This is a genomic window from Achromobacter pulmonis (assembly GCF_002885955.2).
Classification (GTDB): domain Bacteria; phylum Pseudomonadota; class Gammaproteobacteria; order Burkholderiales; family Burkholderiaceae_B; genus Achromobacter; species Achromobacter pulmonis_A.
In genome coordinates this window covers 355009-411450 of the sequence record NZ_POQS01000008.1, presented here as the reverse complement: position 1 = coordinate 411450, position 56442 = coordinate 355009, and the positions used below count along the sequence as shown (strand labels likewise).

General features: G+C 62.9%; 50 protein-coding genes, 1 tRNA gene and 5 pseudogenes (2 of these 56 cut by a window edge). 16 read left to right on the top strand and 40 right to left on the bottom strand.

Features of this window, described 5'->3' with window-relative positions:
• From C1I89_RS28470 to C1I89_RS28410, 14 genes and pseudogenes are all read right to left on the bottom strand, one after another.
• Positions 1–246: the 5' portion of a single-stranded DNA-binding protein gene (locus tag C1I89_RS28470; RefSeq protein WP_003098976.1), read on the bottom strand. It extends 195 nt beyond the left edge of the window; the window shows 246 of its 441 coding nt (coding positions 1–246); the start codon lies at positions 244–246; its stop codon lies beyond the left edge, outside the window.
• A 73-nt stretch (positions 247–319) separates the two neighbouring features.
• Complete coding sequence (locus C1I89_RS28465) at positions 320–847, bottom strand: DUF3158 family protein (protein WP_003098978.1); 528 nt, start codon at positions 845–847, stop codon at positions 320–322.
• Positions 844–1140: pseudogene (locus C1I89_RS36030) on the bottom strand (AcaB family transcriptional regulator); the annotation flags it as partial. The gene C1I89_RS28465 and the pseudogene C1I89_RS36030, both read right to left, overlap by 4 nt.
• A gap of 6 nt (positions 1141–1146) precedes the next feature.
• Positions 1147–1515: pseudogene (locus C1I89_RS36025) on the bottom strand (single-stranded DNA-binding protein); the annotation flags it as partial.
• A 73-nt stretch (positions 1516–1588) separates the two neighbouring features.
• Positions 1589–1939, bottom strand: a pseudogene (locus C1I89_RS28455) (DUF3158 family protein); the annotation flags it as partial.
• A gap of 4 nt (positions 1940–1943) precedes the next feature.
• Positions 1944–2279 (bottom strand): annotated as a pseudogene (locus C1I89_RS28450) (PFL_4669 family integrating conjugative element protein); the annotation flags it as partial.
• A gap of 53 nt (positions 2280–2332) precedes the next feature.
• A pseudogene (locus C1I89_RS28445) lies at positions 2333–3112 on the bottom strand (PFL_4669 family integrating conjugative element protein); the annotation flags it as partial.
• A 429-nt stretch (positions 3113–3541) separates the two neighbouring features.
• Positions 3542–4780: an STY4528 family pathogenicity island replication protein gene (locus tag C1I89_RS28440; protein ID WP_003116837.1), complete on the bottom strand. Its 1239-nt coding sequence runs from the start codon at positions 4778–4780 to the stop codon at positions 3542–3544.
• 3 nt (positions 4781–4783) lie between these two features.
• Positions 4784–5344: a DUF2857 domain-containing protein gene (locus C1I89_RS28435; protein ID WP_003090097.1), complete on the bottom strand. Its 561-nt coding sequence runs from the start codon at positions 5342–5344 to the stop codon at positions 4784–4786.
• A 14-nt stretch (positions 5345–5358) separates the two neighbouring features.
• On the bottom strand, positions 5359–7038 hold the full coding sequence (locus C1I89_RS28430; protein WP_004350508.1) for a ParB family protein: 1680 nt from the start codon (positions 7036–7038) through the stop codon (positions 5359–5361).
• Complete coding sequence (locus C1I89_RS28425) at positions 7031–7300, bottom strand: hypothetical protein (RefSeq protein ID WP_003050422.1); 270 nt, start codon at positions 7298–7300, stop codon at positions 7031–7033. The genes C1I89_RS28430 and C1I89_RS28425 overlap by 8 nt, the downstream gene beginning before the upstream one ends.
• Positions 7284–8159: a ParA family protein gene (locus C1I89_RS28420; RefSeq protein ID WP_003098988.1), complete on the bottom strand. Its 876-nt coding sequence runs from the start codon at positions 8157–8159 to the stop codon at positions 7284–7286. The genes C1I89_RS28425 and C1I89_RS28420 overlap by 17 nt, the downstream gene beginning before the upstream one ends.
• Before the next feature lie 42 nt (positions 8160–8201).
• Positions 8202–8414, bottom strand: coding sequence for an AlpA family transcriptional regulator (locus C1I89_RS28415; RefSeq protein WP_003090093.1), 213 nt, complete (start codon positions 8412–8414; stop codon positions 8202–8204).
• Positions 8415–8532: 118 nt separating this feature from the next.
• Positions 8533–9279, bottom strand: a complete 747-nt coding sequence (locus C1I89_RS28410; protein WP_003098991.1) for a hypothetical protein — start codon at positions 9277–9279, stop codon at positions 8533–8535.
• Between the two features lie 450 nt (positions 9280–9729).
• On the opposite strand from C1I89_RS28410, the gene C1I89_RS28405 reads away from it, so the two are divergent.
• The 4 genes from C1I89_RS28405 to C1I89_RS28390 all read left to right on the top strand — a co-directional run bounded on the left by C1I89_RS28405 (position 9730) and on the right by C1I89_RS28390 (position 13731).
• A complete protein-coding gene (locus C1I89_RS28405) occupies positions 9730–10230 on the top strand; it encodes a DUF305 domain-containing protein (RefSeq protein ID WP_003098996.1) in 501 nt (166 codons plus the stop codon).
• Positions 10231–10801: 571 nt separating this feature from the next.
• Entirely contained in the window at positions 10802–11374 is a 573-nt protein-coding gene (locus C1I89_RS28400) for a ProQ/FinO family protein (protein ID WP_102775636.1), read from the top strand.
• Between the two features lie 123 nt (positions 11375–11497).
• Positions 11498–11573: transfer RNA gene (locus C1I89_RS28395), tRNA-Gly, on the top strand.
• Positions 11574–11799: 226 nt separating this feature from the next.
• Positions 11800–13731, top strand: coding sequence for a tyrosine-type recombinase/integrase (locus C1I89_RS28390; protein WP_015879529.1), 1932 nt, complete (start codon positions 11800–11802; stop codon positions 13729–13731).
• Between the two features lie 58 nt (positions 13732–13789).
• On the opposite strand, the gene C1I89_RS28385 is transcribed toward C1I89_RS28390, so the two are convergent.
• Positions 13790–14431 carry a LysR substrate-binding domain-containing protein gene (locus C1I89_RS28385; RefSeq protein ID WP_003296542.1) on the bottom strand — a complete coding sequence of 214 codons (642 nt, stop codon included), beginning with the start codon at positions 14429–14431 and terminating at the stop codon, positions 13790–13792.
• A 102-nt stretch (positions 14432–14533) separates the two neighbouring features.
• On the opposite strand from C1I89_RS28385, the gene C1I89_RS28380 reads away from it, so the two are divergent.
• Positions 14534–14827 (top strand): helix-turn-helix domain-containing protein, encoded by a 294-nt coding sequence (locus tag C1I89_RS28380; RefSeq protein ID WP_003296541.1) that lies wholly within the window; start codon positions 14534–14536, stop codon positions 14825–14827.
• A 25-nt stretch (positions 14828–14852) separates the two neighbouring features.
• Here C1I89_RS28380 and C1I89_RS28375 read toward each other — a convergent pair whose 3' ends face one another.
• From C1I89_RS28375 to C1I89_RS28275, 21 genes are all read right to left on the bottom strand, one after another.
• Complete coding sequence (locus C1I89_RS28375) at positions 14853–15743, bottom strand: LysR family transcriptional regulator (RefSeq protein ID WP_003296540.1); 891 nt, start codon at positions 15741–15743, stop codon at positions 14853–14855.
• A gap of 188 nt (positions 15744–15931) precedes the next feature.
• Positions 15932–16249 carry a hypothetical protein gene (locus C1I89_RS28370; protein WP_258231546.1) on the bottom strand — a complete coding sequence of 106 codons (318 nt, stop codon included), beginning with the start codon at positions 16247–16249 and terminating at the stop codon, positions 15932–15934.
• Positions 16246–17466, bottom strand: coding sequence for an ISL3 family transposase (locus C1I89_RS28365; protein ID WP_102770835.1), 1221 nt, complete (start codon positions 17464–17466; stop codon positions 16246–16248). The genes C1I89_RS28370 and C1I89_RS28365 overlap by 4 nt, the downstream gene beginning before the upstream one ends.
• A gap of 32 nt (positions 17467–17498) precedes the next feature.
• Positions 17499–18764 carry a thymidine phosphorylase family protein gene (locus C1I89_RS28360; protein WP_258231545.1) on the bottom strand — a complete coding sequence of 422 codons (1266 nt, stop codon included), beginning with the start codon at positions 18762–18764 and terminating at the stop codon, positions 17499–17501.
• Positions 18761–20119, bottom strand: coding sequence for an MBL fold metallo-hydrolase RNA specificity domain-containing protein (locus C1I89_RS28355; RefSeq protein WP_003296538.1), 1359 nt, complete (start codon positions 20117–20119; stop codon positions 18761–18763). Before C1I89_RS28355 ends, C1I89_RS28360 begins: the two co-directional genes overlap by 4 nt.
• A gap of 35 nt (positions 20120–20154) precedes the next feature.
• Positions 20155–22533, bottom strand: coding sequence for a D-xylulose 5-phosphate/D-fructose 6-phosphate phosphoketolase (locus C1I89_RS28350; protein ID WP_003296537.1), 2379 nt, complete (start codon positions 22531–22533; stop codon positions 20155–20157).
• A gap of 38 nt (positions 22534–22571) precedes the next feature.
• Positions 22572–23447 carry a ribose-phosphate pyrophosphokinase gene (locus C1I89_RS28345; RefSeq protein ID WP_003296536.1) on the bottom strand — a complete coding sequence of 292 codons (876 nt, stop codon included), beginning with the start codon at positions 23445–23447 and terminating at the stop codon, positions 22572–22574.
• Between the two features lie 203 nt (positions 23448–23650).
• Positions 23651–24667 (bottom strand): lipid A deacylase LpxR family protein, encoded by a 1017-nt coding sequence (locus C1I89_RS28340; RefSeq protein ID WP_003296535.1) that lies wholly within the window; start codon positions 24665–24667, stop codon positions 23651–23653.
• Between the two features lie 53 nt (positions 24668–24720).
• Positions 24721–25215: a universal stress protein gene (locus C1I89_RS28335; protein WP_003296534.1), complete on the bottom strand. Its 495-nt coding sequence runs from the start codon at positions 25213–25215 to the stop codon at positions 24721–24723.
• Between the two features lie 87 nt (positions 25216–25302).
• The gene (locus C1I89_RS28330; protein ID WP_440130670.1) at positions 25303–27054 is read right to left on the bottom strand and encodes a PHA/PHB synthase family protein; all 1752 of its coding nucleotides are present in this window, start codon (positions 27052–27054) and stop codon (positions 25303–25305) included.
• A 180-nt stretch (positions 27055–27234) separates the two neighbouring features.
• Positions 27235–28440 carry a sodium/glutamate symporter gene (gene gltS, locus C1I89_RS28325; RefSeq protein WP_102775634.1) on the bottom strand — a complete coding sequence of 402 codons (1206 nt, stop codon included), beginning with the start codon at positions 28438–28440 and terminating at the stop codon, positions 27235–27237.
• Positions 28437–29678, bottom strand: coding sequence for an acetate/propionate family kinase (locus C1I89_RS28320; RefSeq protein WP_046482862.1), 1242 nt, complete (start codon positions 29676–29678; stop codon positions 28437–28439). The genes gltS and C1I89_RS28320 overlap by 4 nt, the downstream gene beginning before the upstream one ends.
• 76 nt (positions 29679–29754) lie before the next feature.
• Positions 29755–30507 carry an SDR family NAD(P)-dependent oxidoreductase gene (locus C1I89_RS28315; protein ID WP_102775633.1) on the bottom strand — a complete coding sequence of 251 codons (753 nt, stop codon included), beginning with the start codon at positions 30505–30507 and terminating at the stop codon, positions 29755–29757.
• A gap of 43 nt (positions 30508–30550) precedes the next feature.
• Complete coding sequence (locus C1I89_RS28310) at positions 30551–31975, bottom strand: bifunctional enoyl-CoA hydratase/phosphate acetyltransferase (RefSeq protein ID WP_102775632.1); 1425 nt, start codon at positions 31973–31975, stop codon at positions 30551–30553.
• Positions 31972–34341: a TerB family tellurite resistance protein gene (locus tag C1I89_RS28305; protein WP_102775664.1), complete on the bottom strand. Its 2370-nt coding sequence runs from the start codon at positions 34339–34341 to the stop codon at positions 31972–31974. Before C1I89_RS28305 ends, C1I89_RS28310 begins: the two co-directional genes overlap by 4 nt.
• An 85-nt stretch (positions 34342–34426) precedes the next feature.
• Positions 34427–35173, bottom strand: a complete 747-nt coding sequence (gene phbB / locus C1I89_RS28300; RefSeq protein WP_003296527.1) for an acetoacetyl-CoA reductase — start codon at positions 35171–35173, stop codon at positions 34427–34429.
• A complete protein-coding gene (locus C1I89_RS28295) occupies positions 35163–35624 on the bottom strand; it encodes a phasin family protein (RefSeq protein ID WP_102775631.1) in 462 nt (153 codons plus the stop codon). Before C1I89_RS28295 ends, phbB begins: the two co-directional genes overlap by 11 nt.
• Positions 35625–35671: 47 nt before the next feature.
• Positions 35672–36802 carry an ABC transporter permease gene (locus tag C1I89_RS28290; protein WP_003296525.1) on the bottom strand — a complete coding sequence of 377 codons (1131 nt, stop codon included), beginning with the start codon at positions 36800–36802 and terminating at the stop codon, positions 35672–35674.
• A 1-nt stretch (position 36803) separates the two neighbouring features.
• Positions 36804–39572 (bottom strand): ribosome-associated ATPase/putative transporter RbbA, encoded by a 2769-nt coding sequence (gene rbbA, locus C1I89_RS28285; protein ID WP_102775630.1) that lies wholly within the window; start codon positions 39570–39572, stop codon positions 36804–36806.
• Between the two features lie 3 nt (positions 39573–39575).
• Positions 39576–40655, bottom strand: coding sequence for an HlyD family secretion protein (locus C1I89_RS28280; protein ID WP_102775629.1), 1080 nt, complete (start codon positions 40653–40655; stop codon positions 39576–39578).
• 14 nt (positions 40656–40669) lie between these two features.
• Positions 40670–42157, bottom strand: a complete 1488-nt coding sequence (locus tag C1I89_RS28275; protein WP_024161576.1) for an efflux transporter outer membrane subunit — start codon at positions 42155–42157, stop codon at positions 40670–40672.
• Positions 42158–42609: 452 nt separating this feature from the next.
• Here C1I89_RS28275 and C1I89_RS28270 point away from each other — a divergent pair, with 452 nt between their 5' ends.
• The 3 genes from C1I89_RS28270 to C1I89_RS28260 are packed head-to-tail and all read left to right on the top strand — an operon-like array spanning position 42610 to position 46216.
• Positions 42610–43245: a TetR/AcrR family transcriptional regulator gene (locus C1I89_RS28270; RefSeq protein ID WP_094840677.1), complete on the top strand. Its 636-nt coding sequence runs from the start codon at positions 42610–42612 to the stop codon at positions 43243–43245.
• A complete protein-coding gene (locus C1I89_RS28265; protein ID WP_012112355.1) occupies positions 43242–44288 on the top strand; it encodes an Lnb N-terminal periplasmic domain-containing protein in 1047 nt (348 codons plus the stop codon). The genes C1I89_RS28270 and C1I89_RS28265 overlap by 4 nt, the downstream gene beginning before the upstream one ends.
• Positions 44289–44308: 20 nt before the next feature.
• Complete coding sequence (locus C1I89_RS28260) at positions 44309–46216, top strand: esterase/lipase family protein (protein WP_258231544.1); 1908 nt, start codon at positions 44309–44311, stop codon at positions 46214–46216.
• Between the two features lie 50 nt (positions 46217–46266).
• On the opposite strand, the gene C1I89_RS28255 is transcribed toward C1I89_RS28260, so the two are convergent.
• A complete protein-coding gene (locus tag C1I89_RS28255) occupies positions 46267–46935 on the bottom strand; it encodes a cytochrome b (protein WP_102775627.1) in 669 nt (222 codons plus the stop codon).
• A complete protein-coding gene (locus tag C1I89_RS28250; RefSeq protein WP_146196951.1) occupies positions 46928–47776 on the bottom strand; it encodes an SDR family oxidoreductase in 849 nt (282 codons plus the stop codon). Before C1I89_RS28250 ends, C1I89_RS28255 begins: the two co-directional genes overlap by 8 nt.
• 88 nt (positions 47777–47864) lie before the next feature.
• Between C1I89_RS28250 and C1I89_RS28245 the strand changes: the two genes are divergently transcribed.
• The 5 genes from C1I89_RS28245 (at position 47865) to C1I89_RS28225 (ending at position 52452) form a co-directional block, all read left to right on the top strand.
• Positions 47865–48284: a winged helix-turn-helix transcriptional regulator gene (locus C1I89_RS28245; protein ID WP_102775625.1), complete on the top strand. Its 420-nt coding sequence runs from the start codon at positions 47865–47867 to the stop codon at positions 48282–48284.
• A gap of 369 nt (positions 48285–48653) precedes the next feature.
• A complete protein-coding gene (locus C1I89_RS28240) occupies positions 48654–49658 on the top strand; it encodes a glutathione S-transferase family protein (RefSeq protein ID WP_102775624.1) in 1005 nt (334 codons plus the stop codon).
• Positions 49659–49689: 31 nt separating this feature from the next.
• On the top strand, positions 49690–50577 hold the full coding sequence (locus C1I89_RS28235) for a LysR family transcriptional regulator (RefSeq protein WP_219929616.1): 888 nt from the start codon (positions 49690–49692) through the stop codon (positions 50575–50577).
• Positions 50578–50695: 118 nt separating this feature from the next.
• A complete protein-coding gene (locus tag C1I89_RS28230) occupies positions 50696–51661 on the top strand; it encodes an aldo/keto reductase (protein ID WP_102775622.1) in 966 nt (321 codons plus the stop codon).
• Positions 51658–52452 carry an SDR family NAD(P)-dependent oxidoreductase gene (locus tag C1I89_RS28225; protein WP_102775621.1) on the top strand — a complete coding sequence of 265 codons (795 nt, stop codon included), beginning with the start codon at positions 51658–51660 and terminating at the stop codon, positions 52450–52452. Before C1I89_RS28230 ends, C1I89_RS28225 begins: the two co-directional genes overlap by 4 nt.
• Before the next feature lie 173 nt (positions 52453–52625).
• On the opposite strand, the gene mobH is transcribed toward C1I89_RS28225, so the two are convergent.
• A complete protein-coding gene (gene mobH, locus C1I89_RS28220) occupies positions 52626–54458 on the bottom strand; it encodes a MobH family relaxase (RefSeq protein WP_102775620.1) in 1833 nt (610 codons plus the stop codon).
• A gap of 309 nt (positions 54459–54767) precedes the next feature.
• Between mobH and C1I89_RS28215 the strand changes: the two genes are divergently transcribed.
• The 3 genes from C1I89_RS28215 to C1I89_RS28205 are packed head-to-tail and all read left to right on the top strand — an operon-like array spanning position 54768 to position 55936.
• Entirely contained in the window at positions 54768–55085 is a 318-nt protein-coding gene (locus C1I89_RS28215; protein ID WP_033947861.1) for a type II toxin-antitoxin system PrlF family antitoxin, read from the top strand.
• Complete coding sequence (locus C1I89_RS28210; protein WP_102775619.1) at positions 55085–55543, top strand: type II toxin-antitoxin system YhaV family toxin; 459 nt, start codon at positions 55085–55087, stop codon at positions 55541–55543. Before C1I89_RS28215 ends, C1I89_RS28210 begins: the two co-directional genes overlap by 1 nt.
• Before the next feature lie 27 nt (positions 55544–55570).
• Positions 55571–55936: a DUF3742 family protein gene (locus C1I89_RS28205; RefSeq protein WP_102775663.1), complete on the top strand. Its 366-nt coding sequence runs from the start codon at positions 55571–55573 to the stop codon at positions 55934–55936.
• A gap of 10 nt (positions 55937–55946) precedes the next feature.
• On the opposite strand, the gene C1I89_RS28200 is transcribed toward C1I89_RS28205, so the two are convergent.
• Positions 55947–56442, bottom strand: the 3' end of a protein-coding gene (locus tag C1I89_RS28200; RefSeq protein WP_102775618.1) for a conjugal transfer protein TraG N-terminal domain-containing protein. The gene runs 1025 nt beyond the window's last position; only the last 496 of its 1521 coding nucleotides appear in the window; its start codon lies off the right edge, out of view; it ends in the stop codon at positions 55947–55949.

Here is a 56442-nt window from a genome sequence, read left to right as displayed (position 1 = left end):
GCCGACGACCAGCACCCGCATGCCCTTCTGGTAGAGCTGCTGCCAGCGGTCGGCGTCGTGGTGCCAGAGTTCCACCGGCGCCCAGAAGCCGCCGCGGTCCTCGAACTCGCCGCCCTTGGTGGGGACGGGGTTGTCGAAGTACACGTTCAGCCGGAGCAACCGGCGAGGATCGTCGTTGCCATTGGGGAATTCGCGGTACTCGGGAGGCGATCCGATGTTGCCCTCGCCGATGAATTGTGTGCTCATGTTGGAATCTCCGTGGTGGTTGAAATACCCGTGCCTCGTTGGGCTCGGGCGCGTGCTCGGATGGCAGGCGCAATCACCGATCGCGCACTGCGGCAGGAACGGACGCGAGCCGGCGCAGGTAGGTGTTGTCCGCCTGCGCGGCCTTGCTGGCGCATTCCTGTGCTTGCCTGCCCAGGGTGTGCAGCAGGCTGATCTGCATGTTCAGCATGACGCGCTGCAGTTCGATCTCGTGCAGGTCGTGCAGCAGGTTGACCGGCGTGCTGGGGCTCGCCATCAGCTCCTGCCACAACGCCACGCCCATGGCCGATCGATCGTGCTTGCGCCAGCGAAGAAAGGTCGTGCCTGCGCCAGTGGTCTGCTGGGCCAGCTCGACGGGAAGCAGGTGGAAGGGATGCCCGCACGCCTGTGGCAGCACCTGTCGCTGCGCCAGGGCAATCAACTCGTCGCGCATGGCGAAGCACTGGCTGGCCCAGGCCTCGAAGTCCCCTTTACCTTTAAAAGGCTTTAAAAGGCCTTTTAGAGAGGCCGCGTGTTCCAGCCGCATGAAGGCTGGCTGTTCCAGACGACGGAAGTAGCGCGGTTCGCGGTTCGGGTCGCTCATGCCGGTTCGTCCTCGCCGGCGGCTGTGGACTTGGCCTCGGCCGAATCGGCGGCAGCGCCTTCGTCGGTGGGAGATGCGGCTGCGGCAGCGCTATCACCACGCTGTTGCAGACCACGGCGCACGACGGGCGGCGCAAACTTCGAGCGGCGCATGCCTTCGAGCACGTCCTGCGGCAGTTCGCCGAACTTCTCCAATGCTGCCCGAGCTGCGGCGTTCTTGGCCGCGAAGTCGTCGCGGGTGCAGCCCGAGTAGCGGTATTGCTGGGCCAGGCTGAACAGGCTGCGCAGCGCGTGGNCCTGTGGCTTCGGGCTGAGGGCCACAGACTCGATGCGGTACGGCAGGATGCCGACACTGCGCGCGTTGACCTGCCAAGTCTCACGCGGCTGATCTTCGTTGTCCGTCCAGGGGTCGCGCTCCATGCGGCCGACGACCAGCACCCGCATGCCCTTCTGGTAGAGCTGCTGCCAGCGGTCGGCGTCGTGGTGCCAGAGTTCCACCGGCGCCCAGAAGCCGCCGCGGTCCTCGAACTCGCCGCCCTTGGTGGGGACGGGGTTGTCGAAGTACACGTTCAGCCGGAGCAACCGGCGAGGATCGTCGTTGCCATTGGGGAATTCGCGGTACTCGGGAGGCGATCCGATGTTGCCCTCGCCGATGAATTGTGTGCTCATGTTGGAATCTCCGTGGTGGTTGAAATACCCGTGCCTCGTTGGGCTCGGGCGCGTGCTCGGATGGCAGGCGCAATCACCGATCGCGCACTGCGGCAGGAACGGACGCGAGCCGGCGCAGGTAGGTGTTGTCCGCCTGCGCGGCCTTGCTGGCGCATTCCTGTGCTTGCCTGCCCAGGGTGTGCAGCAGGCTGATCTGCATGTTCAGCATGACGCGCTGCAGTTCGATCTCGTGCAGGTCGTGCAGCAGGTTGACCGGCGTGCTGGGGCTCGCCATCAGCTCCTGCCACAACGCCACGCCCATGGCCGATCGATCGTGCTTGCGCCAGCGAAGAAAGGTCGTGCCTGCGCCAGTGGTCTGCTGGGCCAGCTCGACGGGAAGCAGGTGGAAGGGATGCCCGCACGCCTGTGGCAGCACCTGTCGCTGCGNGCACGTTGAGGTTCTCGCCCAGGGTCAACGCGGCGGGCACGCCGGCCAGGGCCTGGTCCACCTGGTCGCGCAGCGTCTGCAGCGTGGTCCTGGTCTGGTCGAGCTTGTCTTCGATGCGAAGCATCCACCAGTCGCTGTATGGGTCGTCCTGCTCCGAGCCGCGCTTCATCTTGTTCATGACGGCGATGTAGCCGTTCAGGCCGACGATGCCCGGTCGCCCCTCGGCGGCGGCGCGGCCATGCCAGATGCGCGAGGCGTGGTGGGTGTGCAGCGTCAGCGACATCGCGCTGCGCAGGGAGCCGAGGTTGAGTTGCAATGGTTCGTTGCTGGTTGCCATGGTGATCGCTCGCTGGTGGACAGGGAGCCGCCAGCATCCGCATGCNCCGGTTCGTCCTCGCCGGCGGCTGTGGACTTGGCCTCGGCCGAATCGGCGGCAGCGCCTTCGTCGGTGGGAGATGCGGCTGCGGCAGCGCTATCACCACGCTGTTGCAGACCACGGCGCACGACGGGCGGCGCAAACTTCGAGCGGCGCATGCCTTCGAGCACGTCCTGCGGCAGTTCGCCGAACTTCTCCAATGCTGCCCGAGCTGCGGCGTTCTTGGCCGCGAAGTCGTCGCGGGTGCAGCCCGAGTAGCGGTATTGCTGGGCCAGGCTGAACAGGCTGCGCAGCGCGTGGGCACCTTCGTTGAGCCAGCGCTCCAACGTCGAGCGATCGATCAGCGCGGTGTGGTGGGCGAGGATCAGCTTGCGCGCGATGTCGTCGTAGTCGGCCAGGAGATAGACGGCGGCAAAGCCCAACTGCGCATTGACGAACAGCGGAAGCTTGACGGGCTGCACGTTGAGGTTCTCGCCCAGGGTCAACGCGGCGGGCACGCCGGCCAGGGCCTGGTCCACCTGGTCGCGCAGCGTCTGCAGCGTGGTCCTGGTCTGGTCGAGCTTGTCTTCGATGCGAAGCATCCACCAGTCGCTGTATGGGTCGTCCTGCTCCGAGCCGCGCTTCATCTTGTTCATGACGGCGATGTAGCCGTTCAGGCCGACGATGCCCGGTCGCCCCTCGGCGGCGGCGCGGCCATGCCAGATGCGCGAGGCGTGGTGGGTGTGCAGCGTCAGCGACATCGCGCTGCGCAGGGAGCCGAGGTTGAGTTGCAATGGTTCGTTGCTGGTTGCCATGGTGATCGCTCGCTGGTGGACAGGGAGCCGCCAGCATCCGCATGCAGCGGAAGGCAGTCAGTCAACAAACCGAAATGAGCCGACCCCCGGTTCTGTGCGCGCTGGCGGCGCAGCGCGCAACGGTCCCCTGGGGACCGCTCCGCAGATGGGCACTCACATCGGCGTTCCCGTCCTCGGTTGTTGACGGTATGCGTGCTGCACCGCACGTCGCGCTGCCGTTCGACACGATCCTTCGCCGCGCAGCCGTCCCCAGGGGACCGTTCCGTTGAGCGCCATGGAGGTCTGCTTCATGGTCTTGCATGCGCTCTACTCAGGTTTTGCGCAGCATGTCGCGCCGTCGCCCGGCGCTTCACCGCACAGCCGTCCCCAGGGGACCGTTTCTGCCGACCGCCATGGAGATCTACTTCACGGCTTTGACAAGCCCTGTGCTCAGGATTTGCGCAGCAGATCGCGCAGGCGCTCGATGTGCTGCCGGGCCACCTCGGGCGGCACGACGTTGCGCGGCGGCTCGGTTGGTGGCGCTCGCGCCGCCGATGGTGTTGGCGGTGCCGGGCCGGTCTGCTTGGCCCAGGCATTGAACTCGCCGCGCATGGCGCGCTGGATGATGCCGAACAGATAACCGGCGGGGTTGCGGATGCCATGCTTGCCGCACCGTGCGGCCCATTCGTCCAGCACGGCCTGCCGCAGGGCAGCGTCCACCTGCTGCAACGCCATCTTGGCTCCGGCCTGCTGTTCCGCCTTCAGTTCCGCGAAGCGCTTGGGCCATTGCAGGTCGCCCAGCGCACGCGCCTGCGCGGTAGTACGTACTTCATCAATACGACTACTACGTACTGTACGGTCCTGCTTCGAATTCCGAAGAGCGCCGTCTGGCGCGGGTTTCGGCCCTGCTTCGGATTCCGAAGATGGGCGATCGCCATTCCGAAGAAGGCTCGCGGGCCCTTCTTCGGAATCGTGGACCGCATCCTCCTGTGGATAACTTTCGGAGGCGGTGATGCCCTGGTCGGCCAGGCGCTCGGCGAGCACTTGCAGCCGCGACGGCAAGGTGCGTCCGGACAGCATCGGGTCGTCCGCGATCTCCTGGAGGGTGTTGAGTCCCACCACCTGGACGGCCTTGGCCGAATGCCCCAGCGACTGGCTGACCAGGGCCAGGTAGTCGGCGTCGAGTTGCATCGCCTCGAACGGCGTCAGCGGTTCGTCGTGCAGGACGTAGAGGTTGCCGAGGATGCGACCGGTCTTGGGGTCGCGCCGTCGTCGCACGAGGCTCAGCCAGCGCGTCAGGCGCAGCAGCGTCAGCGCCCGCGCCACGGTCTCATGGGAGGCCTGGCCTGCGCAGGGCATCGACGCCAGCCAGGGGCGCAACTGCTCATAGGTGGGAAATGCCGTGACGCCATCGTCGTTGAGCATCAATCGGAACACCTGCCAGGCGTTGCGCTCCAGCGGTGTCAGGCGGCGGTCGAGGAACAGCCGCCGCGGCACGCTCTCGTGCCGATTGCCACTGAACAGGAAGGCGTCGCCGGACGTAGGAGGCGTGGGCGTTGGAGCAGGCAGGGACGCGGGAGCGCCAGAGCTGGACTTGGGCGCGAGGTCCTTCAGCGCAGCGTCGAACAGGTCGGCGAGTGCGATGGGGCCAGGGCGCTGGGCTCGTGGGGCGGTGTCGTCCACGGCCATGGCCTAGCCCAATCCCTGATCGACCCAGTTCCTGATCGCGGCCCAGACCACCGAGAGCGGCAGCGACATGCCCTCGGCCAGGTCCATGGCCGCATCGAGAATCGAGGTCTCGTCCTCCAGATCGACGTTCCTGCTGCTGGTCACGGCTTTCCATTGCCGCCACAGTTCGGTGTCCTGGGTCTCGTCCAGGACGGGGTGGCGCCCCTTGCGCTTGGGCAGGCCGAGGATCTCCCGCCGCAGGGCGACTTCCTGATGGGTCAGGCCATAGAAGCGGCTGACCATCTCCGTGCTGGCCCCCAGCCGCAGCATGCGATCGACCGTGGCGATTTCCTTCTCCACGTCCTGTGCCTGGTTGAGCAGGCGCTGCAGCACTTCGCGGTTGACCGTGACCGAGCACCACGAGACGCTGGCGTTGGCCAGCACGCTGATCAGCGCGGGGTGCTTGAGCGCATCCAGCTCGGCCTCGCCGAAGCCCATGGCCTTGCAGCGGCGCAGTTGGCCGTTGCGAAGGTCATACAGCGCCTGGGCAATCACGGCCTGGTTGAGCGGATGCGATGTGGACATGCGGCCTCCCTCGCTCACGTCCCGGGCGCCGTGGTGCCGGCTTCCAGGTCCAGCAGACGCCGGGCGAGGCGCAGCAGCCGAAAGAGCTTGACCAACGCCGTGTCGCTCAAGCGCCTTGCGCCGCTGCCATGGCCTTGGCTCTGGCCGTGCAACAGGGTCGGCAGGTCGGCGGCGAGCTGCGCGCCGTCCAGGCCCGCTTCGGCGACGGGCTGACCCGTCAGGGAAGTGAGCAGCGTCAGCACCGCGCGGCCGAGCGGCGACGGGGCTTGGCCGCGGGCGCGGCACGCAAACCCGATGCCATCGGCGCGATCCTCGATGCACTCGTCCAGGCCTGCCTCCCCGGCGATCTCGCGCGCGAACTGCGCGATGTGGATGCGCAGCCGATCGGGCGTGTCCAGGCCGGCGTCGATGTACCAGACGTCGGAGATCGGATAGAGTCCGCCGGCTTGCACCGGGATGGACTGCAGCACGCTCGCCGAGAAGTCGGGCGGCAGCGCATCGCCCAACTGGTCGGCGACCATGCGCTGGATCGATTGGAGCCGTTCTGTCGTCGGTGCTGGCGAGACGATGTGCTCGCGAAGCAGATCGCCCGGTGCGGCCGGCTGGCTTCCCGTGGCCGCTTCGCCAACCGCCGTGTCGTCGTGGCGCAAGGTGGGCTCGGACGCCGGAGGGCTGGCGGGTGGAGGACCGGCCGCCGCTGCAGGCGTGGCGATGGACGATGCTGCGCCCGGCGGAGTCGGCGTGCCGGCGGTGGGCGAAGGCAACGCCGGCTGCGCCGCAGGTGGCGTCGGGTCACTGACCAGCGCCCGGTGGCGGCTTTCCGATTCGGTCAGGTCCAGCGCCAGCACGTCGTAGCCGATGCCCAGCAGCTCGGACATCTGGCCGATCAGCTCGTCTTGCACGCGCTGCGGCGCGAACTCGTCGCCCTGCGTGTCGAACTGCGCCAGCACCTCCTGAAAGAAACTGTCGAAGTCCAGCGGCAGCGAACGGTCCTTGGCGTAGTGCTCCCAGGTGCGTTTGCAGGCCGTGCGCATGACCGACAGCCGCTCGACCTGGTGGCGCCCCAGGCCGCCATAGAGCACAGTGGGAATGGCGGGCAGCAGGTAGCGCACCGCGTCGGCCATGCGGGTGATGTGCGACCGCTGGACGGGGAAGCCATCGGCCGCCAGGCGGCGGGCCAGTTCCGACTGGCTCAGGGCGGCGCCGCTCTCCTGCTCGTAGAACTCCCGTGCTTTCTCGACGCCGAGCGCGCGCTCGATGAACGTGAGGCCGCCGCGCAGTTCGTTCTCGGCAAGATGCCCGGTCAGCGCGACGATTTCACCGCGCTCCGGCCATGGTCGGAACAGGCACGATATGCGGAAGAAGCGTTCTTCCTTGGTCTCCGACCAGAGTTCGCGCAGGATCGCCAGTCGCGTGTTGCCGCCGTTGCGGATGATGTAGTGGTCCTCGCCGGGCCTGCGCGTGATGGCCGGCGCCGCGTCCAGGCCGCGCTCGCGGATGGATGCCTTGATTTCCTCGTAAGCCGGGTTGCGCTTCATGCGCGGGTCATGGTCGTAGGGCCGCAACTGGTCCAGCGTCACGACCATGGGCGTGTCCGCGATCGGGTCGCTCAAGGCCGTAGCCGCTGGGCCGCTGCGCTCGAAGCCGGCCGCGAGCAGCTTGCCTGCCATGTCCTGCGAGGTCATGTCAGCCATGGCCGCACCCCTCGCAGTCCCCACGACCGCCGGCCGGCGCCATGCGGGCCTCTCGCTCGGCGCGGCGGATCTGCGCACGGGCGTTCAATTCGGCCCGGTGGTCACTCGCTGTCGAACTCGTGTAGATCGCCGCGCAGCCGGCCTTGGTGAACTTGAGGTGCCCGCCCGGCGTGCGCTTGACGTGCCAGCCCTCACCGACCGCGAACTCGATCAGGGCGCGCAGCCGCTTGTGGCCGCGGGCCAGCTCATGTGCGTTCGCCATGGGGCCTCCCAGGATCAAGAGGTCGCTGCGGGCGGCCGGATACTTGAGCCAGTCGGTCCTGCCATTGCGGGAACAACTCGCTGGCGAGCGCGCGCATCGTGTCGAGCGCGGCAGGGGCGACTCTGCCGGGCGGCTGGCGGTGCTCGACCCGATGCACCGGCAGGCCGCGCGTTGCGGCACGTGGATACGCTTCTATGGCCGGCACGTCGGTGGCGAGCACGCGGATGCCGGCGCTGTCCTGGAACAGGTCGCGCAAGGCCTGCTGGATCAGCCGTGCGTTGGCGGACACCGGGTGGACGCGGTTGATGAGCAAGTGCAGCGGCGGCGGTTCGATGCCCAGGTGCCGGTACGGCGCAATGTCTTCGAGCAACTGCATGGTGCCGCGCCGCAGCTCGCGTGCCGCGAGGATCTCCGGCGTGACGGGCGACAGCGCGAGATCGGAGGCGAGCACCGCCATCTCCAGCAGCACGGAACGCGCGCCCTGGGTGTCGATCAGCACCAGGTCGTAGAGGGGAGCAAGTGCTGGCAGCAGATGCCGCAACCGCAGGCGGCCATCCGGCGCATGCAGCAACAACGTGTTCAGCTCGCCCCGGTGGTCGTCGGACAGCACCAGGTCCAGGCCCGCGATGATCGTGCGGGACACGAGCTGGCCAAGGTCGCGCTCGTTGAAGGCCAACAGCTCATAGATGCCGCCCGGCGCGCGCTGGGTCAGTTCGTAGTAGGAGGACAAGGTGGGCTGCACGTCGAGATCGAGCAGCAGCACGCGCAGGCCCGCGTCCGCGGCGAGCCCGCCCAGGTTGGCGGCCGTCGTGGTCTTGCCGACGCCGCCCTTCGTTGAAATGATGGACACGACCTGCATGGCGCTCTCCGGCTGGGAATGGGAAGTCCGCGGGAGAGCGGGTCAGGTCCGGTGGTTGAGGCGCTCGGCGATCCACTGGTCGATTTCGATCGAATCCCAGCCGACAGCGCGCACGCCCAGGCGCAGCGCCTGAGGGAACTGGCGCTTCTTCATCAGGTTGTAGATGTGGGCGCGTTTGAAGCCGGACTTCGCTTCGACTTCATCGAGCCGCAGGATGCGGCGCTCGTTCGGCGGGAGTACAGGGGTCTGCGACATGGCGGTCACTCCTGAACGCTCGGTGGCGTTTGTTGGCGTGACCTCTATTCAATAGACCTGGCTGCGGAAAGACATTGCAAATGCAATCTCCGCGATTGCACATACAAGCTGGATAACCTCATGCGCTTGCGCTACGAACGTACCTCTTAGCGTTGGCGAACTTTCCGTTTAAGGTGCGCTCAGTGATGCCCATGGTGCCGCCGTAGTGGGCGACCAATGCAGAGACAAGGGCCTCCTGCGTTTTGAAGCTGGAATAGGGCACGCCTGAAGGCGACTGGCTCAGCATCAGCGTCAACATCCCTCCAATGATGTTGAGATAGGTCGTTTCCGCCCGTTCGCTGATCTCGCATTGCTTGGATGCCAACAGCACCGAGGATTGCTTGAGTAGCGTGTCGTGCTGCTCCTGCAGTTCTCGCATCTCACGTCGGGCTTGTTCAAGCGCGGCCTGAAGGGCCAGCCGCTCCACGAGGATCGCCTGTCCTGTTTCCATGGTGATGAAAGGATGCGCCATGCGTTCGCCACGGCTGAACAGAAATCCTGGCCGGTGCTCGGGATAGTGGGTGCGCATCCAGCGTTTTAGATCGACATGGCGAACAGTCAGATCCAGAGAATTGAGCAGGTTCGGATCATTGAGCGTGATCCCGTTCTTGCCGTAGGGCAGCTCTCCGTTGAGGATGCCGTCATAGATACGTTCCGAGTGCAGCCGGCACTCATTCCATCGAGGGCAGTTCAGCGACCGAGGCAGGACACGCGGTGACGCGATCGTGGCCAGGATCATCGGGAGATACCGCAGCAACCCAGCCCATCGGATGGCCGCCTCGATGGGACGATAGAACACCTTTGATGTTGAAATGTCCTTGTGCATGTCTTCGTCTCCTTTCGGGTGCGCTACATCACCGGCTCCTTTCTTGCCCAAGGGCTGTTGTGTCGTTATGGCCTGCGACGGACGCTTGAGGCGATGCCCTAAGCGAAGGCGGAGGAGGCCATTGGCGTCCGCCGCAGGTGGCCTTGTCTTGCTTGATATGCAAGAATCGATCAGTTGCCGGCCCATCGAGCGATGAGGACGCAAGCTCGATATTGGCGCTCACGGTACCAGCGTCATAGGTGGCGCAAAGCCCATCAAGACCGATTTGGTATGGTCTGATATCCAGACGGTTCAAGACCAGCGAGTTGAAGCGTTCGACGCCCCTACGTCCAGTTGGGGACTGGAAATCAGCGGTTAGTGATGCATCGCTCCACATGCTGATATATCGACAAAGTATCTGCCGCAGTACCAGTGACCCTGCCAGGTTGCCCCAGCACATAGGAGACGGAGATGGCTGAACATTCCCATGAACATCAACATCACACATCCGGTCAGATGGGTAAGCACGGCCGACCATACGCCAAGTTCTGGGTGAACATGGTGTTGGGCCTCGTCGTCATGTACTTCGTAATGTTCAGCATGATCGACGGCGCCAGGGACTTCAGAAACAATCTCAACATGCTCTACATGGCGGTCACTATGTGGGCGCCAATGGGCATCTTCATGCTAGCGACAATGCCCGGCATGTTTCCAAACCGGCGGCTCAATCTCGTGCTGTACGGCTTGTTTGCCGTTCTCACACTCGGTTCTTTTGCCGCTACCCGTGCTCAAACCGGAATCGGCGATCGACAGTTCATCGCGTCTATGGTCCCGCACCATTCGGGAGCGATCCTCATGTGCCGCGAGGCGCAGCTCTCAGATCCGGAACTCGTCAACCTATGCCAAGCGATTTCCGATGGCCAGCGCGCGGAGATCGAGCAGATGAACCGGATTGCTGCACGCCTTCGTTGAGGCTGGCTGCCACTACACTGGCGCCGCGTTGCGCTCCGGCGAAGTTAGCCGCAGCGATGTAAAGATGAGGACTTGCGGTGTTCCGATGCCGGCGGTTGTGTCCTACAGCCGTCCAGGTGCCAGGTAGTCCACGCGACACCACCCCGCGCTGCCTGCGGAGCGAGCGCAAGTCATGATCGTCGCAAGTTGGAGTTCGATAGCGAACCCGCTCAGCAGCTGGACGCATCAGGCGTAACGACGGGTGGATGGATCATCCTTGGACGCTGGTGGAAGTGGTTGGATGAACTTTGTTGCCGAGGGCGAAAAACAAGGCTATAATTGAGTTCTTCGCTGATCACCACAGTGGAGAAAGTGATTGGGAAACAGAGACTTAGCGCTCTAGTGCATGACTCGTCTCCCGCTCCAGATTTCGATTTCCGAAAACGCATGCGCGGTTTTTGGGAAATCCCGGTGAAAAGGGCCCTCGGGCCCTTTTTTTATCGCCCGGCCCATCCGCAACCACTCGCAGTGCCCCGGTCACGGACATGGGGTAACCTTCTGGTTGCACAAGTCAGAGGTGTTGGAAAGAACAATGGGTTTTGAAAAACTTGCCGACCTGCGAGAGCAGCTCCGGGCGCAAGCCCAGCAAGCGGCGCCAGCCCAACCGAAAGCCGCAGGCCAGTCGAAAAAGCGCGATGCCGCCAAGCAGCAACGCAATCCCGCCCGCAAGCAGGAGGCCAGGAAGCGCGAGCCGGTCGATCCCACGATCGAGGCGATCTGGCGCCTGCAGAAGCAGTTCCCGCTGGCCTTCCCCAAGAATCCCGCGCCCAAGGTGCCGCTCAAGGAGGGCATCCTGGCCGATGCCGCCCAACACCTCGAAGCGCTGTCCATGACGCAGGAACAGCTCAAGCTGGCCATCGCCGAATGGTGCAAGGGCAGCCGCTACTGGGCCTGCCTGACCGAAGACGCGCCGCGCATCGACCTGCAAGGCCAGCCCGTGGGCAAGGTGACCGCACAGCAGGCCGCCTACGCGCGCCGCCAGGCCAGCCGCCGCCCCGCCGGCAAGCCGCGCGCCAAGGCCGCGCCTGCGCCGAAGCCCGATGCGGCCGCCGACGCCGCGCCGCAGGCCGAGGCTGAAGCCGCGCCCGCGGCGGAAACGCACTGAATCCCGTTATTGGCACAAGTCCGAAATTCTGTGTATAATCGCTGTCTTTGGTGAACACGGCCTTTTTCTTGAAAAAGAAAAACGCACCAAAAACACATGCAGGGCATCGAATGCAATGCATATGCGGGAGTAGCTCAGTTGGTAGAGCGCAACCTTGCCAAGGTTGAGGTCGCGAGTTCGAGACTCGTCTCCCGCTCCAAGTTATGATCTACAGACTTCCACTGGCGTCTGTAAGTCGTTGAAAAAAGGGCCGAAAGGCCCTTTTTTCATTCCAGCAAAAGCCATGGAAATCCACCAACAGCCAGCGTTTTTGAGGCCAAAATTGAGGCCAAAGAATGCGGGGGGTGCAGGTTCCGGATTGTTGCTGGGGTTGGAGGGGAGCCGTGACGAGCATTGAGCCTAAGTCGCAACTTAGGAGCTCGATGATGGCACTCTCTGATCTGACTGTGCGGCAAGCTAAGGCCGCCGACAAAACCTACAGCATCCCCGACACCGACGGCCTCGGCCTGGTGGTCGCCCCTACCAGCGGCAAGTCGTGGCACCTGCGCTACTACTGGCTCGGCAAACAAAAGCGCATCTCCCTGGGCAACTACCCGGAGATCGGCCTGCGCGAGGCTCGTGCCCTGCGCGACGAGGCCCGGGCGCTGCTGGCCAAGGGCATCAACCCCCACACCGACCGCAAGCAGAAACGGCATGCGGTCAAACTGGCTTCCGATTACACCTTCAAGGCGGTCTTCGACGCCTGGGTCGAGCATCGCCGCAAGGAACTCAAGGAAGGTCGGCAAAGCACGCTCTCCCAGATCCTCCGTATCTTCGACAAGGACGTGCTGCCCAGCCTTGGGAGGATGTCGATCTACGACATTCGCCGGCCCCAGCTTCTGGGTGTCCTGGCAAGGATCGAGCAGCGCAAGGCCTTCACTACCGCTGAAAAGGTCCGCACCTGGCTGGGACAATTGTTCCGCTATGCTCTGGTCATTGTCGAGGGTATGGAAACCAATCCGGCTACGGACCTGGACGTGGTGGCGGAGCCCAAACCGCCGGTGAACCATAACCCTTACCTGCATCTGCCCGAGCTTCCCGAATTTCTCCAGAAGCTCAGGCTCTACAACCCTCGCGGCTGGCAAACCCAGCTCGGCATCCGGCTGCTGTTCCTGACCGGGGTGCGCACCGGCGAACTGCGGCTGGCGACCCCGGATCAGTTCGACCTCGACCGTGGTCTGTGGATCATCCCGCCGCAGATCGTCAAGCAGCTTCAGGACGAGATGCGCAAGGCCGGCAAGCGCCCGCAGGATGTGCCGCCCTACATCGTGCCGCTGTCCCTCCAGGCCATCGAGATCTTGCGCTACCTCCTGGGGGTGATGCGGCCGGCCCAGCAGTACCTGCTGACGCATCGCAGCGACCTCAAGAAGCGCATCAGCGAGAACACCCTCAACGCCGCCTTGAAACGGATGGGCTACGAGGATCAACTGACCGGCCACGGCATCCGCGGAACCATCTCTACGGCGCTCAACGAGATCGGCTACCCCAAGATTTGGGTGGACGCGCAGCTTTCGCACTCCGACCCGAACAAGGTGAGTTCGGCCTACAACCACGCCAAGTATGTGGAGCCGCGCCGCCGGATGATGCAGGACTGGGCCGACCGCCTCGACCTGCTCGAACAGGGCCAGGTGGAGGCTGCGAGCGCGCATCTCACCATCCATATCGAAGGGGTGCCGGCAATGGTAGAAGCGGAAGATGCCGCTGCCATCGTCGAGGCTTCCCCTGCAGTCCCCGTCCCGCCTGTGGTGGCTACTCCCATCATCGTGACGCCGAACACCGCCGGGGCCACGTTCCAGCGGCTGTCGCAAGTGCCTCCGCCCCCCACCCGGACGCCAGAGCCGGAAGTGTCCGCGATCCAGCGCGAGCGCGAGGAAATGCTCGCCATCTACGAATCGCCGAACAACCTTCCGGTTCCTCTGTTCGGCAAGCTGGCCGGGAAGTCCAAGGACCAGATCAACCGCGAGTTGAAGGCGGGCAAGCTGCTGTCCATCAGTCTAGGCAACCGGGGGCAGCGTGTTCCCGATTGGCAATTGGTGCCGCTCAAGCACAAGCTGGCTCTGGTGCTCATGAACCAGTGCCCGGAAGCGGACTCCTGGGAGCTTTACCGCATGCTGACCCGGCCACACCCGGATTTGGGGGATCGCGCGGCCATCGATGTGGTGACACCGACCAATCTGGTCGCAGTCGTCCGAACCATCGCGGGCGATCAGCAGCATGCAGATGCCCCCGAGACTGTCTCGCCGCGGCCTATCCCCGAACAGGTGCGGCAGAGTGTCCGCCGGTTGGTGGATAGCACCGTGGTGCTTGAAGGGGCTTGAACGCCGACGGTGCGACTTGGCGACCGGGGTGGGACTGTCCCGGTCGCCAGGCTCGGGATCAGGCTGCGCCAGCCTTGGCAATCTGCAGTGCTCTGCGCTCGAACCGCTCAGAAACAGAATTGGCTGGCCCGTGGGGACGCTGCAGGTGCGTCACGATTTCGTAGGGACCATCAGAGAGTGGTCGCATGCTGATTCCCCATCCATGAGCATGCTCGATGTGCGATTGCGCGGATAAGCCGACGCCATAGCCCGCCGCCACCCATAGAGCCAGCAGCTCGAACGAAGTCATGTACCGAATGTTCCGTTGGTCTTCCGGTAGGAAGGAGGACAACCTCTGATCCAGTAAGGGACAGGCCTCTGCTTGCCAGCGAAACACCATGTAGTCCTGCAACCCGGCAATTGTGAGCGTTGCCTGATCCAGCAAAGGGAGCCGCAACGGCAGGGCAACGGCCATGCTTTCGCTCCACAGGGGCTGACTGCTCAGGGATGGATCGGCCAAGCCCTGAAGCGACATCCCTGCGTCGTAACGGCCTTCACGAAGCCCTGCCACCAGATCGTCCGCCGTGACCTCGAAAAACGCGATGGTGACTTCCGGTTCCTCCGCGCGCTGCAGCGCAAGCAGCTTAGAGAGACGTGATGACGGCACACCAGGCGCTATCGCGAGCTTGAAATGGGACAACCGGTTTGTGGCGTCGTGCATGAGAGCCCCACGAAGCTATCGGGTCAAAAAATAACCCAATATGATAGCAATGAGTTAAGTTTAACGTGGTTAAATTCTCTTGGCTGATCGACGCTTCTGTCAATGCAGAAGCGTCCAATTTCACAAGGCCGTCCCCCAGGCACAACCACATTTGAAGCCGAGCCAGCGCTGGCCTTCGGAAAAGCGGTGCGTGCCACACGCCTGGAACAAGGAGTCGGTCAGGAAAAGCTGGCAGGCTTGGCTGGGGTCGCGCGCTCGCACATGGGCAAGATCGAGCGTGGAGAGCATATGCCTACGCTGGCTCTGATACTGAAAATTGCCGCCGCGCTCGGGATAAGTGCTGCCGAACTGATGGCTGTAACAGAGCGCAACCTTGGTTCTGGCACCGATTCTTGAGATTGGCCGTCTGCGGATGGCGCCGTCAGTCGCCCAAACGGTCGCGTAGGCGAGCGATGAATCGCTCCAGCGAAACCGACATACTGCTGTTTTCGGACCAAAGCAAGTAGGTAGTGATGACTGCGGATTCCATCGCCAAGGGACGGATCACAACATCCGGACGCTGGTAGCCAGCGATCCTGGTCGTCGTTGTGAAGCCGACGCCGTAGCCTGCACCGACAAGGGTGAGCATCATGTCCAGCGAGGACGCGTGCTCAACGACATTTGGCTTGTGCTCCAGAGGCTGCAGGAGCTGTGCCAGTTGGTGGCAGTACCCCTCGCACACCTGTGGATCGCACAAGACGAGCGGGTGGCTCCCGAGTTCATGAAGTGGAACCTCCCTGTGGGCGAGCAACTCGTGCCGGGCTGGCACAGCAAGCACCAGCGGGTCTCGCCAGATCGGTTCCGCAACAATGCCATCACCGACGTCGGCGGTGTGCGCGAACCCGATCGTGAAGTCGCCTGATCGTAAGCCGCGCAATTGCTCGGCCAAAGGCACTTCGGACAGACGTATCTCGACCTCCGGCTCCTCGGCGCGGCAACGGGCCAGAAACGCCGAGAGCCGAGGGTCGGTCGCACCATCGGAGACGGCAATGCGCAGGTTCCCTCGCAAGCCTGCTGCGACCGCTCGAACGTTCTCCTGTGCCTGCTCCAGGACAGTGAACAGCCTGCGGATGTCCTGTAAGAAGGCGGCGCCAGCAGGGGTCAGCGCTGTGCCCCGGCGATTCCGATCGAAGAGCACAACCCCTAGCTCGTCCTCAAGCTCTTTGATAGTTCGAGACAAGGGGGATTGCTCTATATGCAGGCGCTCAGCGGCGCGTGTGAAATGAAGCTCTTCGGCCAAAACGATAAAGCAACGCAAGTGTCGCAGTTCCATGAGCAATGTTCCTATTCAGGCGCTGACAACCTCCTTCTATTTGCTCACGCCATGCAGGTTGAAAACTGCTTTTAAGCGATGTATGTGGCATATGTTCTTTGAGCACGAGTCGTAGGCGTTCAACTTTTCCAAACGAGATGCCGGGCTCTGATTGACCAAGCGCTCAAGAGCCCTGTATATCTACGGCGCTACGGTTCAATATTTACAATGTCACCAATGTCATGTACGTATGCGAGTGCATAGGCCATCTCTCCAGACGTTTGCGCATGCAAAAACATCAATGGTTGCCCGCTTGTTACCTCGTCCCCTAGGCGAACCTGCAACTGAATCCCTGCGGCCGGACTCTCTGGCGCTCCGGCCAATTTGGCTAAACGGGAAAGTTTCCGGTTGTCGATGTGTACTGCTCGTCCCGTAGTGGTTGCCAAAAGCGGTTCGACGTAAAGAGCTTGGGGTGGCTCACGAAATCCCCCCTGAGCGGCACAGATCCTCTGAAATTTTTGGTTCATCGAGTATTACCGGGGAAGGCTGCGCGGATTTTCAGGAAGAAGTACTCCTGATCGCGGTAGCCGTAAGCGCGGCGCTTGATGACCTTGATGGTGTTGTTGATACCCTCAACGATGCTGGTGTTCAAGGGATGGCGGCATCTGGCCAGGATGCCGTGCAGGTACGCTTTGAGACGCTGAGCAAAGGTACTGAGCGCGTCAATGCCGCTGCACTCGGCCTGCTCACACCACTGCTCCCAGGCCTGTTGAGCCCAGGCGGGCTTGCGATAGAACCACAGCCGCTTGAGCTCATCACGCAAGACATAGACGGTGAGTAACGGCTGATTGGCGTGCAGCAATTCATCGAGCCGCACGCGCTGCTGGCGATCCAGGTTGTCTCGGTTGCGTAGCAGCAGCCAGCGGCTGGACTTGATGACTTTGCGCGCCGGGCGATCCTGCCGGAGTCGATTGGCTTGATCAACGCGCACCCGATCGATGACCTCACGCCCGTACTTGGCCACGACATGGAACAGGTCGTAGACGATCTCGGCTTGCGGGCAGTGCGCGCGGATCTCCAGTTCGTAGGCGGTGGTCATGTCGATGGCCACCGCCTTGATGCGTTGGGCGGCACCTTCGGGCAGTTGCTCGAAGAAGGCCCGTGCCGTCTCGCGCGAGCGGCCCAGACCAAGCCACAGCACCTGGCGGCTGGTGGGGTCGACCACGACGGTGGCATACCGATGGCCCTTGTGCAGGGCAAACTCATCCATTGCCAGGTATTCGATACGCGACCAGTCCGGCTCCGGGATCGATGCACGCAGTCGCGCCTTATCCACCGTCTTGACCGTGTGCCAGCCCAGATCAAAGAACCTGGCCACCGCCTGCACGTTGCTCGATTGCAGCAGTTGGCTGCAGGCTTGTGCCAGCCGATCCGTGACACGCTGATAGCGTCCCAGCCAGCCGAGCCGCTCCAGACGCGGGCCGCCGCACCGCTCACACCAAAGCCGCCGTCGCGGCACATGCAGCACCACCCGATACTCGAACAAGGGCAGGTCGCGCACGCGTCGCACCGTCGTCTCGTGCACCTGGCGACACCGCGCGCCGCACTGCTCGCAATGCATGGCCTTGGCCGTGGGCTTGAGATACAGCGACACCGTGCGCCCATCGCCTTCAGGCCACACCACGCGATCCACCCGATAGCCGTCCCAGCCACCCAGGGACTCCAACAGCTTGCGATCCAGCATCGTCCGATCCTCCTGAACACCAGAAACTGGCCTCAAGAGTACGAAATCTGGCCAAATCGCTCCACGCTATTCTGCGATGAACCAAATTTTTCCCAGGCGCGGCCACTGCTGATCGTCTCGTGAGCCAATCGAATTCCATCCCCTTCTTTGGCGACGCCGCCAAGCTCAAGTACCGCACCCGCCACCATCGCCACACGGTCACGTAGATCCTGTGGCGCATCAGCCTCGTTGCGCAATACCGCCAACACATCGCGTGCTTCCAACGCTGGGCCGATACCTCTGCCGACAGGCTGGCTGCCGTCTGTAAACAGGCAACGCAATACAAGGCCAAATGACGCGGCGACTTCCGAAAGGTGATATGCAAGATGCTCGGCCGTTTCCTGGCTGCGGACTTTTGCGGTTGGCCCAACCGGAATGTCAATCACGATGTGGGTCGCCCCTGCCGCAATCTTCTTGGACAACACCGAGGCAATCAGTTGTCCTTGCGTGTCGATATCCAGTTCACGCTCAATGCGCACGAAGATGTCGTCCGCGGGGCTGAGGTGCATCGCGCCGCCCCACGCCACGCATCCACCCTCTTTTTCCACGACCTTTCTGAGCGTATCCAGGCCCAGGTCTACAGGAACCAGCGTTTCCATGGTGTCCGCCGTGCCGGCGGGAGAGGTGATGGCGCGTGATGAGGTCTTGGGCATCAACAATCCATTGGCTGCGGCTATGGCAACCACCAACGGCGTGGTGCGATTTCCCGGTAATCCGCCCACGCAATGCTTGTCCACAACAATCGGAGCCTGCCATTGCAGGTGATCCCCGACATCGACCATCGCACGGGTGAGATGGATGGTCTCTTGCATATCCAGAGGCAGTACCGCCGTTGCGGTCAGGAAGGCCGAAAGTGCGACATCGGTATAGCGACCATCGACCACATCACGGACGATCGCCTGCAACTCCGTCGCCTGCAGTCGGTGGCCGTGAATTCGCGCACGCACGGCCGACAACGATTCGAGCATCGGCGGATGCCGAACCTGCACCAGATCGCCCTCATGAATGCCCAAGGCATCCCAGGCGGCCTCCGACAGAGCGATCTGTCCAGTCTTGAGCAGATCGCTGTCGATTTGGTACAGCAGCGCTTGTACAGTACGGTCGCGGGCAATGATCAGTACCTGTGACCGCGGTGCCAGCCCTTCGGCACGGCAGACATGGCAATCGGTACGCATCAAGACGACAGGTTGATGCTGGGCATGCAGTCGCATGCGTGACGCTTGCAAGGCGGGTGTCTGGGGAGTGATGCGGGCACTCACAGGGCGAACTCCTGGTTTTGCATGGGCACCGATGCGTGCCATTTGAGTTCGCGCTGAATACGTTCGCGCAGCGCCTCGGAGGCATTGGATTCACCATGAACAATGAACACCCCTTCCGGCGCCCGGGTAAAGCCGCCCAGCCATCGCATCAGTTCATCGCTGTCGGCATGAGCCGACAACATCGGAAGCTCGGCGACCTCCGCATTGATCGGCATCCAGCGTCCATGAATCTTGACTTCGCGAGCGCCCTCAAGCAGTTTGCGTCCGCGCGTACCTGCGGCCTGAAATCCAGAGAACAGCAGCGTGTTCTGATGAATGCCGCCAAACGCTTCTATGTGATGCAACACGCGGCCACCTGTGGCCATGCCGCTGGCGGAAATAATCACCTTGGGGTAGCGATTCGCCGATAGTGCCTTGGACTCTTCAACGTCGCGCACGTATTTGACTTCCGAAAATGCGGCCTCGAAATCGTGTTGCGTGAGCTTGTGGTCGTCGGAGTGGCGGTGCAGCAGCACAGTTGCGTTGGTGGCCATCGGACTGTCCAGATAGACGGGCACGTTGCGGAGCCGACCGCGCTGTCGCAGCAGCCACAAGTCGTAGATCAACGACTGCGCTCGTCCCACGGCAAAAGCGGGAATTACCACCGTGCCTCCGCGGCGAGTCGTGCGCTCGATGATGTCGCCCAGCGCTTCGACGGCATCGGAACGGTCATGACGACGATTGCCATAGGTGGACTCGATGATGATGTAGTCCGCTTCCGTGACTGGTTCAGGATCAGGCATGACCATGTCGTCAAAGCGTCCCAAGTCGCCGGAGAACACCAAACGCTTGCCGCCAATGTCGATCTGAGCCGTCGCCGCCCCAAGAATGTGACCGGCGCTGCGCAGCAGTAGACGGGCATTGCCCGGCAATTCAGTCTCTTGATGCAGCGGCACCGGTTTGAACTGCAGGAGCGTACGTTCTGCATCCCGAACCCGATACAGCGGAAGGGCTGGCTTGTGTTTGGAAAATCCTTTTCGATTGGCGAAATCGGCGTCCTTCTCCTGCAACCAGGCGCTGTCGAGTAGGATGAGTTCGGCGACATCTCGCGTGGCTGAGGTCGAGAAAATCTTCCCGCGGAACCCGTCCAGCACCAATCGGGGCAGATACCCACAATGATCCAGGTGCGCATGCGTTAATACGACCGCATCAATGTCCTTGGGCTCAACTGCCAGGCGCTGCCAGTTAAGTTCGCGCAGGTTTTTCAATCCCTGGAACAGTCCGCAGTCGATCAAGATGCGGGTATTGCCATGGGTGATAAGGTGTTTGGAGCCGGTGACGGTGCCGGCACCGCCCAGGCTGGTCAATGAGAGCATGTATTTGTCTCCCCTCTTGTTTGTGGGTTGTGAAATCAGGAACCGGCGCGGTCGCCGCGGACCGCGTCAGAACCACTTGAAATTCGCTCGTCGGTCGCGGCCGCAGCAACCTGCGAACTGTTCCGGCCGGTCACTTGCGCAGCGGCATAGATGGCGTCCACCCAGGTGCAGCGGTTGGCGATCAACATTCCAGCCACATCGAGCGTGCCGCCGCGGTTGATGTAGCCCAAAGCCCGCGTCTTCGAGGTGCCGCTGTCAATGCGGCGCAGCACACCCAGCATCGGCTCTGGGCGGGTATGGCTTATTAACACGCGAGGCAAGTGAGGCGGGAAGAGTGCTTGCAGGGCTTCGTCACCGACCACGAAGGTGGCCTCAAGGTCATCTCGCGGAATGCGCAGGCGGCCGGGTTCGATCACTACAGTGACGCACGACGCAAGTCCATGGCGCTCCAGGCGGGCGTGGGCTTTGAACGCTTCCTCCAACTGGTAGGCGCCAATCACCACGAACTGCAGTTGTGCTGTAGCCGGATCGCCGGCTACATGGGCTGCTCCGTGCTCAACCAGCGATTGAGCGGCGGCGGCGTTGAAGTGATTCGGCGTGTCGCGCTTGGAGACCACCACACAGGCCACTTGGCCCCGGCTGGCGTAGACCGCTCGCAGCGCGGCGGACGCCGTGTTGGCATCCACCGGGAACAACACGCGTGCGGTGTCCGACATCTCCCCCAGCAATGCTTCGCCAATGGTCGGGTCCTGGTGTGACTGCTCGTTCTTGCTGTTCTCCCAGGTGTGGGATGTGACGATCAGCGGGACGGAGATCCAGCCTGGCGGCTGGCCCAGCTCCTTCTGCCGACGCGCGAAGATGATCTCCTGGCGCATCAATCCAAGCATCTTGACCGCGAATGCCTCGTAGCTGACGATCAGGTTCAGCCCCCCTTTGTTGGCGAGGGCGGCGGCCGCAACGGCTTCTTCATTGAGTGCGGTGACCACCGAGCCATCCGTCGATTCCGGGACGCCGGGTTCGGGCACGTTGACGCGGTGCTTGAGCAGCGCTAGCGTGGTCCCCATCTTGTTGCTGGCCAGTTCATCGGGATTGCCGATCCGGATGCGCAACTGTGGATTTGCCTGCACTAGCTCCACGAACCAACGGTCCAGTGCGGACATGGCGCTGCCCGATACCTCAGTTGGCGCCCAGGCCGGCATCGGCAGATGAGGGCTCGCTGGATGGCGTAGGGCCATGGGGTGCTCGCTTTCGCGCGAGCGCTGGCTCTGGCCGTGATTCGCAAGGACGGTGAGCGCGTTTTCCAGTTCGCTCTCGGGCACGAACAGCGCCGCAGCCCCTGCGTTGAAGGCCTCGCGTGCCTGCGCATCCTCGCGCGGATTGCCGTTCAGCGGCAGGTTGTGGGCGGCATTGGTCGCCGCGCCCGGGAAGCCAAAACCTTTCTCCGTCTCGGCGATCACGTAGGGCAGCTTGACCGGATAGCGCCGATCCGAGCGTGCGGCGAAGGCGCTCAGCGTGTCTTCGGCTTCAACAATGGCCCATGCGATCGCCATCGGATCACGTCCATCAACGATGACCGGATCGAAGCCGTTGTGGCGCAGGTCCTCGGCCAGCCAGGTAGCGCCACCTTCCTGCACGATCTGGGTGCGCTGCTCGATGCGCCGTCCGTTGAGAATCATGACCGGGATGGCGAAGCCGCAGTCCTCGGCGCGCCACCAGCGCGGCGCCCAGTCCGAGCCACGTTGTTCCTCGAAAGCGCCATCACTGAGGAATGCCACCAGGCTTTCTCCCGGCAACGGCGTGTGCACATACTGCAGCCCGGCGAACCCCAGATAGCCGCCTTCGGAGATCGCGCCGGCCGTGTTCGGCCCGGCATGGCTACCCAGCGGTACCGCGGGCCGACCCTGCTTATCGATGGCATAGGAGTAGAAGTCCGCGATCAGGAGCGACAGGCCCGCCTCGCTGCGGTCGTAGCGTCCACGCTGGGCGGCGGATACATCGCCGGTCAGTGCGTTCACCGCCTCGATCGCGGCCACGCAGTGCCCCTGCCCCATGAGCCAGCCGCGTGTCGTCCCGGTCAGCGCGTTGGCCAACAGATAACCCACGAAGGCTGGCACCATGTTGAGCGAGCCGCCGGTGTGGCCTTCGGGCGTTTGTTTGAAATCATCGGAGCCCAGTGGGCAGCCGCTTCGGTCGATGCGCCGGGCATAGGTCATATGCGCCACTACGCTCATGGCCGTGCAGGCCACCCGGTCGGCTGCAGCCAGCAGCGCATGGGCCGAGGCTTCGTCTGCTATACGCCTTTGCGCGACCAGACGTTGCACTAGGGCCTGCATACGTTCGATGGTTTCAGACCTGTGCGCGATGGGCCCGTAACCAGCACGCCAATCGGTTGCGAGGTTAGCTTGAGAGGACATTTCAGGTCTCCTTGAAAATAGTTGGATCGATAAAAAGATCAGCCTCGCGGATCGGTTTTCCCGCTAGAGAGAGCGTCGGCAATCAGCGAAGCGAGACCAATCCGGTTACTCGGATGCGGTACTGCGTCGGTGGACGTAATTCGGGCAAACAACGGTGTCAATTGGGCCCAGGCATCCTCGGCGAACAGGGCATGCACCACTACGCACTCCGGCTTGCGCATTCCTTGCTCGGCGAGCGTGCGGCCTGATGATGCGATGTCGTCCACAAGCGCCGGCGTTCTGCCGCGCCAGATCGACAGGTCGGGAACATCGATGTCCACGCTGCGATCGCCATGGCGTGTCTTGCGAAGCACAGCGTGCGGTACGCCGATGCGGGACGCGATGGCGCCGGCCCACTGCTCGCTTTCCTCGTCGGGGCCCACGATCAAAGGTTCTTCGACATGATTCGCGATCCAGTCGGCCAGCAGTGGTGCGGCATGCAAGGTGATGGTGGGGATCGTGTAGACCGCTGATAGTGTCGGATAGCGGTGCAGATGCGGATCCACCGTGAGCAGCTTGTCGAAGGTCGATGAGACCAGACGTGCGAAGGACCGCGACGTCACGCTTTCTCCGTCATGGAATCGCTTGTCCTGGCGCATGTAGGCCAGATACGGTGCGATCAGGTTCACCTCTTGCGCGCCAAGTTCGCGCGCCGCGTCAGCGGCAAAAGCCAGAAGCAGGAACTGCGGATCAGGATGGGCCAGCGTGCAAATCACATCCACGATCCGATCGGCAGGTTCGCCATGCAACCGGACATAGCTCTCGCCATCGGGGAATCGGCGCGTTTCGATGCGGCCGGCTTCGCTGCCGCATGCCTGCGCGATGCCGCGGGCCAGATCTTCGTTGCCGGGTAGGGCCAGGGTGAGTCGTTGCATCCATTTATCTCCTTATTTGTTGTCCTTGGTCTCTTATCGAGCGCGGGTGCCTTATCGTTCAGCTCGCTGTGTTCACCTTGCCAACTGGCTAATGACGACGGCATTGGCAGTACTGCGTCGACGTGGTAGCTCCACAAGCAACCAGGCTCTTGTCATGAACAGCAACAGAGTGGCTTGCATGGCGTTCAAGGAATCGATCTGCATCAGAATCGCCGTCCTACGGTGATCGTTCCGTAGACCGGGATTTCCTTTTGTCCACGAAATTCGCGGGTGCGGTGGTAGCGGGCTATCGCGATGCGCCAGTTGCCCTGAGTCATCGCGATGCCATAGCCCACATCGGCCACGAATGGCCGTTTATCAACACTATGACTGGACTTGAACGTATTGCCGTCCAACGTGATGTCGTGCAAAACCCAGCGACCGTCGAGTGCCACGAACAGGTGCCCGTTCCAGTTGCTGCCAGCGGTCTTACGCACGGGCGAGGTGTTTTCTCCAGCCGGGCGCAGCGGTGCGGTGCCTAAGTCGTCCGGCAGGCGTAGGCCATAGCGCAGTTCTCCGCCGACATTCGCGTAGGTGGCGAAATTGCCCAAGCTGCCGCCCCAGTGGCGGGTCAGATCCCAACCCCAACCGCTGACGTTTTCTTGCCTGATGACTCGTGTTCGGCGTTCGTGGAGCAACTGCAGCACGGGTTCGTCGCGCAGTTGATGTCTCCAGCCATTGAATCTGTCCACTCCGACGGTGTCATGCCACCAGTTCTGGACTTGCCTGGCCTGGGAGGAGGGCCCCACCACCCCCACGCGGAGTTGCGAAGTGCGCAGCGTATCGCCCCGCCTCGCGTTATAGCCAAGGCTCAACATCAAGGCGCCCGCGAAAGGACGATCATCCTTGATGAGATCGCTGCGCGTTTTGTCGTTCGGGGTGTACATCATCTGCCCGAAGCCGATGGTCATGTTCTGTTCGTCGAAGCCTTGGGGTTGGAGCATCGTGAGAAAGCGATTCAGCCCACGGACGAGACGCGGTAGACAAGGGTCATCGCTATAGTCCACGAGGTTGGGGGAAACCCAACTGGCGAGAAACCCGTTGGAGTACCCTTGATCCTGTCCCATGCCGCCGAACATGTCGTTGTCGATCCGCAGATTGAGCGTTCCGGTCGAGCGCAGCGGATTGTCACGGTGGCAGGACTGTGCCTGCGCGCAGGCACTCAGCGACAGCAGCAGCAAGGTAGCTGCGACTCTGAGCCTCCATTCAGCGAGGTCAGTGGGCTGAACTTTCGTCACGCTGGCATGCCACCGTGCCCAGGGGTTGCAGTAGCAATGACAGAATGGGGCTGGCGTACCAGCATCACGGGAACCGGTGCGATGCGAGCGAGCTGCTCGGCATCGCTTCCCAGCAGCAGCCTGTCCACGCCCCGGCGTCCGTGAGTGCCCAACACCACCAGCTCGCATTCGGTGGCCAGTGCCTGCTGCGCGATGAGCACAGAGACGCGCTCGCCCTTGCTCTCCAGAAGGACGGTCTCTACCGTCAGGCCTTCCTGTCTCAGCCGGAGCGCCGCCTCGTCGAGCAGCTTCTGCCCGGCCGCCAGGAAGCCTGGCCTCACTTTTTCAATGTAGATTCTCGGCCTCTCGAAGCCGTTGCTGTGCTTCATCTCCTCGATGACGTGCAGCAAGATGATGGTTGCACCACTCAGGCGTGCCAACACTGAGGCGTGGTGGAGTGCCAAATTGGCGGTGGGACTTCCGTCAAGCGGAACCAGGAGTCTTGAGTACATGAACGTCTCCAGTTATCAGAGTAGGACGGGGTGCCAAATAGATATTGCGCATACCGTCCCGCAGTAGCGGACGCGGTATTCGCTTATTCAGCTGCGTACGTATTCCCCCGGGGCATCGCCAATAGTCGGGTATCCATTGAACTCAGACCCCATGAGCGGAGGTGCAACAACATCACCGGAACGCTCCTGGAGCCATCCCGACCATGCCGGCCACCACGAATCTAGATGCGTCTGTGCAGTGGCTTGCCACTCGTCCGGCGCCATGTACCCCTCATTCACGGCGCGCGTATGGATTTGATACTGGCGCTTGCCCCGGCCAGGCTCGCTCACGATGCCGCCGTTGTGCCCTCCGGTGGTCAATACAAAAGTCAGTTCGGCTGAAGACAGGAGATGCAGCTTGTAAACGGAGCGCCACGGCGCAATATGATCGGAGGCAGTGCCGACGCAAAACATCGGTACGGTGATGTTTCCTACTGAAACCGGACGACCCAGGACGGGATAGCGCCCTGCGCTGAGATCGTTATTCAGGTAAAGGCGTCGGAGATATTGCGAATGCATTTTCGCCGGCAGGCGAGTCCCATCGGCATTCCAAGCCATCAGGTCGGTCATTGGCCGGCGATCGCCCAATACGTACTCGTCAATCATGCGGGACCATACAAGATCGTAGGCCCGCAGTAGCTGGAACGCTCCACTCATCTGGCTTGAGCTCAAGTAGCCTGTTTGAGCCATACTGGCCTCCAATAGCGCCACCTGGCTCTGGTTGATGAACAGGCCAAGCTCGCCCGGCTCGCTGAAGTCTGTCTGCGCAGCCAGTAGACTTACGGACACCAGCCGCGTATCGCCATCGCGCGCCATGGCTGAAGCCCCAATAGACAGCAATGTCCCGCCCAGGCAGTAGCCGGCCGCGTGGATTCCCTGCTCGGGGACAATGGATGTCACGGCATCCAGCGCCGCACACAAGCCAAGCTCAAGATACTCATCCATGCCCAAGTCTCGATCACCAGCATCCGGATTTTTCCAAGAGATGCAAAAAACCGTATGGCCTTGTGCAACGAGATACCGTATCAGTGAGTTATGGGGAGACAGATCGAGTACGTAGTACTTCATGATCCAGGCAGGAATGATCAGTATCGGCTCAGGATGGACTTTCTCGGTGGTGGGCGTGTATTGAATCAACTCGATTAATTGGTTTCTCAGTACGACTTTTCCCTCCGTCACCGCCACGTCGCGCCCAACGACGAAGTTCTCGGTTCCCGCAGGAGGCTCGCCGGATAGTTGTCGGCGCAGGTCATGAAGAAAGTTGGACATGCCACGCGCCAGGTTGGCGCCTTGTTCTTCCATTGTTTTTTTCAGTACAACGGGGTTAAAAAGCGCAGAGTTGGTTGGCGATACCAATTCCAGCCATTGCTTTGCGCCAAACGCCAATAGGCGTTCGTGTTGTGGATCAACACCCCACACACCCTGCGTGGCTTGCTCCCACCATTTTGACTGAATAAGAAAGGAACTGCGGTAAAGGTTGTAGGGCCATTGATCCCATGCAGGATCATTGAAGCGACGGCCATAGGTAGGTGACGGTTCAGGAGGTGTAGCTTCCTGGTCCGGACTGACCAAGCTCTTCTTCAGCAGAGACATCCATTGCTCAGACAAGGAGCCTGCAAACGCCAAAAGCTCGGCTTGCTTTCCGGGGCTGTTCGCCAAATGGCTTGCCCAATCAGTCCAAGCCAACAGCGACGATTCAGGTGAAATTGAGGACCAAGCCTGGGCCCAAGCCATATGCGCTTGCATATCCATTGCCGGAACGATTGTCGATGAAGTATTACCTTTCTTATTTTTTGTCAAAACGCATTACCTCAATTGCTATTCAAATAGATGGAGCGCCCTCGTTTGAACACGGGGGTAGTTGTGCTCGCTTGTGTTCATGCACACCGGCACTCATGTCATCAGCGCTTTTGCGATGACACCGTGCCAGCGTGCTAGAGATGTCTCCGCCTGCCGGCGCATTCCGTTAATTCTTTCGTCTTAACCGGCCATCAGGCTGATCACCAGTGCGTTCGCAATGTCGATGACGAACCCGCACACCAGGGGCACCACAATGAACGCCTCGCGCGCAGCGCCATGCTCCCGAGTGACCGCCGTCATGTTGGCGATGGCGGTGGCGGTAGATCCCAGCGCGATTCCGCCGAAACCGGCGCACATCACTGCGGCTTGGTAATCCCTGCCCATTGCCCGAAAAACGATCAGAAGCACGAATGCGATGACCAGGATGATCTGCACCAGCATCGCCACGGTGATGAAGGCAAGCACAGGCTGCAGCTCCCAGAGCCTGAGGCCCATCAGCGCCATGGTCAGAAACAGGCCCAATGACATGTCGGAGATCAAAGCGATGCCCGGCTGCATGCTCGGCCAGTTCCATAGACGCCCGCGCCCACTCGGCCTCATCCAGTCGCCAATCATGCGCAGGAGAATGCCGGCCAGCAGGCAGCCCACAAAGGCGGGTAGCGTGACAGGGGTAAGCGCGACCAAGGCATTGACTCCGGAGCCCAACATCAAGGCGAAGTTGAGCCAGAGCAATGCCAGCAGCACGCCGTAGTAGTCCAGGCGGGCATGCTGCTCATCGCTGTGCAGCGTGCCAATTTCCAGGGCGCTGTCTCCGGAGGCTCGAAGTCGATGCCTGCGCATGAGCAGACCTGCGATCGGGCCGCCGATGGTGCAGGCCGCGATCAGGCCGATCATGTTCGCCGCCAACCCCAGTTCCTGCGCTTGCGCAATGCCGAGGTTTTGAACGAAGTAATCGGACCAGGCCAAGGTGGTGCCCACCCCTCCGGTCAGGGAAATCGAACCGACCATGAGACCGGCGCGCGGATCCAGGCCGAATGCGCGGGCCGTCTCCATCCCGACGAGGTTCTGCAGCACCATGAACCCGATGGCCAACCCCGACAGGATCAGCAAAGGCCGTCCACCATGGCGCAGTGTGCGGGCGTCGGTACTCAGTCCAATGGCGGCAAAGAAGTACAGCAGCAGCGCATCGCGCGCTTCCAGATCGAAACTGACCGTGACCCCCATCCCGTAGTACAGGACGAAGACAACCAAGGCGCAAGCCAAGCCGCCCACCAAGGATTCCGGGATGCTGTATCGACGCAAGATGCCCGAACGCGCTACCAAGCCCTTGCCCACAAACAACAGCAGAATGGCGAGCGTGAATCCATGGAAGGCATCGATCTTCATCGCACCTTCTCCCTGTCCAGGCAGGACAGCGCATGGCTGGCGGCGATCCACTCTTCATTGGTGGGTTCGATCGCCACGATGACCTGGCTGTGGTCGCTGGAAATCGTCGCCGCGTGGCTGGCATTGGCGTCGGTATCCAGGGCAATGTTCAGAAAACCCAGTGCCGCACCGATGCGCTCGCGAATGAACGCATTGTGTTCACCGACACCTGCCGTGAACACCAGCATGTCCAGACCGCCCAGAACAGCAACCAAGGCACCGATCTCGCGCACGATGCGACGCACGTAGAGGTCCAGCGCCAAGCGCGCTCGCTCACCCGTTTCACCTTCATCGTTCTCGTGCCGGACAATGACGCGCGGCTCGGCCGAGATTCCCGAAACGCCGAGCAGACCGGACTCGTGATAGAGGACACGCCCCACTTGTTCCAGTGAAAGCTTCTCGATCTCCATCAGGTAGAGCACGGCGCCTGGATCGAGCGCACCGGTGCGGGTGCCCATCATCAGCCCGTCAAGCGCGGAGAAACCCATGGTGGTGGCCACGCTTTTGAGTCCTTGCATGGCACACAGGCTGGCGCCACTGCCCAGGTGGGCAACGATGGTGCGCCTGCGCGCCGCGTCGCCATGGCGTTCGGGCAAAGCCTCAGCCATGTACTCATACGACAGGCCGTGAAATCCGTACCGGCGCAGACCGCGCTCCCATGCGGCGTAGGGCAACGGCAGGAGCTGCTCGAGCTTGGGGATGGTGTGATGGAAGCCGGTGTCGAAGCAGGCCACCTGAGGCAGCTCCGGCTGTTCGCGCAGCAGAATATCGATGGCTTCCAGCGCGAACGGCTGGTGCAGTGGCGCCAGCGGGATGTATCCCTGCAGATCGGTGAGCACCTGGGCGTCCACCCGCACTGGCTCGAAATACCTGCTGCCACCGTGGACGATCCGATGAGCGACCGCACCTATCCGGCGGCCGTCGAGCCGCTGACTGACGCGATCGCGGATGATGCGCAGCGCGGCACGATAGGGATGTGCCGTGTCCAGTTTGATCGGGAACGGCGCAACCCCGGTCTCTTCGAAATCCGGATCGGCGCCGCCGATTCCCAGCACTTTGCCATTCCACAACGCCTGGCGAGGCAGTGGCGTGGCCGAAGGGTCGAATACCGCAAACTTGATGCTGGATGAACCGCAGTTCAGTACAAGGATCAGTCCGTGCCCGGGGCGTCCGGAGCGGGCCGTGGTCGCATCCATCATGTCGTCCTCTTTTTGCCCGGCCCCGGTGACGTCGCCACGGTGTTCGGATATGCCTGCACGCTCATCGTCGTCAGATTCAGCGTGCCGTATAGCCGCCGTCGGCGATGAGCTGGGTGCCCGCAAAGAAGCTGCTTCCTTCCGATAGCAAAAACGCCACGGCATGGGCGATTTCGTCCGGGGTGCCCAGACGGCCGATCGGATGCAGGCCAACAGCCTCCTGAAGGGCCGATTCGTCGAGGAAATCCAGGATGGGCGTCCGCACGTAACCGGGATGGATCGAGTTGATCCGGACTCCCTTGGCCGCATAGGCCAGCGCTGCCGAGCGGGTCAGCCCGGTAACAGCGTGCTTGGCTGCGACGTACGCTGGGTTTCCTGCATCGCCGACCACCCCCAGGATCGAAGAGACGTTGACGATGGCGCCGCCACCCGAACGCAGGATGGCGGGAATCTGATGGCGCAGGCCATAGAACACGCCGTTCAGGTTGATATCGATTACCCGGCTCCAGGCGGCAGGATCCAGTTCCCCCACTGGGCTCTGGTCGCCACCGATGCCGGCATTGTTGACCGCAAAATGAAGGCCGCCGAACATATCGACTGCGCAGGCCACGGCAGCCTCAACGTCATTGATGCGTGCCACGTCGGCCACATTGGCCACGGCTTGGCCGCCATCGGTGTTGATGAGGCTGGCGACGCGCTGCGCATTGTCGGCGCTGACATCCGAGACGACGACACTCAAGCCGTTGCTCGCAAGAAGTCGCGCGATGGCCTCGCCAATGCCGGATCCTGCACCGGTGACCAGGGCTACGCGGCCAGAAAATGAGTACTTCATAGTGTTTCCTCCAATGGGGTGGATACGTTGCTGATAAGTCGATTCACGGGGGTGACAGCCGATAGTGGTGCGCCAGCATCAGTGCAATCGCGCATGAGGCGATGCGTGTATCGCGCGAGTCGGCGCGGCTGGTCAGAATGACCGGCACTTTCGCTCCGAGGACGATTCCGGCGCTGGCTGCGCCGCCCAGGAATATCAACTGCTTGGCAAGCATGTTGCCGCTCTCCAGGTCAGGCACGACAAGGATGTCGGCCTGCCCGGCGACCTCGGAGACGATCCCCTTGGTGCGCGCAGCGGCGATGGAGATCGCGTTGTCGAAGGCCAACGGCCCGTCGAGCAGGCCGCCAGTGATCTGGCCGCGATCGGCCATCTTGCACAGCGCCGCCGCGTCGAGCGTGGCCGTCATCGTCGGGCTGACCGTCTCGACTGCGGCCAGGATTGCGACCTTGGGTTCGCGCACGCCGATCACCTGCGCCAGCTCGATGGCGTTGCGGATGATGTCTGCCTTCTGTTCCAGAGTCGGGGCGATATTGATCGCTGCATCGGTGACGATGAACGGGCGCGGATAGGCCGGTGTCTGCAACAGGAAGCAATGGCTGACCCGGCGCTTGGTGCGCAACCCCGCCGCAGTCGAAACCAGCGCGGACATCAGTTCGTCGGTGTGCAGACTCCCTTTCATCAGGGCTTCGACTTCGCCATTGGCCGCCAAGGCTACGGCTTGCTGCGCGGCGGCGTGGCTGTGGGGTGTGTCCACAATGGTGACGTCGGCCAGATCCAGCCCGGCCTCTGTGGCGACTGCTTCCAGCCGCGCCCGTGATCCGACCAGCACCGGTTCGATCAACCCCGCGTGGCGTGCTTCGAGCGCAGCGGACAGACTGGGGGCATCGCAGGGATGGGCGACGGCCACCCGAATCGGTTGCAAGTGCGCGACGTGCGCCAGCAGGCGTTGCAGGCCTGTGTGGCCCTGCGCATCCGGGTGGATTTCCGGCAACGCGGTGCGCGTTCGTTCAATGCGCTCAGTGGGCGCCGCGACCTCTACCTGGCCTTGGAAAACCGCCGCATCCTCCTGGTTGGTGCAGGCGCAGGCCAGCGTGATACGCCGAGTGGCGGTGTCCTTGCTGGTCACCTGCACTCGCACGGTCAGCCTGTCGCCGGGCCGAATCGCCCCGAGGAAGCGCAGGTTCTGGCTGACATGCAGGGTTCCGGGTCCCGGCAGGCGTGTTCCCAGCACAGCCGAGATCAGGACGTTTGCACAAATGGCCTCGGTGGTGTCCCGCGAGGGCGAAGACACCGAAGATTCCGGATCCACATCATCGCCCGATTGCAGCGCGAACATCTGGATGTCTTGCGGCGAAAACGCGCGTTCGAGGCTGGCGCTGTCGCCAATGGCGATCTCGTCGAAGGTGCGGTTGCGCAAAACCTGCAATGCGTCGGCGGCGCCATCGACCGGTGCGGAGGACGTCGTCATTTGTCTTTCCCTCGCCGTGTTTGACTTGTGCGCGGCGCGGCTGGCGTCTTCGACGCCGTTTTCTTCTGAGGCGCCTTCGGCTTCGGCGAGGATGTCTTGGGTTTCGTGTCCACGACCGCAGCGGGGGTGTCACTGGCGGAGCTTGGCATGGCGGGCGCCGAAGCCGCCTGCGCCTGGTGGTCCGCCTGCTCGAACAGGGCGGCAACCTGCTCCAGCCTGGCTTGCTCCTGTGCGGACAGCACATCGCTGCTGCCGACCACCTGTACGATCATCTCCGCTACCTGGCGGATCTCATCAGGCGCTATGTCGTTCAGCAATCCGGGGATGGCGGACACCACGGCGTCCTGGTCGAGCCGCATCAGCAAAGCCTGCCGACGCACGAGGTGGCGAAAGGCCTGCATGTCGAAGTCGCTGCCCAGGCGGGGACGCACCAGTTGCTCTGCGTGCCGGAAGTGCCGCCCGTCGGCCTCGCCACGCGCCGCGAGCACGAAGAACAGTGCCCGTATGACGGCTTCGGCGAGCCCGCCGCTGTGAATATCCGCTTCGAGCCGTGTCAACTCTTGCGCCAGATACTGGCGATGCTCGGGCGTCTCGCTGGGATGGGGTCGCGGCGGTGCATCGTCGTGCAGGCTCTGTCCAGTCATGGCCTGCACCAGCGGCAGGGTGTACAGCGTGTCAAACGCCTGTGCGTAGATCTGGTCGCGGCAATCACGGAATTGATCCAGCATCTGTTCGACGGCGGTGGAAAACTGCGCCTGCAGTTGCAGGAAAGGGTTGGCCTCGGAGACGGGCTGACGATGGTCGCGCACGTGTTGCGCAGCCTCATGTACTGCGGCGGCGAGCGGATGCCTGTCAGACCACAATTCATAGCCCATGCGCAGCGGATGCAGCGGCTCCAGCCACTTCGCACCCTGGTCCGTGACCAGGGCACGCATCCATGGCTGCACGAAGCTGCGGTAGCAAGCCAGGTTGACCTCGGAGATCCGCGCAACGGCGGCGAACCGGCGATCGTTCTCAGGGTCGGGACGGACGATCTCACGGACTTCATCGATGTTGCTGCGCTGGATCCGAGTCAGGTAGGCGTTCCCGGTCGGCTCGCCTTCCTGCGACCCGTCGGGATTTTCATCGACCAGCATGCGGTGGATACCGGCCGGCAGCACGTCGATGACGTCGATGTTGGCGGCGAACTCCTGGTGCTCTTTACGCCCGACGCTGCCGGAGACGAAGATACCCAGATGCCCGATGCTGTCATGGGTGGCGTAGACGATGGTCTGGTCATGCCCCATCACGTCCAGATCGTTGCGGTACAGATCGGTGATCCAGCCCAGGGCCTGGGGCGGTGGCGTGATGTTGTCCCCATAGGAGCAGAACACCACGATCGGCGAGCGAATATTGCGCAGGTCGATGCGCACGCCATCAGACGTCACCAGCTGCGCCGTACTCAGTTTGTTGCCGATGAACAGGTTATCGACGATGTACTGTATTTCCACATCGTTCAGGAACACGTGGCCGCCCCAGTACTTCTCGAATTGCAAGTGGCGCGGGCCTTCCGTGTCGACCTTGGCGTACAGGTTGTACTGTTTGCTCCACAGCGTATTGGCCGGGTCCAGGTTCTCGAAGTTCTGTACCAGCCAGGCGCCGTCGAACCGACCGGCGCCCAGATCGCCGGTCAATGCCGTCAACCAACTACCGCCGGTCAGGCCGCCTGCATAGCGCATCGGCATGTCGCCCGCCCAGTACGACAGCGGCGCGCCGGCGACGATGATCGGTCCGAACAGTTCGGGCCAGACGGCAGCTGCCATCAGGATCTGCCAGCCCGCCTGGCAATTGCCGATGACCGCGGGCTTGCCGCGGCTGTCGGGGTGCAGCTCGCCGACCTTGCGCACGAAGGCCGCTTCGGCACGCATGACATCCTCGACGGTCTGGCCGGGAACGGGATCGGGCAGAAAGCCAACGAAGTAGCAGGGATGGCCTGCCTTCAGAGCAGCACCGACCTCGCTGTCGGGTTTGAAACCGCCGATGCCCGGGCCATGGCCCGCGCGGGGATCGACCACCACGAACGGCCGCTTCTTGGGATCGGCCGGCGCGTCGGCTGGCGGCAGGATGCGCACGAGGCCATAGTTGACTGGCCGCGGAAGCTCCAGCCCGGACATGATGACCTCTGAGGCGAAGTCGAGTACGTTCGGCGTCTGCTCCTGCAAATGCTCCTGGTACTGGTTGCCGCGTTGGCGGCGAACGTCGGCATACAGAATGGACCGCTGCCAGGCATCCACTGCATACTCGGTTGCCATCGCCGATAGTCGCAACGGGTCCCACAGCAACTGCCCCCAATCGGCCGTTGGTGATGTCGTGGTGTCTCGATTCATGGCGATGGGCATTCCCTCTATGATGAAACTGAAAAATTGAATGGAAAGGGGCCGCAGGCACATCGTCTTGCCGGCCCTTCCTCACTCAGTACATGTGCTGGCCACCATTCATCGACGCATTGCTGCCGGTCATGAACCCCGCAGACTCGCTGGCGATGAATGCAACCAGTGCGGCGATTTCCTCAGGCCGTCCCAGACGACCCACGGGAATACCGGCAACCACCTGCTTGACCACTTCCTCCGACATGCTCGTCACCATCTTCGTATCCAGATACCCCGGCGAGACGGTGTTGACCGTCACGCCCTTGCGCGCCACCTCCTGCGCGAGGGCTTTGGTGAATCCATGCATCCCGGCTTTCGCGGCGGAGTAGTTGGTTTGGCCGAACTGCCCCTTCGAGCCGTTGATGGAGGAGATGTTGATGATCCTGCCCCAGCCCCTTTCGAGCATGCCGTCAATGAATGGCCGAGTGACGTTGAATACAGAATCGAGATTGACGCGCAGGACCGCATCCCAATCGGCGTAGCTCAGCTTGCGGAACGTAGCATCACGCGTGATGCCCGCGTTGTTGACCAGAATGTCGATGTGGTGACCGTCTGCTTGAATGAGGCCGGCCAGCTCCTGGCAGGAGGCATGGTCGGCCACATCCGCGCCGTAGGCGATGAAGTTGTAACCTTCACCCGCCTGGGCTTCCAACCACGCGCCGATGCTGGCATTGCCTGGCGAGTGGACGACGATCACGGTATGGCCAGCATCGTGTAAGGCCCGGGCGATGGCCTCGCCCAGGCCACCGTTGCCGCCCGTGACCAGGGCGGTGCGTTGTTCAGCCGGCATTGCGGCCACCGGTCTTGCCCGGTGCCTCCTTGTCCTGTGCCGAGGCCCACACGGCTCCCCACTGTTTGAAAATATCCTGGAACGGGAGTACCGCATCGCCCTGGCCTACGGCCTGCGTAACCGATTTCTGCCAGTCTTGAATGGCTTTTTGCAGGCCTTGGGTGAAGGTTGTCTGGTTCTTGATCGCGACTTGTGTCAGCGCCTGCGCGCCGCCCACGTGGTGCTGAAACTGACGCCAGAAGGTTTGTGCGGGCAGCGTGGCCAGTTCCTGCCAGTTCTCCGCCTTAAGCAGGCTTTCGATTTCCGCGCCGGACTCGGCAATGCCGTCTTTGCCCGCGCGCGCGGCGTTCTCCAGCCATTGCTGGCCGTTTTTCTGCATCAGGCGTTGGAGGCGCAGCTGCAGTTCCAGGTTCGCCTTGAACAGGTTGGGAGGGATGGTTTCATTGCTCATGGTCAAACTCCTTACTGGGTTGAGTGCCCACTCGGGCGGTCAAACGATCAGGCCATCTGGCCGATCGTTTTGCGAAAGCGTGCTAACGACAGGAAAAACAGCACCGTGCCGATCAGGGCCAGCGCCAGGAAGGGCTGCCATACCGTCTCCAGGCCAGCGCCCCGGTAGAGGATGGCCTGGCTCAGCTCCACGAAATGGGTGGTGGGTGCGATCAGCATGATGTTCTGCACGATCTCGGGCATGCTCTCGCGCGGGGTAGACCCACCCGAAAGCATCTGCAGCGGCATGATGGTGAGCATCATCAACATGCCGAATTGGGGCATGTTGCGCGCCAGGGTGGCGATGAAGATGCCCATCGAGGTGGTGGCGAACAGACTGAGCGCCGCGCCAGCGAAGAACAGCGCAATGGAACCCTCGACGGGAACGCCCAGGACGCCGCGCACCATGAGATTGAGGGACAGGAAGGAGGCGATCAGCACGACCAGGGCCATCGACCAGACCTTGGAGAGCATGATCTGCGCGGGCGTGACCGGCATCACCAGCAGGTGCTCGATGGTGCCGTGCTCGCGCTCCCGGATCAGCGCCGCGCCGGTCAGGATGATGGACAACAGCGTGATGTGGTTGATGATCTGCACCACCGAGCCGAACCAGGCCTTGTCGAGCGCGGGGTTGAAGCGGGCGCGCAATGCCAGATCCACGGGTGGCGCGTCGGTGCCGCGGTAACGCTTGACGAACTCATTGACTTCACCGGTGAAGATCTGCTGGATATAGCCACTGCCGGTGAAGGCCTGGCTCATGCGGGTGGCGTCGACATTGAGCTGCGCGGCGGGCGATCGCCCCGCCAGCACGTCACGCTGGAAGTTGGGCGGAATGACCAGGGCGAAGGTGTACAGCCCCGCATCCATGCCCGGGTCCACGTCCCCATAGTCGATCATGGCCGGTGGCGTGAACTGCGGCGGGTAGAAGGCCGAGGCAATCCGCTGGGACAGCGCCGAATTATCCTCGTCGACGATGGCGATGGGCGCGTTGTGCAGCGTCTCCGGCATGGACGTGGCCGAGGTGTAGACCGACGCGGTGAACACATAGACGATGAGTACGAGCATCATCGGATCACGCCAAAGGCTCCACAGCTCCTTGACACCGAGGTCGTAGATGTTGGCAACGTTTCTTCCGCTCATCTCAGCGCTCCTGCTTCTTGAGTAGCAAAACGGCCGCACCGAGAATCACCGGAACCGACAGCAGCATCGACCACAACGGCCCCGCCAGATCGGCCAGGCCGAGCGCTTTGCTGAACACGCCACGGCTGATGGAGATCATGTGCGTGGCGGGGTAGATCTCGCCGATGAACTTGCTGGAGCCTTCAAGCGAGGACACGGGATCGATCAGGCCGGCGAACTGGGTGGCCGGAATGATGGTGCCGATCATGGCAAAGAACATGGCGGCGATCTGGCTGCGCGTGACGGCCGAGGCCAGCAGCCCCATGCCTGTCGCGGCGAAGGAGAAGATCAGCGCGGCCAGCGACAGGGTGAAGAAGCTGCCCGTGACCGGCACACCGAAGACGGTGACCGCGAGCAGGCTCATCAGCAGGAAGTTCACCATGGCCAGACCGACATAGGGCAGTTGCTTGCCAAGCAGGAACTCGATGCGCGTGACCGGCGTCACGTAGAGATTGGTGATCGAGCCCGTCTCCTTCTCGCGCACCACCGCGAGCGCGGTCAGCATCGCAGGCAGCATGAGCAGCAACAGCGGAATCACCGCCGGCACCATGGCCGGCAGGCTCTTGACATCGGGGTTGTAGCGAAAGCGCGTCTCGACGCTGGCATTGCCGGCTGCGCTGGCGCCGCCACGCTCGCTGGCCTGTACCAGCAGCCAGTGCTGGTGCATGCCCTGAACGTAGCCCTGGACGGTTTCCGCGCGTTGCGGCATGGCGCCATCGAGCCAGGCGCCGATCTGCACGTTCTGGCCTCGCAATACATCGCGGCTGAAGCCAGGGGGGATTTCGATGGCCAGCGACAGTTCGCCGTTGCGCATGCGCCGGTCGAGGTCCTCGTAGTCGACGATCGGCGCGTGCTCGGTGAAGTAGCGCGATCCGGCCAGGTTCAGCGTGTAGCTCTGGCTAAGCGTGGTCTGGTCGCGATCGAGCACCGCATAGCTCAAATCCTCGACGTCCATGGTGATGCCAAAGCCGATCACGAACATCAGCAGCAGCGAACCGCCCAGCGCCAGGGTGGCGCGGACCGGGTCCCGCTGCAGTTCCAGTGTCTCGCGCCACAGATAGCTGAACATGCGCTGCAAGCTGAATCCGCCAGAGCGGTGCCCACCGTGTTCAGCGGGCGCCGCCGATGGCTGCTCCTCGTGATGGGCGGCCTCGGGCTGGCTGGGTGGGGTGGCCGTGCCGCCCTCGGCTTCGATGAGGTAGCCGATGAACGCCTCTTCAAGGGTTTTGGCGCCGCGCTTCTCGACCAGTCTGGCAGGCACATCGCTGTCGAGCACCTTGCCTGCATGCATCATCGACATGCGGTCGCAACGCTCGGCCTCGTTCATGAAGTGGGTGGAAATGAAGACCGTCACCCGGTCGCGCCGCGACAGCTCGATGAGCAGCCGCCAGAACGCGTCGCGCGCTATCGGATCGACGCCGGAGGTCGGTTCGTCCAGAATCAGCAGCTCGGGCTTGTGCACCATGGCAACGGCCAGCGACAGGCGCTGGCGTATGCCCAGAGGCAGACTGGCCGGCAGGCTGTCGATGACGTCCACCAGCCCGAAGCGCTCCACCATCTCATCGACGCGACCGGGAATGTCCTCCGGGGGCACACTGAACAGCTTGGCGTGCAACTCCAGATTCTGGCGTACCGTGATTTCGCTGTAGAGCGAAAACGCTTGCGACATGTAGCCGACGCGGCGGCGGGTGTCCAGATCATGCGGGTCCACTTCGTGGCCGAACAGCCAGGCCCGCCCCTCGCTCGCCGGCAACAGGCCGGTGAGCATCTTCATGGTCGTGGACTTGCCGCAGCCATTGGAGCCGAGGAAGCCGAAGATTTCACCGCGCCGGATGCGGAAGGAGACGCTGTCGACGGCGACGAAGTCGCCAAAGCGCATGGTCAGCCCCTCGGCCTCGATGGCGATATCGTCCGCGCCGCCATCCGGCAAGGGGGGAATGACCACTGCTTCGTGCCCGCGCTTTTTCTCTTCCGGGAGCAGGCGGATGAATGCCTCTTCCAGGTTCGGGCTGCCTGTGCTTTCCAGCAATTGCCGCGGTGTGCCGGTGGCGAGGACCTTGCCGTCGTCGATGGCGGCGAGCCAGTCGAAGCGCTGTGCCTCATCCATGTAGGCGGTAGCCACGATCACGCTCATGCCGGGGCGATCGGCGCGGATGCGCTCGATCAGGTCCCAGAACTGTGCGCGCGCCAGCGGATCCACTCCGGTCGTCGGCTCATCGAGAATCAGAAAATCCGGGTCGTGAATCAGTGCGCAGCACAGGCCGAGTTTCTGCTTCATGCCCCCGGAGAGCTTGCCTGCCGGGCGCTCCAGGAATTTGAGCAGGCCAGTGGCCTGAGTGAGCTCATCGATACGCTGGCGGCGTTCCGCAGAGCCATGACCGAACAGGCGCGCGAAGAACTGCAGATTTTCCTCGACCGAGAGCGTCGGGTACAGGTTCTTGCCCAGTCCCTGCGGCATGTAGGCGATGCGCGGGCACACTTTATTGCGATGGGCCTTGCTGGCCATGTCGCCACCAAGCACCTCGACCGTGCCCTCCTGGATGATACGTACGCCAGCCAGCAATGAGAGCAGACTGGACTTGCCTACGCCGTCGGGGCCAATCAGACCGACCATCCGCCCGGCGGGAATGTCCAGGTCGATGCCATCCAGGGCGATGACGTCGCCGTAACGCAAGCGCACCTGACGGACGCTTGCAACGGTCGTGGGCTGCGCACTCGCACTGTGGCTCATACCTTACTCCGGCACGCGAAGGGACAGGTTTTGAGGCCACTCGGCATTGGCGTCGAGCTTGACCCAGGCCACGCCGGGCAAACCGGTCTTGACCTGCTGCAGGTGTTCACGCAGCAGCTCCTGCGAAATCTGCGCGCGCACGCGGAACATCAGCTTCTGCCGCTCGCTGGCGGTTTCGACCGTTTTGGGGGTGAACTGCGCCGCGCTGGCGACGAAGGAAACAGTGGCTGGTATCACATACTCCGGCGCGGCATCCAGAATGATGCGTACCTCGGAGCCCAGCCCGACGCGGCCGGCCACGGTCTCGGGCAGGAAGAAGGTGATGTAGACGTCCGACAGGTCGATCAGGTTCAGGACGCGTCCGCCCGCTCCCAGCACCTCGCCGGGTTGCGCCACGCGCACCTGCACCCGTCCGTCGCGCGGGGCGCGCAGTTCGCTGTCGCGGATGTCGGCCTCGATGCGATTGATGCTGGCCGTGGCGGCGTGCACGCTGGACTGCGCGCCGACAAGCTGCGCCTTGGCTGCCTCGACTGCGGCGCGGGCGGCGGCGGCCTGCGCTTTGCTGGCCTCGAGCGTCGCCTGTGCGCCCCGTACACGCGCCCGGTCATCGTCCAGTTCCTGGATCGAGGCGGCGCCCTCCTGGGACAGGGTCTGCGAACGTGCCAGACGCCGCTGCGCGGCATCGAGCTCCGACTCGCGCTGGCCGACCAGGGCCAGGGCGGCAGTTACGTCGGCCTCGCGCAGTGCCACTTGCGCCTGCGCTGCGGTCACCCCGTGCTCGGCCTGCTGGCGCATGGCCTGAGCCTCGTCGCGCTGCGCTTCAAGTGTCTCCAGTTGCATCCTGGCCAGTGGCTGGCCCGCCGCGACGAAATCGCCTTCACGCACCAGTATGTCTTCGATACGTCCGGGCAGCTTGGTGGCGATGTCGATTTCGGTGGCTTCGATGCGGCCATTGCCGTTGGCGAACCCTTCGCCGGGTCCGCTGTCGGCAAGCTCCGTCCAGCCCCACCAGGCCAGCGCGATAACAACCGCTGCAGCGGCAGCGACCAGGAGTTTTTTCTTGAGAGAGGGGGAGACAGTCATGGGTTCGGCGTGCCTTAACGGGTTGATGGGGTGGAAGCGGGGGTCGAGGCCGCACCCTGTGCCTCGCCGGTTGCGGCGAGGGTGCCGCCGCCGAGCGCGGCATACAGCGCCACCTGGCTGGACAGCAGCGCGCGGCGCGCCTGTACCAGTTGTTGCTGGGCACCCAGCAGATCGCGTTGGGCATCCAGCACCTCCAGGAAGGCGGCCGAGCCGTTGTCGTAGCGCAACTGGGCCAGCCGTGCGCGTTCGCTTTGCGCTTCCAGGTTGGCTCTCTGGATCGTCAACTGCTCAGCCAGCCAGTGCTTTGCGCTCAGCGCATCGGCCACCTCGCGGAAGGCTGTTTGAATGGTTTTTTCGTATCCGGCGACGGCGATGTCGCGGCGCACTTCGCTCAGTTCCAGATTGGCGCGTCGGCGCCCGCCATCGAAGATGGGCAGTGACAGGGTGGGCATGAAGGTCCAGGCGCGACTGCCGGAATCGAACAAGCCATTCAAGTCGGAGCTGGCCGTGCCGAAGCTGCCAGTCAGCGCAATGCGCGGCAAGAACGCCGCGCGGGCCGCGCCGATGTGGGCATCGCTGGCACGCAATTGGTGTTCGGCGGAAATGATGTCCGGGCGACTGACCAGCAGCTCCGAAGGCAGACCGGCCCGCAGCTCAGCCAGCACCGTCGTTTCATCGAAGGGCACCTTGGTGGGCAGCGGGCCAGGATCGGCACCCACCAGCATCGCCAGCGCGTGCAGTTGCGTGGCGCGGGCTTGCTCAAGCTGGGCGAGCAGCGCCTGAGCCTGGTTCAGCAAAGTCTGGACTTGTGTGAGGTCCAGCTTCGAGGTCGCGCCGACTTCGACGCGGCGCCGGAAGATACGATAAGACTCCTCGCGGGTTGTCACGGTTTGCCGAGCGATAGCCACGCGTTCGTCGATCTCGCGCAAGCCAAGATAACCGTCCGCCACCTGGGCGATCAGCGCCAGATGGACGGCCTGGCGCGCCGCATCGGAGGCCAGCCAGCTTTGCAGGGCGGCGTCCTCCAGGTTGCGAACCCGGCCCCACAGATCCAACTCCCAGGTGCTCAAACCCACCTCGGCCCGATACTCGCCGCCCACCTGCGATCGGCCCGACATGTTCAGATCGCCAGGGACGCGCGCGCGTCCACCTTGGGCGCCCACGCCCACGGCAGGAAAACGATCCGAGCGCTGAATGCGGAATGTGGCGCTGGCTTCCTCGACGCGCAGCGCGGCCAAGCGCAGGTCGCGGTTGTTCTCCAGCGCGGTCTCGATGAGGCGTTGCAGCAGGGGGTCGGTGAAGTACGCCTGCCAGGCAAGCTCTCCCGCGTGGGCGCCGTCGGTGCCTGATCCAAGATGCGCAGGCCAGGCTTCGGGCACGGGCAGCGGCGGGGTGTCTGGCGCCGGAGCGAGCGACATGCAGCCGGTCAAGACGACGGCGCTCAGGGCCAACGAGGCAGTGCGCAAGCTGAACGCAGGAAACAACAGGGAAGCTGGGGGCATGGTCACGTTCCGTACGGGTATCGGGCTGAAGAGGGTCTGGTTGCAGAGGAGGGGATAGCTGCCACCCACGCAATGCGGAGTTCGTGGCCGATGTCCGCAGGCCTTCCTTTCCTGCTTGCAAGTGCTGTCAAGCCCACTTCATCTCCTTGTTGATATGTGCATCCCCGTGTCCCCTGGCTGGTTGATGAGGTGCTCTTCCTGTGTCACATCCCAATGTGCCGGGTTCGTTCGCGCCTCTGAGTTGGCTTGCATCGTGAAATTTGAAAACAAACGACTGGACGGTTGTTTTTATTTATACGTTACAATCCGGGAACCGCAATCAGCGGGCTCGTCGGTCATTGACGCAGATCAATTCGAGCTGCCGGCTTGGGTTCAAGGAAGGCCCTGATTTCTGGTAGAGCCGGTGACCGGCCCGTGGGAACACCCCTCAGATCTTTGAACAGAGCCTTTGAATGCTACCCAAGAAAGATGACGCGCCCGACAAGCGCCGCTACCTGTCCTCTGCCGCCAGAAAAGAAGAAATACTCGACGCGGCCTTGGTCGAATTCGCGGATCGGACGTACAACGCCGTGTCAATGGAGCGCCTGGCGGAATGCGCAGGCTTGTCCAAGGCTGGTATCTACGCCCACTTCAAAAGCAAGGAAGAAATTTTTCATGCCTTGCTCGAACGCACGACAAAGCAGATTTGCGATTTCCAGGGCTGGCTCCCGGATGAAGATCTGACGTTGCCAGAGCTGGTAGATGTCTACCTGGATCGCCTATACGCGACCTTTAGCTCCCCTGCCACGATGTCGATTTACCGGCTGCTTCTGGCCGAAAGCGCCAGAACACCAGAGCTGGTGCAGCGTTGGCACAACGAAGTTGCTCACGGACTGAAAGAGCGGGCGCAGCTCATCATCCAACGCAACATAGAACGGGGCATCATTCGTCCGGGCGTCTTGACCGAGCACTTTTTCCCGCTGGCGCTCGCTCCCGCACTGCTATGGCTGAGCTCGTCAATGCTATCCAGGGGCAACCCTTCCATAGCGCTGGTGCAGTTACAGGATGCGCATCGGCAACTGCTGCTTGAGCTTTTGGAGCCTCGATGAGCAAGGTGACGCAAAAAGTCAGGCACCTCCCCATGCGCCTGGTGATCGGCATTGCGGTGCTATTGCTGACTGCGTGGGGCGCGCTGGCCCTGTGGCACCAGATGCCGCAACATCCAGCGGCTCGCTGGATCGCCACTCTGGCGTGGTCTGCCTCGGGGCTGTCCGTCGCCGTGTCGCTGGCAGGCTTGCTTGAAAGACGGACACGCAGGATCGCCGGATTCGTGTTCGGGGCCGCAACGGCAGCCCTGCTCATGTGGTGGGGAACGCTGCAGCCATCACACCAACGCCCATGGGCTGACGATGTCGCCCAGTTGCTGGAGGCCGGAATCGACGGCAGCCACGTTCACCTGAAAAATGTACGCAACTTCGAGTGGCGCAGCGAAACCGACTACACCCCGCAGTGGGAGAACCGCACATACGATCTGGACCGCTTGCGCAGTGCCGACCTGGTACTTTCCTACTGGATGGGGCCGCACATTGCGCACACACTGGTGTCGTTCGGCTTCGACGGTGGCGAGCGGGTAGTGTTCTCACTGGAAATACGCAAGGAGCGCCACGAGTCCTTCTCGGCGATCGGCGGATTCTTCCGTCAGTTCGAGCAGATCCTGGTAGCCGCCGATGAGCGCGACATTGTGCGTACGCGCAGCAATGCGCGAGGCGAGGACGTTTATCTCTATCGGTTGCAGATGAGTCAGGCGAATGTCCGCGCGTTGTTTCTGGAGTATCTGCACGCGGCCAATGAACTGCGGCGCACACCGCGCTTTTACAACACCTTGACCAGTAACTGCACGACCATCGTATTCGAGCTGGCTCGGCTCATTGCGCCAGCGTTGCCGGCGGACTATCGCCTGCTGCTGTCCGGACACTTTGCGGAATACATCCATGACCTGCACGGATTGACGCCCGGCCATCGCTACGCAGAACTGCAGGCACTGGGGCACATCAACGAACGCGCACTGGCCTCTGACGCATCAGGAGACGACTTCTCGATGTCGATTCGACAAGGTGTGCCCGGCGTGCCGGCCGACGAGGTATCTCCATGAGGTTCCAGCAGTCTTGCCGCATGGCAGTGTGGCTCGTCATTGCCCCGCTGTTGCTGGGGGGCTGCTCGATCCTGCGTGAGTTCGGCCCAGTGGTTGAGGTTCATACACTGGATGCGGGCGAGGCCATCGAACTCAAGCGCGGCGATATCCTGACACGCGGCAAACTCAGCGATGCGACGACCCAGACCATCAGGGTGGCGGCATTGGATGCGCAGGCTTGCGCAAAACCGATCTCAGCGGATTGCGTCGAGGCCCTGGCCGCCGTGACCGGCGTTGCCGCGGATCGACGCCTGGCTGCACTGTCCGAACTGTGGCTGGCGCAGGCTCAGGCCATGAAGCCCGGATCAGAGCAGCAAGCCGCCTGGCTTGAGACCATTCGTTATGCCTATGCCTACCTGTTCTTCGGTGACCATACGCCTGGGGAGCGAGCCTTCGAGGATCGCCAGACGCAAGTGCGGGATTGGTATAACTATGCGGTCGAACGTGCCGCCACCGGGATGTTCGAGGTTCGGCAACAAATGTCTACGCAGTTGCCAGCGCAGACCCGCTGGAACATTGCAGGCTGGGAGCTGCAGCTGGATATGCGCAGCGCGCGCTTGCCGGGCAGTACGGCGGTGCCAGCCGAACTCCTGCCAGCCTCGTCCCTGTCTTTCCGCGGACTGCGCAGCCTCTACCGGCGCGACGGTTTCGGCGCCGAGCTGGTGGCGGTCATGCCGGACGAACCCCTGACTTCCGCCCCCACCCGGGATGGCCGTCCAGCGGCCAAACGCAATCAGCAGCCTCTACCCTGGAGCGAGATGCCCGCGCCGTCCATGACGATTCTGCTGCACCCGGACGGAGACGACCTGGACAGCGTGCTGCATACCCGCACTGTCCGTTTGACGGTGCATGACCCCTATGTGGAGTCGGCCATCATGCTGCGCGGGCAGCGCGTACCGCTGGCGGCCAATTTCACCGCCGGCTACGGACTGTGGCTGGCCCGCGCCAACTTCAACCGGCAGTCGCTGCGCAGCCTGCTTGGGCGCGAGGGTGGAATCGACCGTCCGCACGTCTACCTGATGCAGCCCTATGACCCGAACAGGCGGGTCATCGTCATGCTCCACGGACTGGCCAGCAGTCCGGAAGCCTGGGTGGAACTCGCCAACGAAATCCTGGGCGATGAGGCCCTGCGTCAGCATTACCAGATCTGGCAGGTCTACTATCCCACCAACATGCCAATCGCATTGAACCACGCGATGATTCGCAGGGCGCTCGGGGATACGCTGGCGCATTTCGATCCTTCCGGCCAGGCACCGGCATCGTCCGACCTCGTGCTGGTGGGGCATAGCATGGGCGGCGTCATCGCACGGTTGATGGTGTCGTCAACCGATCAGTCGCTGGTGCAGCTGGCTGCTGATCACAGTCGGCTGACGCAGCAGCAGATCAAGCGCATAGATCCGATGTTGCGCTTCGAGCCCTTCCCGCATGTCAGTCGCGCCATCTTCATCGCAGCACCGCACCGGGGCACATCGGTCGCAGGTGGACGCCTGGGGCGCTGGATGGCGGGATTCATTCGCTTCCCGGTTACGGTGCTCGAAGAACTCGCCCACACACTGGCGCCCAATGCGGCGGCCAGCAGCCACGAAAGCCTGGGGCATATCCCCAATAGCGTCGACAACCTCGACGAGAACGATCCTTTCGTGCGCGCGGCAGCGGACTTTCCCATCTCTGCCCAGGTGAACTATCACTCGATCGTGGCCCAGGCTGACCCCGAAGTGGCCCTCGTTGATTCCGATGACGGCCTCGTGCCTTACCGCAGCGCCCACCTTCCCGGAGCTCAATCCGAGAAAGTCAGCATTTCAGGTCATAGCGTGCAGCAAAACGCGGCCGCGATACTGGAGATTCAACGCATTCTGGGAGAGGACATGGCTCTGCGGGAAGAGCGCTAGCGCGCCACGCAGTGATGGACAGCTGCCATCCGCTGAAGAGCCCCGCCTGACTATTTGCCCGGGCGACGCGTCCGCAGGTTCGGAACCATCCTCACGAGAACGCCGTCCTTCCTGACATAGTGGTGATAGAGCGCGGCTGCGGCGTGGATGAGAATCAGCGCCCATATGACGAAGGCGCCTGCAGTCTGGTGGAACCAGTCGATGGGCGCTTCCCATTGTTCCCAGGTCAGCCCGAGGCGCTCGGTCACCAGCCAGGCATAGAGCGCGGTGTCGTCGAACTTCGGGATATCGATCCAGCCCAGCGGCGCGCGCAGGCCCAGGTAGCCGGTGATCGGCATGACGATCATGAAGAAATAGAGCACCCAGTGCATCGCCGTGGCGGCAAGGTGTTCGACCCGCTGCCCGTGCGGAAACCCGGGCGGCGGCGCGACCCTGCGCCAGATCAGCCGCAGGATCACGATCAGTCCGATCGCCACGCCGGTGATGGTGTGGATGCGCATGGCCACGAGGTTGGCCGGTTCGCCGCGCTCGGTGAACCAGATGCGGTAGTAGACAGCGATGTACGTGGTAAGAAACAGCGCCACCGTCGTCCAGTGGAACAGGATCGCCAGCGTGTTGTAGCGCAGGATGGCGGCTTTGGGATCGGCAGGACTCATGGGGCTTTTCCCTTCTTCGGCGTCGCCACCGTGGTTGCCAGCGACGTGTTCTTCATCAGCCATTCGCAAGCGCCTCGGCCACGGCGTCCGCGAGCGGCGTGGTCGGACGGCCGATCAGGCGGGAAAGCTCGCGTCCGTCATCGAACAATGCGCCGGTCGAGGCATCCACGTCGAACTGGGCGATGGCCTCGGCATAGGCATCCGAGATGCCCGCTTCTCGGAGCAGGGCGGCATACTCGGCGGGCGGCAGGTTCCTGTACGGAATCTCTCTGCCAACCTGCCTGGACAGCTCGGCCGCCAACTCGGACAGCGTGTAGGGCGCATCGCCGGCAAGCTCGTACACCTTGCCGTCATGACCTTCGCCGGCGAGCACGGCCACGGCGGCGTCGGCAAAATCGGCACGGGTCGCCGCCGAAATCCTTCCATCGCCCGCGCTCCCCGCGAAGAATCCTGCCTGGAGGGTGGCAGGGATCGACGCGGTGTGGTTCTCCGAATACCAGCCGTTGCGCAGCACGGTATGGACAAGCCCTGAATCCTTGAGCGCGGCTTCGGTCGCGACATGCTCGGTCGCCAAGCTCAGCGACGAGGTATCGGCATGCAGCAGGCTCGTGTAGACGATCCTCTTCACGCCAGCGCCCTTTGCGGCCGCGATGACATTCGTGTGCTGCTCGACACGCCTGCCGATGTCGCTGGACGAGATCAGCAGCAGCGTGTCGGCGCCCGCGAGCGCGGCGTCGAGGGTGTCGGGTTTGTCGTAATCGGCCGCACGCACTGCGACGCCGAGGTCGGCCGCCTTTTCAGGGCTGCGTGCGAGCGCAACGATGTCGGTGGTCGGGAGCGCCGCTCTCAGTCTGGGGACAACAAGACGCCCAAGGTGGCCCGATGCGCCGGTGATGGCAATGATCATTGCCCACTCCTCATTTCAGTGATTGATGCCTACAATGTACCGGTCATCCGAACTAAACGTAAGTACGAACACAAAGGTACGTGTTATGAAGAAGAAGCGTGCACCGGTCGCCCCCGCATTGATCGGCCTTTCCGAGAAGCTGCGCCGCGGGGACCTGCTCGACCCCGGCTGTCCCACGCGGGACGTGCTGAAGCACGTGACCAGCCGCTGGGGCGTGCTGGTGCTGATCGCCCTGGAAGGCGAGACCTACCGCTTCAGCGACCTGCGCCGAAAGGTCGGCGGCGTCAGCGAACGCATGCTGGCGCAGACTCTGCAATGGCTGGAAACCGACGGATTCGTTTCACGTCGCGCCTATCCGGTGATGCCGCCACATGTGGAATACAGGCTTACGCCGCTGGGCGATGAAGTGGCGGAAAGAGTGCGTCTTCTGGCCGACTGGATCGAGACCAACTTTCCCAGGATAGCGAAGCATTGGGAGGCGGCATCGAAGAAGCGCACGACGTGAGTCCCCTGGTTCGCCGATGTCCGCGGAGCAGTCCAACCATCGCTGTGCGGCGGACCGTTCGCGTCTCACGGCAGGAGACCCCGGCCCTTGCTTCCGTTCTGGAATCAATCATCTTCTTGTTGCCGGGATAGTCATTCGCGCACAGTCGCTGTATGGTCTCGCAATGCATTCTCATTCCTGCCCTACTAAGTTCTGCCGCTGTGTATCGTGCCGCGCATCCTGTTGCTCGCCATGTCTGGTTGAAGCTCGTCGTCCTCACGCTGGCGGACACCGCTGGCTTCCTGGCTTTGAGCCTGTCCGCAAGGCTCTGTGGAAACCGCGCGTGAGTATCGATCAGGTCGCGTCGATCGGTGCGGGAGGGGCCGCCTGATGCTCGTCGACAGACACTGGGTTGGAGACTGGCAGCCGGTACAGGCGAGCGATGGCAAAGGTGCGTTCGTGCGGCAGACGTCCAGCTTCCGCAACTGGGTGACAGCGGATGGCGAGGCCGGCCCCACCGGCGAGGGCGGGTTTCAGGCCGAACCGGACCGCTATCATCTCTATGTCGCGCTGATTTGCCCCTGGGCATCGCGAACGCTGATGGCACGCGCGCTCAAGGGCCTGGAAGACGTCGTTTCGCTGACCGTCGTCGAGCCCGAGCTGTCCCCGCAGGGCTGGCGGTTCGGGGACGATCCCGAATCCACCGACCCTGTGAACGGGGCGGCCCACCTGCACGAGATCTACACCGCCGCCGACCCGCATCACACGGGCCGGCCTACCGTGCCGGTCCTGTGGGACAAACGACGCCGCACAATCGTCAACAACGAATCGGCCGATATCCTGCGGATGTTCAACACCGGCTTCGGAGACTTCGCTCGGGGCGACATCGACCTCTACCCCGTGGATCTGCGCGAGGAAATCGACAGTCTTAACGAGGCGATCTATCCGCGCCTGAACAACGGCGTCTATCGTGCCGGCTTCGCCACGACGCAGTGCGCCTACGAAGAAGCGTTCGCGGACGTCTTCGGCATGCTCGACGCCCTGGAAGCGCGGCTTTCCGCGAAGGGACCGTTCCTGACCGGCGAGCGCTTCACCGAAGCCGACATCCGCCTGTTCGTCACATTGGTGCGCTTCGATGTGGCCTACCACGGCCTGTTCAAGTGCAACCTGCGCCGCCTTGCCGACTACCGGGCATTGAGCGCCTATCTTGCGCGCGTTCTCGCCATGCCGGGCATTCGCGAGACGGTCGATATCGGGCACATCAAGCGAGGCTACTACTCGATCAGGGCGCTCAACCCCCATGGCATCGTGCCGCTGGGACCGGATTTACCGGGGCTTGACCCGGTGGTGTTGCCGGGGCCCGGACGCAGCGCCGGAACGGGAACGGAGGTCTGAAGCGAGCATGGAGAGACTGGATTGCGAACGCATGTTCGTCGCCGTGCTCGATACCGGCAGCTTCGCTCGCGCGGCCAGGCGGCTGGGCACCAGCGGCGGGCAAGCCTCCAAGCTCGTCTCCCGTCTGGAGAGCGACCTGGGTGTCCAGCTCATCAAGCGGACGACGCGCGCACTGGCGCCCACCGAAGTCGGCCAGGCCTATTACGAACGCATCAAGGCACTGCTGGACGAGCGGGATGCGCTCGAAGCGGCCGTCCGCAGCATGTCGGGCACGCCTTCCGGGCGCCTGAAGCTGAGCGCTCCCCTGTCCTTCGGCACGCTGCAACTGGCGCCAGCGCTCCTGGATTTCGCCTGCGAGTACCCCGCGATACGGCTCGACGTCAGCTTTTCCGACCGGTTGGTGAACCTGGTCGATGAAGGGTTCGACGCGGCTGTCAGGGTCGGATTCCTGAGCGACAGCGCGTTGATCGCGCGCAAACTGTGCGACGTTCGCTTGGTGGTCGCGGCGTCGCCGTCCTATCTCGCAGCGAACGGCACGCCCCGGCATCCCACGGATCTTCATGGACATGCCTGCATCATGGACGCCAATCACCGCGACCCGGATCACTGGCGGTTCATCGCGCCCGGTGTCGGCGGGAGCATCGACGTGCCGGTGTCGGGGTTGCGCTTCTCGAACGGCGAGGCATGCGCTGCCGCGGCCGAGCGCGGATTGGGCGTGGCCTGCGTGCCGAGCTTCATCGCTGGGCCACGCATCCTGAAAAGCCACCTGCGACCGCTGCTGACCGAGTACGAGGATGCGCCTATCGGCGTCTATTGCCTCTATCCGCCAGCCCGGCATCTAGCGCTGAAGGTGCGCGCGCTGGTCGATTTCCTGGCGCTGCGCTTCCAGGGCGGGCCGGAATGGGAACGCGGCTGGTGATCGGACGGTGCCCCGGCCGGGCTGGCGCATTCGCGCATCATTTGGCAGCGGTGTCGTCCGGTTCGCGATTCGGAACGATTTTGTTTTCAAACCTACCCACAAACGGAGTAAGTCAACCATGGCAAAGCGAGTACTGGGCAATTCCGGGCTTTCCATCTCACCGCTGGTATTCGGCGGGAATGTCTTCGGCTGGACGGCGGACAAGGCGCAATCGTTCGCGCTGCTCGACCGCTTCCTCGATGCCGGCTTCGAGACCATCGACACGGCCGACGTCTATTCGTCCTGGGTGCCGGGCAACAGCGGCGGCGAGTCCGAGACGATCATCGGCGAATGGGTGAAGTCACGCGGCAACCGCGACCGCGTGATCCTGATCACCAAGGTCGGCATGGAACTGGCGTCGGACAGGAAGGGCCTTTCCGCGGCCTGGATCGAGCGCGCCGTCGAGGACTCGCTGCGCCGGCTCCAGACTGATCGCATCGATCTCTACTTCTCGCATCTGTTCGATGCCGAAGCACCTCTGGAAGAAACGCTGCAGGCCTACCAGCGCCTGATCGAGGCCGGCAAGGTGCGCGCTGTCGGCGCCTCCAACCATTCGGCCGAGCAGTTGGCCTCGGCGCTGCAGCTGGCTAGGGACGCCGGACTGCCTCGCTACGACGTGCTTCAGCCGCAATACAATCTCTACGACCGGGACAGCTACGACGGCGCGCTGCGCGACCTTGCGATCGCCGAAGGCCTGGGTGTTATCACCTATTACAGCCTCGCCAGCGGTTTTCTGACCGGCAAGTACCGCAGCACCGACGATCTGGGCAAGAGCCCGCGTGGCGGCGGCATCGAGCGGTATCTCGATGCGCGCGGCCTGGGCATCCTTGCGGCGCTCGACGAGGTAGCGGCCGCCCATGGCGCCGCGCCTGCCGAAGTGGCGCTCGCCTGGCTCATCGCGCGCGAGGGCGTCACCGCGCCCATCGCCAGCGCGACCCGCCTCGACCAGCTCGAAAGCCTGATCCGCTCGACGCAATTGACGCTTTCGGCCGACGATATCTCCCGGCTCGATCAGGCCAGCGCGATCTCGGGAGAGCCGCAATGATCGTTGACCTGACGGGAAAACAGGCGATCGTCACCGGCTCGACCGCCGGCATCGGCTTCGCGATCGCCGAAGGGCTGGCGAAGGCCGGCGCAAGAGTGGTCGTGACCGGACGCACGCAGGCGGCGGTGGACAGCGCGGTCGAAGCGATCAACATCGGGCTGGAGGCACCCCGCGCCGCCGGCGTCGCCGCCGACCTCGCGACTCCCGAGGGCGCCGCGGTCCTGATCGCGGCCGTGCCAGAAGCCGACATCCTGGTCAATAACCTCGGTGTCTATGGCGCCAAGCCGCTCTTCGATCTGGACGACGCTGATTGGGAAACGATCTTCGGCGTCAACGTCGTCAGTGCTGCGCGGCTGGCGCGCCATTACGCGCCGGCCATGAAGGACAGAGGCTGGGGCCGGCTGATTTTCATCTCCAGCGAGTCGGCGCAGAACATCCCCGTCGAGATGGTCCACTACGGCGTATCCAAGGCCGCGCTTCAGGCCTTGTCGCGCGGTTACGCGAAGGCGTTGGCGGGTACGGGCGTGACCGCTAATGCCGTCCTGCCGGGGCCGACCCGGACAGACAATGTCGGCGAGTTCCTCGCCGATCTCGCCCGGCAGCGCGGCATTCCGGCCGGGGAAATGGAGGAGAGATTCATCGTGGAGAACCGGCCGTCGTCCCTGATCGGACGCTTCGCCGCGCCGGAGGAGGTGGCGAATCTCTGCGTATATGTCGCCTCGCCGCTTTCGAGCGCGACGACCGGGGCCGCGTTGCGGGTCGAAGGCGGGATCGTGGAGGGAACCACGTGATGATCGAGATCACGGACGGCCATTCGCAGGCACAACGACATTGAGACAAAAAGAAGGGCAGGAAGTCGCTCCATGTTGAAGGACTCCAACTGGAACTACGACTCGATCACACGAATCCTGCACTGGGTGACCGCCTCCCAGTTCAGAACGAGTGATGCTCACAGAAATGTTCTTTAGATGATCGACAGGTAAGGATTATTCGGTGGCGTCTCCGAAAACAACAGGCCAGCGTCATCCAGAAGGTACCCATGAAGGCGGCGGGATTTTCTCGGCCCAGTGACCTCGCAGGTCCAGATGTTCAGGCCGCAGGCCTGCTTGCGATGCAGTTGCAGTTTCTCGAAGCGCTTCTGTATCCATTGCCAGTCCTGCACCTTGTCCTGTTTGGCGAGCGCCGCGATGGAAGGGTGCTCCTGGGCGTAACGCTGGAACAAGCCAGGACTGACGAGGTAGGCGGTATCGGCCACGGTATGCACCAGCGCCTTGGCGTCGTTGATGATGAGCCGCCGAGCCTGGATGCCTTGCTGGAGCCAGGCGATGAAATGCTCGCCGGACGGTTCCATGCTGCCAAGGGCTTCAGGCGCCCGCTTCGGCGGACTGGCGTCGGTGTCCGTGGGTTGTACGGTGGGAGGTATCGACGGGGCGCTGTTGTCTAGGATGGGCTGCTCCCGCTCGCCATCGCTCTCCTGCGCGGGTACCGCGAGCAGGGACAGCAGATCGTCCATCGCGGCGTCGGCAGGCGTAGCTTCGGGAGGCGGCTGTCTGGCGACAGGGTGAGCGCTGTCGGCCTCAGTTCTGATGCTGCTCGGGGCATCATCCGTGCCAGTCGCCGGTTGTTCGAGAGTGTCAGCCTCGGCAGCCGCCTCCACTATCACCGTCCCGGCGAAGGGTTCAGGCCGCTCAGCCGGCTGCCAGATCAGCGCCGGCGACAGCCGCAACAGCGTAAAGCTGTGTGACCAACCGGCCTCGCTGCTGACCGTGGCACGCCAGATGGCCTTGCCATCGGGCGTCGGCTGCAGCATGCCATGTTCCTGCAGGACGTTGAAAACGGCGCTGTTGTTGGAGGGAATGCCGTCGATACCCTGGGACAACAGATGGGCGCGCAGTTTGTCAGAGACTGTCTTGCTGACCAACCACAAGGCATCCTCAGTGAGCCAGCCATCCGAAGCCTGGGGCTGGTTCAGCTTCAACTCTTCCTTCAGCAGGTAACGCAAGCCATCGATCAACTTGCGCTGCAGGGCGTGTTTGGGTGCGGCCATGGCGCGGGCGGGATCTCCTCCCAGTTCCTGGGCCACCGAGGCGCGGTCGGCCTGGATGACGAGCTCTCCCAGGATGCCTGCATGTTCGTACTGACCGGCCAGCACATAGAGCAGTGATGCCCACAGTGCGGGGTAGCCACTGAGCCAGTCGAGAACGTCGCCATCGAGCAGTTGATGGTAGAGCAATCCTGTGGCGGCACCATGCAGGCGGTACTCGCGGTCATCCCGGTAGCGAAAGCGGTATGGGCGTGTCAGTGGCCCATGCCAGGGGTGCCAAACGCCGCCATCCTCATACTCGACGTGAAGGTCGACGGCAATCTTGCCGATATCGTGGAGCAACGCCGCGTAGGCGATAGCCGCCGTCCAAGCTTCTGACTGGGCTGCCTGGTCTTCGGGGGGAGCGCCAGCCGGCAGCAGGTGGGACTGTCGCAGTTTGAGCGCGTAGGCGATGATTTCCAGCCCGTGATCGAGCATGCCGCCGTGGTAAGCATGGTGATGGCTCTCCGAAGCGGGAAACTGCTGGACCAGCTCGGCGTAGTGCTCCAGCGGTGCGCGATACAAAGTGGCGAACTGTTTGCGCGATAGCGATGTGCGCTGCCAGATGTGTTCCAGCAGCTTCTGCCGGCGCGGCGTCGCCAGCAAGGACGCGGCCGGCTCGGGCTGCAGCAGCCCTTTGGGAAGATCGGCGGCGGGTGCCGGCGACGGAGCGGCAGTGACCGAGATCCGTTTTCGCTGGAACAGGGAGAGCATGCGAGTGTCCTGGTGATGGGCCGGCCGGGGGGCCTTTTCGCCTTTTCGAGGTAGGGCCTTTCCCCTTGCACCCCATTCCCTTCCCGCCTTTCAGCCCTTCGGCCTTTAACAGCCTTTTGGTATAGAGCGGCGGATATTGATCGTCCATCGTCAATGCGGGGTGTGGCGAAGCCGGTTTGATACGAGAAGGCTGGCTGTTCTCGCTCTACGATGGGCCACCATTGGATTCGGAGGGACACCATGAACCCTTACATTGACAACGTAAGGATAATTCCTTACAATGACGGCATCTCTATTGGGAGAGTTGCCATGCCTGCCATACATGAAGTCGCCACACTAACCTCCAAAGGCCAGATCACGCTGCCTAAGTCCATCCGGCAAGCCCTCGGCGTGGACACCGGCGGCAAGGTTGCGTTTGACCTGCGTGATGGCGAAGTCGTCGTGACCCGCGCCGACGCCGAACACGAAGACCCAGCCATTGCAGCGTTCTTGAGCCTGCTGGCCCGCGATATCGAAGCTGGCCGGAATGTTCGTGGGCTCCCGGAGGATCTGGCTCGCACGATGCTGGAGCATGCGGGCCACAACGTGGTCTTGGGCGATGATTTCGATGAAGACGTGGAAATCTGATGCAACAGCATGGCTGGACGCTGCTGTTTCATGACAACCTGATCGAACAGTTGATGAAGCTGCGAGCGGCTGTACTGCGCGCGCAAGAGAACGACCCGGAGGGTTTCGCGTCCAATGCCAACGTCAAGTTCTTCCGGGCTTTGATTCATTTGATGCAAGACGTGGTGCCGGGTGATCCAGCGCGCGACGAGTACCGTCAGGGCAACACCATGGGGCCGGCTTATCGTCACTGGCGGCGGGCCAAGATCGGAAGACGGTATCGGCTGTTCTTCCGGTACGACTCGAAGGCAAAAGTCATCGTGTATGCCTGGGTCAACGACGGCCAGACCTTACGGTCATCGGGAAGCAAGTCAGACCCGTACGCCGTATTTGAGAAGATGCTCGGACGCGGGAATCCGCCAGACGAATGGAGCGCATTGGTAAGGGCAAGCAAATCGGATTGGAGCAAACTGGAATAGCTACCTCACATGCAACAGGTGACGATCATGAACACACGACCCCGTAGCAATACCGCAGAACGCTTCGGTCGCTGGCTCGGCCGCGGCTGGCGGGGCTACGTGCGCCGCGAGCGCCGGGTAATCGCGTGGCTGGCTTCGGCTGGCGTGCCGACCGGTGTCGCGACCGCGCTGGTGTGGATCGTCAAGCTCGCTGCGCTGGGGGTGCTGCTCTATACGGCATTCTGGCTGGCGCTGCTGTTGGTGTTCGCCATCGTGGCTGCCTGGGCCTCGGCAGCGAACACCCCGGACGAAGACGTCTGGCCCTTCACCGACATGGACGAACTTCGCAACACGCCGGGATACGACCCCAACCTCTACAACGACCACACCCACGTCGACTACAAGGACGACTGAGGTTCAAGGTCTACTTGAGCTTCCCGCCCGTCATGGCGCTGGCACCTTTACCGCCAGCCTGTGCGCCTCCCTTGGTGCCTTCGGCCATGCCTTGAATGGCCTGCCCTGCGCGAAAGCCGACCCATCCCAGCGCCGCGATCCAGAACCCGGGCAGTATCAGAAACATGGCGCCCATCACGAAGTTCAGCAGCATGTCGCCAAACGTGTTGTTCAGGCCGATCAGCGGATCGAAGTTGGTATGCGGGCGGTTCCATCCGAACCCCCAGCCGTAAAGCGCATCAAGGATCGTGCTGTCGATCCAGCGCGCCAGTTGCAGCCAGAAGTCGGTGAAGAACAACGCAAACTGGACGACGGTGAGCGTGACAACGGTCTTCAGGTCGTAGGTGCCGATCAGCAATACCATCGGGATGCAGATCACCAACGCCATCTTCAGGAACGCCAGCACCATGGGTAAGGCTTGGCGCACGACGTCCATTGCCGGGAAATAGGCAAGCCCACCAACCGAC

Excerpts from the sequence above, each read along its gene's own strand:
- C1I89_RS28465 (WP_003098978.1), bottom strand. The coding sequence starts at position 847 with ATGAGCGACCCGAACCGCGAACCGCGCTACTTCCGTCGTCTGGAACAG.
- C1I89_RS28440 (WP_003116837.1), bottom strand. The coding sequence starts at position 4,780 with ATGGCCGTGGACGACACCGCCCCACGAGCCCAGCGCCCTGGCCCCATC.
- C1I89_RS28435 (WP_003090097.1), bottom strand. The coding sequence starts at position 5,344 with ATGTCCACATCGCATCCGCTCAACCAGGCCGTGATTGCCCAGGCGCTG.
- C1I89_RS28430 (WP_004350508.1), bottom strand. The coding sequence starts at position 7,038 with ATGGCTGACATGACCTCGCAGGACATGGCAGGCAAGCTGCTCGCGGCC.
- C1I89_RS28425 (WP_003050422.1), bottom strand. The coding sequence starts at position 7,300 with ATGGCGAACGCACATGAGCTGGCCCGCGGCCACAAGCGGCTGCGCGCC.
- C1I89_RS28420 (WP_003098988.1), bottom strand. The coding sequence starts at position 8,159 with ATGCAGGTCGTGTCCATCATTTCAACGAAGGGCGGCGTCGGCAAGACC.
- C1I89_RS28415 (WP_003090093.1), bottom strand. The coding sequence starts at position 8,414 with ATGTCGCAGACCCCTGTACTCCCGCCGAACGAGCGCCGCATCCTGCGG.
- C1I89_RS28410 (WP_003098991.1), bottom strand. The coding sequence starts at position 9,279 with ATGCACAAGGACATTTCAACATCAAAGGTGTTCTATCGTCCCATCGAG.
- C1I89_RS28405 (WP_003098996.1), top strand. The coding sequence starts at position 9,730 with ATGGCTGAACATTCCCATGAACATCAACATCACACATCCGGTCAGATG.
- C1I89_RS28400 (WP_102775636.1), top strand. The coding sequence starts at position 10,802 with ATGGGTTTTGAAAAACTTGCCGACCTGCGAGAGCAGCTCCGGGCGCAA.
- C1I89_RS28390 (WP_015879529.1), top strand. The coding sequence starts at position 11,800 with ATGGCACTCTCTGATCTGACTGTGCGGCAAGCTAAGGCCGCCGACAAA.
- C1I89_RS28385 (WP_003296542.1), bottom strand. The coding sequence starts at position 14,431 with ATGCACGACGCCACAAACCGGTTGTCCCATTTCAAGCTCGCGATAGCG.
- C1I89_RS28380 (WP_003296541.1), top strand. The coding sequence starts at position 14,534 with ATGCAGAAGCGTCCAATTTCACAAGGCCGTCCCCCAGGCACAACCACA.
- C1I89_RS28375 (WP_003296540.1), bottom strand. The coding sequence starts at position 15,743 with ATGGAACTGCGACACTTGCGTTGCTTTATCGTTTTGGCCGAAGAGCTT.
- C1I89_RS28370 (WP_258231546.1), bottom strand. The coding sequence starts at position 16,249 with ATGAACCAAAAATTTCAGAGGATCTGTGCCGCTCAGGGGGGATTTCGT.
- C1I89_RS28365 (WP_102770835.1), bottom strand. The coding sequence starts at position 17,466 with ATGCTGGATCGCAAGCTGTTGGAGTCCCTGGGTGGCTGGGACGGCTAT.
- C1I89_RS28355 (WP_003296538.1), bottom strand. The coding sequence starts at position 20,119 with ATGCTCTCATTGACCAGCCTGGGCGGTGCCGGCACCGTCACCGGCTCC.
- C1I89_RS28350 (WP_003296537.1), bottom strand. The coding sequence starts at position 22,533 with ATGTCCTCTCAAGCTAACCTCGCAACCGATTGGCGTGCTGGTTACGGG.
- C1I89_RS28345 (WP_003296536.1), bottom strand. The coding sequence starts at position 23,447 with ATGCAACGACTCACCCTGGCCCTACCCGGCAACGAAGATCTGGCCCGC.
- C1I89_RS28335 (WP_003296534.1), bottom strand. The coding sequence starts at position 25,215 with ATGTACTCAAGACTCCTGGTTCCGCTTGACGGAAGTCCCACCGCCAAT.
- gltS (WP_102775634.1), bottom strand. The coding sequence starts at position 28,440 with ATGAAGATCGATGCCTTCCATGGATTCACGCTCGCCATTCTGCTGTTG.
- C1I89_RS28320 (WP_046482862.1), bottom strand. The coding sequence starts at position 29,678 with ATGATGGATGCGACCACGGCCCGCTCCGGACGCCCCGGGCACGGACTG.
- C1I89_RS28315 (WP_102775633.1), bottom strand. The coding sequence starts at position 30,507 with ATGAAGTACTCATTTTCTGGCCGCGTAGCCCTGGTCACCGGTGCAGGA.
- C1I89_RS28310 (WP_102775632.1), bottom strand. The coding sequence starts at position 31,975 with ATGACGACGTCCTCCGCACCGGTCGATGGCGCCGCCGACGCATTGCAG.
- C1I89_RS28305 (WP_102775664.1), bottom strand. The coding sequence starts at position 34,341 with ATGAATCGAGACACCACGACATCACCAACGGCCGATTGGGGGCAGTTG.
- phbB (WP_003296527.1), bottom strand. The coding sequence starts at position 35,173 with ATGCCGGCTGAACAACGCACCGCCCTGGTCACGGGCGGCAACGGTGGC.
- C1I89_RS28295 (WP_102775631.1), bottom strand. The coding sequence starts at position 35,624 with ATGAGCAATGAAACCATCCCTCCCAACCTGTTCAAGGCGAACCTGGAA.
- C1I89_RS28290 (WP_003296525.1), bottom strand. The coding sequence starts at position 36,802 with ATGAGCGGAAGAAACGTTGCCAACATCTACGACCTCGGTGTCAAGGAG.
- rbbA (WP_102775630.1), bottom strand. The coding sequence starts at position 39,572 with ATGAGCCACAGTGCGAGTGCGCAGCCCACGACCGTTGCAAGCGTCCGT.
- C1I89_RS28280 (WP_102775629.1), bottom strand. The coding sequence starts at position 40,655 with ATGACTGTCTCCCCCTCTCTCAAGAAAAAACTCCTGGTCGCTGCCGCT.
- C1I89_RS28275 (WP_024161576.1), bottom strand. The coding sequence starts at position 42,157 with ATGCCCCCAGCTTCCCTGTTGTTTCCTGCGTTCAGCTTGCGCACTGCC.
- C1I89_RS28270 (WP_094840677.1), top strand. The coding sequence starts at position 42,610 with ATGCTACCCAAGAAAGATGACGCGCCCGACAAGCGCCGCTACCTGTCC.
- C1I89_RS28265 (WP_012112355.1), top strand. The coding sequence starts at position 43,242 with ATGAGCAAGGTGACGCAAAAAGTCAGGCACCTCCCCATGCGCCTGGTG.
- C1I89_RS28260 (WP_258231544.1), top strand. The coding sequence starts at position 44,309 with ATGGCAGTGTGGCTCGTCATTGCCCCGCTGTTGCTGGGGGGCTGCTCG.
- C1I89_RS28255 (WP_102775627.1), bottom strand. The coding sequence starts at position 46,935 with ATGGCTGATGAAGAACACGTCGCTGGCAACCACGGTGGCGACGCCGAA.
- C1I89_RS28245 (WP_102775625.1), top strand. The coding sequence starts at position 47,865 with ATGAAGAAGAAGCGTGCACCGGTCGCCCCCGCATTGATCGGCCTTTCC.
- C1I89_RS28240 (WP_102775624.1), top strand. The coding sequence starts at position 48,654 with ATGCTCGTCGACAGACACTGGGTTGGAGACTGGCAGCCGGTACAGGCG.
- C1I89_RS28235 (WP_219929616.1), top strand. The coding sequence starts at position 49,690 with ATGTTCGTCGCCGTGCTCGATACCGGCAGCTTCGCTCGCGCGGCCAGG.
- C1I89_RS28230 (WP_102775622.1), top strand. The coding sequence starts at position 50,696 with ATGGCAAAGCGAGTACTGGGCAATTCCGGGCTTTCCATCTCACCGCTG.
- C1I89_RS28225 (WP_102775621.1), top strand. The coding sequence starts at position 51,658 with ATGATCGTTGACCTGACGGGAAAACAGGCGATCGTCACCGGCTCGACC.
- mobH (WP_102775620.1), bottom strand. The coding sequence starts at position 54,458 with ATGCTCTCCCTGTTCCAGCGAAAACGGATCTCGGTCACTGCCGCTCCG.
- C1I89_RS28215 (WP_033947861.1), top strand. The coding sequence starts at position 54,768 with ATGCCTGCCATACATGAAGTCGCCACACTAACCTCCAAAGGCCAGATC.
- C1I89_RS28210 (WP_102775619.1), top strand. The coding sequence starts at position 55,085 with ATGCAACAGCATGGCTGGACGCTGCTGTTTCATGACAACCTGATCGAA.
- C1I89_RS28205 (WP_102775663.1), top strand. The coding sequence starts at position 55,571 with ATGAACACACGACCCCGTAGCAATACCGCAGAACGCTTCGGTCGCTGG.